General features: G+C 49.6%; 46 protein-coding genes and 1 tRNA gene (1 of these 47 running past the window's edge). 26 read left to right on the top strand and 21 right to left on the bottom strand.

What is annotated here, in order from left to right; translation table 11 throughout:
- The 6 genes from Abin_RS07075 to Abin_RS07050 all read right to left on the bottom strand — a co-directional run.
- Window positions 1-1,285: the 5' portion of an ArnT family glycosyltransferase gene (locus Abin_RS07075; protein WP_048845654.1), read on the bottom strand. It extends 200 nt beyond the left edge of the window; the window shows 1,285 of its 1,485 coding nt (coding positions 1-1,285); the start codon lies at window positions 1,283-1,285; the stop codon falls past the left edge of the window.
- Between the two features lie 11 nt (window positions 1,286-1,296).
- Window positions 1,297-2,091: a polyprenol monophosphomannose synthase gene (locus Abin_RS07070; RefSeq protein ID WP_084593521.1), complete on the bottom strand. Its 795-nt coding sequence runs from the start codon at window positions 2,089-2,091 to the stop codon at window positions 1,297-1,299.
- Window positions 2,092-2,426: 335 nt separating this feature from the next.
- Complete coding sequence (locus Abin_RS07065; protein WP_370684439.1) at window positions 2,427-4,661, bottom strand: TonB-dependent receptor; 2,235 nt, start codon at window positions 4,659-4,661, stop codon at window positions 2,427-2,429.
- A gap of 400 nt (window positions 4,662-5,061) precedes the next feature.
- Window positions 5,062-5,952 (bottom strand): glucosamine inositolphosphorylceramide transferase family protein, encoded by an 891-nt coding sequence (locus Abin_RS07060; RefSeq protein WP_048845653.1) that lies wholly within the window; start codon window positions 5,950-5,952, stop codon window positions 5,062-5,064.
- Window positions 5,953-5,963: 11 nt separating this feature from the next.
- Window positions 5,964-7,067 (bottom strand): glycosyltransferase, encoded by a 1,104-nt coding sequence (locus Abin_RS07055; protein WP_158319896.1) that lies wholly within the window; start codon window positions 7,065-7,067, stop codon window positions 5,964-5,966.
- A 51-nt stretch (window positions 7,068-7,118) separates the two neighbouring features.
- Window positions 7,119-8,183, bottom strand: coding sequence for a glycosyltransferase family 4 protein (locus Abin_RS07050; RefSeq protein ID WP_048845651.1), 1,065 nt, complete (start codon window positions 8,181-8,183; stop codon window positions 7,119-7,121).
- A 221-nt stretch (window positions 8,184-8,404) separates the two neighbouring features.
- On the opposite strand from Abin_RS07050, the gene Abin_RS07045 reads away from it, so the two are divergent.
- Window positions 8,405-9,739, top strand: coding sequence for a lipopolysaccharide biosynthesis protein (locus tag Abin_RS07045; RefSeq protein ID WP_048845670.1), 1,335 nt, complete (start codon window positions 8,405-8,407; stop codon window positions 9,737-9,739).
- 70 nt (window positions 9,740-9,809) lie between these two features.
- Here Abin_RS07045 and Abin_RS07040 read toward each other — a convergent pair whose 3' ends face one another.
- The 3 genes from Abin_RS07040 to Abin_RS07030 form a co-directional block, all read right to left on the bottom strand.
- Complete coding sequence (locus Abin_RS07040) at window positions 9,810-12,176, bottom strand: TonB-dependent receptor (protein WP_371862233.1); 2,367 nt, start codon at window positions 12,174-12,176, stop codon at window positions 9,810-9,812.
- Between the two features lie 284 nt (window positions 12,177-12,460).
- The gene (locus Abin_RS07035) at window positions 12,461-13,243 is read right to left on the bottom strand and encodes an ImuA family protein (protein WP_048845649.1); all 783 of its coding nucleotides are present in this window, start codon (window positions 13,241-13,243) and stop codon (window positions 12,461-12,463) included.
- 109 nt (window positions 13,244-13,352) lie between these two features.
- Window positions 13,353-14,711 (bottom strand): L-serine ammonia-lyase, encoded by a 1,359-nt coding sequence (locus tag Abin_RS07030; RefSeq protein ID WP_048845648.1) that lies wholly within the window; start codon window positions 14,709-14,711, stop codon window positions 13,353-13,355.
- 346 nt (window positions 14,712-15,057) lie between these two features.
- Here Abin_RS07030 and Abin_RS07025 point away from each other — a divergent pair, with 346 nt between their 5' ends.
- A complete protein-coding gene (locus Abin_RS07025; protein ID WP_048845647.1) occupies window positions 15,058-15,486 on the top strand; it encodes a hypothetical protein in 429 nt (142 codons plus the stop codon).
- Window positions 15,487-15,704: 218 nt separating this feature from the next.
- Here the strand turns inward: Abin_RS07025 and Abin_RS07020 are convergent, their stop codons facing one another.
- Together Abin_RS07020 and Abin_RS07015 are read right to left on the bottom strand one after the other, a co-directional pair.
- Window positions 15,705-17,441 carry a Hint domain-containing protein gene (locus Abin_RS07020; RefSeq protein ID WP_048845646.1) on the bottom strand — a complete coding sequence of 579 codons (1,737 nt, stop codon included), beginning with the start codon at window positions 17,439-17,441 and terminating at the stop codon, window positions 15,705-15,707.
- A 568-nt stretch (window positions 17,442-18,009) separates the two neighbouring features.
- Window positions 18,010-18,083, bottom strand: a tRNA-Gln gene (locus tag Abin_RS07015).
- A gap of 195 nt (window positions 18,084-18,278) precedes the next feature.
- Here Abin_RS07015 and Abin_RS07010 point away from each other — a divergent pair.
- From Abin_RS07010 to tmpT, 3 genes are all read left to right on the top strand, one after another.
- Window positions 18,279-19,406, top strand: a complete 1,128-nt coding sequence (locus tag Abin_RS07010) for a Ppx/GppA phosphatase family protein (protein WP_048845645.1) — start codon at window positions 18,279-18,281, stop codon at window positions 19,404-19,406.
- Window positions 19,403-20,203, top strand: coding sequence for an RlmE family RNA methyltransferase (locus tag Abin_RS07005; protein WP_048845644.1), 801 nt, complete (start codon window positions 19,403-19,405; stop codon window positions 20,201-20,203). The genes Abin_RS07010 and Abin_RS07005 overlap by 4 nt, the downstream gene beginning before the upstream one ends.
- Before the next feature lie 118 nt (window positions 20,204-20,321).
- Window positions 20,322-20,960: a thiopurine S-methyltransferase gene (tmpT, locus tag Abin_RS07000; protein WP_048845643.1), complete on the top strand. Its 639-nt coding sequence runs from the start codon at window positions 20,322-20,324 to the stop codon at window positions 20,958-20,960.
- 20 nt (window positions 20,961-20,980) lie between these two features.
- Here tmpT and Abin_RS06995 read toward each other — a convergent pair whose 3' ends face one another.
- From Abin_RS06995 to Abin_RS06985, 3 genes are all read right to left on the bottom strand, one after another.
- Window positions 20,981-21,922, bottom strand: a complete 942-nt coding sequence (locus Abin_RS06995) for a nucleoside hydrolase (RefSeq protein WP_048845669.1) — start codon at window positions 21,920-21,922, stop codon at window positions 20,981-20,983.
- Between the two features lie 37 nt (window positions 21,923-21,959).
- Complete coding sequence (locus tag Abin_RS06990; RefSeq protein WP_048845642.1) at window positions 21,960-23,195, bottom strand: NupC/NupG family nucleoside CNT transporter; 1,236 nt, start codon at window positions 23,193-23,195, stop codon at window positions 21,960-21,962.
- Between the two features lie 109 nt (window positions 23,196-23,304).
- Window positions 23,305-24,096 carry a ribonuclease T2 family protein gene (locus Abin_RS06985; RefSeq protein ID WP_048845641.1) on the bottom strand — a complete coding sequence of 264 codons (792 nt, stop codon included), beginning with the start codon at window positions 24,094-24,096 and terminating at the stop codon, window positions 23,305-23,307.
- A 197-nt stretch (window positions 24,097-24,293) separates the two neighbouring features.
- On the opposite strand from Abin_RS06985, the gene Abin_RS06980 reads away from it, so the two are divergent.
- The 4 genes from Abin_RS06980 to Abin_RS06965 all read left to right on the top strand — a co-directional run bounded on the left by Abin_RS06980 (window position 24,294) and on the right by Abin_RS06965 (window position 27,780).
- Window positions 24,294-24,926, top strand: a complete 633-nt coding sequence (locus Abin_RS06980) for a nucleoside 2-deoxyribosyltransferase (protein ID WP_048845640.1) — start codon at window positions 24,294-24,296, stop codon at window positions 24,924-24,926.
- Window positions 24,919-25,356, top strand: coding sequence for a cytidine deaminase (cdd, locus tag Abin_RS06975; protein WP_048845639.1), 438 nt, complete (start codon window positions 24,919-24,921; stop codon window positions 25,354-25,356). The genes Abin_RS06980 and cdd overlap by 8 nt, the downstream gene beginning before the upstream one ends.
- Window positions 25,353-26,468 (top strand): nucleoside hydrolase, encoded by a 1,116-nt coding sequence (locus Abin_RS06970; protein WP_048845638.1) that lies wholly within the window; start codon window positions 25,353-25,355, stop codon window positions 26,466-26,468. The genes cdd and Abin_RS06970 overlap by 4 nt, the downstream gene beginning before the upstream one ends.
- A gap of 115 nt (window positions 26,469-26,583) precedes the next feature.
- Window positions 26,584-27,780: a cytochrome-c peroxidase gene (locus tag Abin_RS06965; RefSeq protein ID WP_255319381.1), complete on the top strand. Its 1,197-nt coding sequence runs from the start codon at window positions 26,584-26,586 to the stop codon at window positions 27,778-27,780.
- A gap of 19 nt (window positions 27,781-27,799) precedes the next feature.
- On the opposite strand, the gene Abin_RS06960 is transcribed toward Abin_RS06965, so the two are convergent.
- Together Abin_RS06960 and rbsK are read right to left on the bottom strand one after the other, a co-directional pair.
- Window positions 27,800-29,404, bottom strand: a complete 1,605-nt coding sequence (locus tag Abin_RS06960; protein WP_084593519.1) for an acid phosphatase — start codon at window positions 29,402-29,404, stop codon at window positions 27,800-27,802.
- A gap of 137 nt (window positions 29,405-29,541) precedes the next feature.
- Entirely contained in the window at window positions 29,542-30,558 is a 1,017-nt protein-coding gene (gene rbsK / locus Abin_RS06955; protein WP_306309184.1) for a ribokinase, read from the bottom strand.
- Window positions 30,559-31,144: 586 nt separating this feature from the next.
- On the opposite strand from rbsK, the gene Abin_RS06950 reads away from it, so the two are divergent.
- Window positions 31,145-32,212, top strand: a complete 1,068-nt coding sequence (locus Abin_RS06950) for a Hint domain-containing protein (protein ID WP_048845667.1) — start codon at window positions 31,145-31,147, stop codon at window positions 32,210-32,212.
- On the opposite strand, the gene Abin_RS06945 is transcribed toward Abin_RS06950, so the two are convergent.
- The gene (locus Abin_RS06945) at window positions 32,209-33,210 is read right to left on the bottom strand and encodes an LLM class flavin-dependent oxidoreductase (RefSeq protein ID WP_255319384.1); all 1,002 of its coding nucleotides are present in this window, start codon (window positions 33,208-33,210) and stop codon (window positions 32,209-32,211) included. The two genes, Abin_RS06950 and Abin_RS06945, sit on opposite strands and share 4 nt — an antisense overlap.
- A 230-nt stretch (window positions 33,211-33,440) precedes the next feature.
- Here Abin_RS06945 and grxB point away from each other — a divergent pair, with 230 nt between their 5' ends.
- The 7 genes from grxB to pckA all read left to right on the top strand — a co-directional run bounded on the left by grxB (window position 33,441) and on the right by pckA (window position 42,466).
- Window positions 33,441-34,085 carry a glutaredoxin 2 gene (gene grxB, locus Abin_RS06940; protein WP_048845635.1) on the top strand — a complete coding sequence of 215 codons (645 nt, stop codon included), beginning with the start codon at window positions 33,441-33,443 and terminating at the stop codon, window positions 34,083-34,085.
- A gap of 151 nt (window positions 34,086-34,236) precedes the next feature.
- Window positions 34,237-35,664, top strand: coding sequence for an FAD-binding oxidoreductase (locus tag Abin_RS06935; RefSeq protein ID WP_048845634.1), 1,428 nt, complete (start codon window positions 34,237-34,239; stop codon window positions 35,662-35,664).
- Window positions 35,665-35,769: 105 nt separating this feature from the next.
- Entirely contained in the window at window positions 35,770-36,999 is a 1,230-nt protein-coding gene (locus Abin_RS06930; protein WP_048845633.1) for a putative DNA modification/repair radical SAM protein, read from the top strand.
- Window positions 36,918-37,856, top strand: coding sequence for a TIGR03915 family putative DNA repair protein (locus Abin_RS06925; protein ID WP_255319380.1), 939 nt, complete (start codon window positions 36,918-36,920; stop codon window positions 37,854-37,856). The genes Abin_RS06930 and Abin_RS06925 overlap by 82 nt, the downstream gene beginning before the upstream one ends.
- Before the next feature lie 60 nt (window positions 37,857-37,916).
- A complete protein-coding gene (oxlT, locus tag Abin_RS06920) occupies window positions 37,917-39,164 on the top strand; it encodes an oxalate/formate MFS antiporter (protein WP_048845631.1) in 1,248 nt (415 codons plus the stop codon).
- A gap of 459 nt (window positions 39,165-39,623) precedes the next feature.
- Window positions 39,624-40,547, top strand: a complete 924-nt coding sequence (locus Abin_RS06915) for an OprO/OprP family phosphate-selective porin (RefSeq protein WP_255319379.1) — start codon at window positions 39,624-39,626, stop codon at window positions 40,545-40,547.
- 281 nt (window positions 40,548-40,828) lie between these two features.
- Window positions 40,829-42,466 (top strand): phosphoenolpyruvate carboxykinase (ATP), encoded by a 1,638-nt coding sequence (pckA, locus tag Abin_RS06910; protein ID WP_414146106.1) that lies wholly within the window; start codon window positions 40,829-40,831, stop codon window positions 42,464-42,466.
- 100 nt (window positions 42,467-42,566) lie between these two features.
- On the opposite strand, the gene Abin_RS06905 is transcribed toward pckA, so the two are convergent.
- Window positions 42,567-43,544, bottom strand: a complete 978-nt coding sequence (locus Abin_RS06905; RefSeq protein WP_048845630.1) for a hypothetical protein — start codon at window positions 43,542-43,544, stop codon at window positions 42,567-42,569.
- Window positions 43,545-44,023: 479 nt separating this feature from the next.
- On the opposite strand from Abin_RS06905, the gene fdnG reads away from it, so the two are divergent.
- The 5 genes from fdnG (at window position 44,024) to Abin_RS06880 (ending at window position 51,009) form a co-directional block, all read left to right on the top strand.
- A complete protein-coding gene (gene fdnG, locus Abin_RS06900) occupies window positions 44,024-47,074 on the top strand; it encodes a formate dehydrogenase-N subunit alpha (protein ID WP_084593515.1) in 3,051 nt (1,016 codons plus the stop codon).
- An 8-nt stretch (window positions 47,075-47,082) separates the two neighbouring features.
- Window positions 47,083-48,039, top strand: coding sequence for a formate dehydrogenase subunit beta (gene fdxH, locus Abin_RS06895; RefSeq protein WP_048845629.1), 957 nt, complete (start codon window positions 47,083-47,085; stop codon window positions 48,037-48,039).
- 2 nt (window positions 48,040-48,041) lie between these two features.
- The gene (locus tag Abin_RS06890; protein ID WP_048845628.1) at window positions 48,042-48,692 is read left to right on the top strand and encodes a formate dehydrogenase subunit gamma; all 651 of its coding nucleotides are present in this window, start codon (window positions 48,042-48,044) and stop codon (window positions 48,690-48,692) included.
- Window positions 48,692-49,642: a formate dehydrogenase accessory protein FdhE gene (gene fdhE, locus Abin_RS06885; RefSeq protein ID WP_048845627.1), complete on the top strand. Its 951-nt coding sequence runs from the start codon at window positions 48,692-48,694 to the stop codon at window positions 49,640-49,642. Before Abin_RS06890 ends, fdhE begins: the two co-directional genes overlap by 1 nt.
- A gap of 149 nt (window positions 49,643-49,791) precedes the next feature.
- Window positions 49,792-51,009, top strand: a complete 1,218-nt coding sequence (locus tag Abin_RS06880; RefSeq protein ID WP_048845626.1) for a molybdopterin molybdotransferase MoeA — start codon at window positions 49,792-49,794, stop codon at window positions 51,007-51,009.
- Here the strand turns inward: Abin_RS06880 and mobB are convergent.
- Entirely contained in the window at window positions 50,997-51,521 is a 525-nt protein-coding gene (gene mobB, locus Abin_RS06875) for a molybdopterin-guanine dinucleotide biosynthesis protein B (protein ID WP_048845662.1), read from the bottom strand. The two genes, Abin_RS06880 and mobB, sit on opposite strands and share 13 nt — an antisense overlap.
- A 150-nt stretch (window positions 51,522-51,671) precedes the next feature.
- Here mobB and Abin_RS06870 point away from each other — a divergent pair, with 150 nt between their 5' ends.
- The 4 genes from Abin_RS06870 to Abin_RS06855 all read left to right on the top strand — a co-directional run bounded on the left by Abin_RS06870 (window position 51,672) and on the right by Abin_RS06855 (window position 56,938).
- The gene (locus Abin_RS06870; protein WP_048845625.1) at window positions 51,672-52,679 is read left to right on the top strand and encodes a glutathione S-transferase family protein; all 1,008 of its coding nucleotides are present in this window, start codon (window positions 51,672-51,674) and stop codon (window positions 52,677-52,679) included.
- A complete protein-coding gene (locus Abin_RS06865) occupies window positions 52,676-53,014 on the top strand; it encodes a hypothetical protein (RefSeq protein ID WP_048845624.1) in 339 nt (112 codons plus the stop codon). Before Abin_RS06870 ends, Abin_RS06865 begins: the two co-directional genes overlap by 4 nt.
- 93 nt (window positions 53,015-53,107) lie before the next feature.
- Window positions 53,108-55,633 (top strand): excinuclease ABC subunit UvrA, encoded by a 2,526-nt coding sequence (locus tag Abin_RS06860; protein WP_048845623.1) that lies wholly within the window; start codon window positions 53,108-53,110, stop codon window positions 55,631-55,633.
- A gap of 123 nt (window positions 55,634-55,756) precedes the next feature.
- Window positions 55,757-56,938 (top strand): lipase family protein, encoded by a 1,182-nt coding sequence (locus tag Abin_RS06855; RefSeq protein ID WP_086660251.1) that lies wholly within the window; start codon window positions 55,757-55,759, stop codon window positions 56,936-56,938.
- A gap of 71 nt (window positions 56,939-57,009) precedes the next feature.
- Here the strand turns inward: Abin_RS06855 and Abin_RS06850 are convergent, their stop codons facing one another.
- Window positions 57,010-57,447 (bottom strand): NUDIX hydrolase, encoded by a 438-nt coding sequence (locus Abin_RS06850; RefSeq protein WP_048845621.1) that lies wholly within the window; start codon window positions 57,445-57,447, stop codon window positions 57,010-57,012.
- A gap of 32 nt (window positions 57,448-57,479) precedes the next feature.
- Window positions 57,480-57,671: hypothetical protein (locus Abin_RS15615; protein ID WP_048845620.1), on the bottom strand; the 192-nt coding region annotated here is incomplete at its 5' end.

The raw sequence follows: 57,671 nt of genomic DNA, 5'->3' as shown, positions 1-57,671 counted from the left end.
TCGCTGGCTGCATGCCTGTTGCGTCCTGTTCAATCAGTTCATGAAAGTGACCAGGGAAGGGGCGTGTCGTCAGATAGCAGAAATTATAAAAGTCATAAAAAATAGGTGATCCACTATAGATAAACAGGCATCCTTTCTGACTATTCATGGTGCGTAAAATAGTGTGGAAAAGTGTATTATCTCCTCTTGTGCTCTGATGCTTTGCAACAGTGACCTGCCCTTTTACGGTTGAATAACAAAGAAGAAGAGAAAGCCAGACTTTTCCTGCATTTTTGTTCCATAATGGCGCACAAGCTATACAAAGTGGTGGGAAAAGAGGGAGAGCGTAATGCGTATACCAACTACCGAAAACGATTACGCCCAATAGAGCAGAGCAGGCCCATAAATTAAGAAATAGAGAGCATGATTTCTGGCATTTGCTCATCTTTGGGCTAAAAAAACGCCTGAAAGGGATGCTAATAACCAGAGGAATAACCATCAATGAGAGTTTGATGGCTTGATGTCTGACGATTTCTGGCGGGCGGTGCCCCCGGTGGAAAATAGAATTTATGTTGGCAAACCACCATTCATGACCATAGCCAAACGCAAAATAAAAGACTGCCACAGAAACGGTTGGGAGGACTGCTATAAGAATCCATACGAGGCTTTGAGTAATAACTTTTTCTATGGAGCGTGTTTTTTTGTAGAGTATCGATATCAGGAAACAGCCAGAAAATACACCTTCGAAAACTGTTGTGTATTTTATCTGTAATGCAATACCAAATAGAAACATCACTTTATAGGCAGTATGACAAAGATTTTGAGTATTATATTTGTCGTTAACAATATATTTTGAAAGAATGTATAGTGCTGCGCAGACAATCAAATTATAGAAAATGGGCGATTGGCCGCCTTCCCCCCCCGCAATATTTAAGTAAGATACATAAAGGAGAGAAGAAATTAAGGCACCTGTAGAGGATGCGATGGTTCTGGCCATTTTCATAATAAAAATTGCCGTAAGCATAACGCATACTGTGGCACCAATTTGATATGCGATTATTCTGTAAGCACCGAATAAATGAAAAAAAGCATAAATCAAAAACAACCCGAATGGTTTGCGATCCCATATATCGACAAATGGAAAATAACCATGCAGTAATTGCCCCCCCGTAAAGAGATAAAATCCTTCATCGACATCAATCAGCGGATTGTTAAGAGAGGAGGCCCGGGAAAAAATGGCAAATATAAATATTATAAAATAAAAATAATTTTTCTTATTGAGATACGATTTTGCCAAAATATTCATTGGAACAATCCTTAAATAGTATTCTGTTTTTTCATTCTGCTTCTGACAAGAAATGTGATGAGTTTCAGAGAAACCTTAAGGTCAAGTTTACTTTCCCCATGCAGCCGGGGACGGAAAACCATAGGCACTTCTTTTATTTTCAAAGTAGGTTTCGACGTAAAAATAAAATCCAATAATATTTTGAATCCACTTCCCGTCATTCTGGGGGCTGCTTCTTCAAACAGGTCACGTTTGAATGCAAAAAAGCCACTCATTGGGTCTTTTAAGGCAACGGGTAAAAGTAGCTTGCTTACAAAGCACCCAACAAGAGACAAAGCGCGTCTCCAGTTATTTTTCAGGCCGTCGTTGGTGCCACCTGCCACCATACGGCTGGCAACCGCCAGATCATACCCATTCTCACAAATTTCATGCAGCATGGGTTTAATACAGGCTTCGTCGTGTTGGAGATCCCCGTCCATAACGACAGCAAGGGAAGCGGAAGAAGAGAGAACGCCCTCAATAACTGCTGAAGCGAGGCCTTTTCGATGAAGGCGACGGATGCCTCGGATGCGTGGGTCTAGCGCCGCGCAGTGTCTAACAACCTCTGTTGTCCCATCGGGTGAGTTATCATCGACAAAAATGATTTCCCAATTATAGGGAAGGTCACAATTTTTTATAGCAGTAATGAAGGGGTTAATATTATCTACTTCATTATAACACGGGACAATGATGCTGACAGTCGTGCCATTAGTAAGATGTGTATCAGCGACTATTTTCTTGAAAGTATCTGTTTTTAGATTTGGGATGCTGGTTAGCGTGCTAGACATTATTACATTATCCACAAACAAAAAATCTCTAATCAATAAATTCTAATGAATAAAATAAACCAAAGTTTTTGTAAGTATAGACAAGCATAGTATTAAGCCTCACATAATGTGTGCTTATAAGGTGAAAAATGTGTGGCAAAGATTGGGTCTATGCTTATCAAAATAGACACACCACGTTTTGTGTCTGATTCATGACTATTTGACTGATGCGAAAAGCGTCGTAAGTCGAAATGTATTGCAGAGTGAAGAGTAAAGTAAGAAATGGGAAAGACTGCCGCAGCAAAAGGGACAGTCTTTCCTTAATTTTTAGCCGAACAATAACCTAAAAGTTTTTATCAAAATTCTGAAACTGCAGAAAAATATGCTCCCCGGCGCTGACCATATTGCGCCTGATAAATACCAACGCCACTGCCGTCTCGTAACTGGTATCGTTTATCAAAGAGATTGACGATGTCGGCCCTTAATTTGAAGGCATGTCCGATTGGGACGTGGGTGAATGTGTGTTCATATCCAATGTTGAACACGTCATATTCGGGCTCTTTTTCCTGGTTGGCAAAGCCGCTTCTTAAACCGTTTCCGTAAACAAAATCGACGTAAGCCATGTCATGCTTGGTGGCGTATGAGACACCAGCGGTTGCGGTATAAAGGCCTTGGTGGTCAAGCTGTATAGCGTGGTTTTTGATGTAGGATAGCTCCTCGACGCTAAATTGATATTGGGCAGAATTAATATCGCGCGCGGATGTTTTCACGAATGAAAAGTTTCCAAACACAGACCAGTGCCCACGCCGCCATGAACTGCCGAACTCTGCACCATAGACGCGTCCACGTTTGTAGCTGAAGGGTGCGAGTATGACGGCTCTACCAAATTGGCCCAGGTCGGTCAGGTCGTGCGCCCATTTACTATAGGCATCTATCGTAATCTGAAAATTAGGAGTTATTTTTTGTAAAATACCAGCATCGACATAATGCGATTTTTCTACTTTGGTGGGGGTATTCAGGGTGTTTTCAGCGGCATTTGTTGTGCCTTGAAAACGGGCAAGTGTGGAGGAATAGACAAACTGGGGTGAAGGAGGCGCAAAGTAACGCGAGTAACCAATATGCAAGGTGGTTGTGCGTGTTGGCTTCCAGACCATGTTAGCGCGGGGGCTAAGTTGCCCCTCGTTCCCGAAAGAAGACGCGAAACGATCATAGCGGATGCCATAGTTAAATGTCAGATTGGATGTGACTTTATATTCGTCCTGAAGGTAGGCTCCAGCTTCGACAGACCAGTTTCCTGTATTGTCAATAATTCTGGTTGGCACGTTTGATGCCTGGTTACCAGCTTCATCCGTCAGGAAAGCAAGCGTATTTGTTTGCAGCTTTTCAGCGGTATATTGGCCAAGCAGACCAAAACGAAGCGTGTGATGTTTTGCTATGTCATAAGATAGGTCAAACTGAGCACCGCCGGTTGTGAAGTCGTTAACCTCGTGCTCGGAAGCGCCTTGATAAATAAGATCTCTAACAGGATCAGGTTTGTAATCAATGCGCCCATATCGGAAGTAAGGAGAGAGCTGAAAATTTAGTTTATCTTCACTGTGTTGATATGAAACAACAGCATAATAATTTTGCTCCGTCTGGCTATCGTCCAGTTTTGCCCAGTTCATTTCTGGTGTGTGAGGATCAACGCCGGCTACATCATAGATTGGAGTATAGTTCGGGCTTGTTATGTCAAAGGTTTTGAATGAATTCGGTATCTCAAAATCAGCATAAGATGCGCTGGTCAGGAGTGTAACGCGGTTGGCGTCATCAATGTGATAGGACAGATATGAAAACGCTTTCCCTTGTTGTGTCAGGTCATGGACCGGCCGAAAACTGGCGGTCGGGTTTTCAATACCTATTGTATTATGCGTGAAGGAAAAGGTTGTAAAATAATCAAGTTTGCCCTTCTGGCCACCAAGTTGGAGAGACGGCACAAAGGTATTGTAACTGCCGCCATATAAAGACAACTGGTTATGTTTCAGGCTGGAGCCCGTTTTGGTTGTAACATCGACAACACCAGCAGTGCGGAACCCAAATTGAGCGGGTAGGGTGCCAGTCAGTAAGTCAACAGATTGAATGATGCGGGTATCGAGTTCCTGCCCAAACCCATTTAGCCCTTCGGGTAGTAACACACCATTCACCCGGTAAGTTAGACCACCATGTTCGCCGCGAACGTGGACCTCTCCATAGCTATCAAGAACCACACCTGGCACGCGTAGAAGAATCTGGTTGAACGCCGCATTCTGGCCTTGTGGGGTTGCGGCAATCTGTTTCTGATCAATGGTGTAATCAACTGCCCCTAACCCCGGAAATATACGGGCCCGTTCGCGGTTAAGGTGTCCTACAACAAGAACACTTTCTTTAGGCTTCTTGTCATCAAGTTTGGTAGCGTCAGTCTTCTGTTTCTTTTCACTGATAACAGCGTTCTTATCGTTGCTTTTCTCCACCAGAGGAGAGGCAGCATAGGCTGGGTGTGTGCTGAGGGCACATAACAGGCAACTCGCTCCAACCAAACAGGACAATTTATAAGGTATAGGTCGAGGAAACAACATAGAACGATTGTGCTTATAATTATAGCATATACTATAATTAGGATTGCGCATTTGGAAAGTGCCTTTACAGAAAATAGGTAAAACAACGTAACCTACAGAACTTAATTCCGTAGGTAGGGGAGGGGCCAAGTGAAGAGAGAGCGTCTTAACTGGAACATGACGATGGACGGTTAAGGAGGTTACTTAAGCTGGGTGCCGCATTTGGATGCTCGTAAGGATGTTGAAAAAAATAGGAAGCTCAAGAAAGCAAACTTTTTTGAAATATGCAATATGCTATAAAAAATAGTGTAAGGGTTATAATGAGTGATGGTGCAAAAATACGGTAGAGTTCGAAGGAGGGATTAAAACTTTGGTTTTGTTTTTAATTCTCTCTGAAGATAAAAAATGAATTTAATGGGTATTATTTAAGTTCGCGAAGAATTTGTAAAACTATACCTTTTGCTGAAAGATCAGTTTTTTTTGCGTCAATGAGCGTCATATCGCCAATACTGGAGAGCGTATGAAGGCCTTCATTATAGGGGGCTAATGAGGTCGGTATTTTGAGGAGTGATCCTGGGGTGCAGCAAATATGGTCGGGCGTTAGGGCTTCAAAAATAAGGGGGCGTATGCCGCGGCCATAGGTCGTTAGACAGTCCTGCACGGGAAGAATGATGCTTCCATTCGGTAAGATAATAGGCGTGCCGCCAGGGCGGGATGATGCCGCCCCTTTTTGTATTGGGTTTTGTTTATGGCGTGTCCATGGCCCGGTTAAACAAGAGGCATAAGCGACATGAAGTTCATGCTGTCTACCGGGTGACTTAGTCGCCAGCATATAAAAAAGCCACCACAGGCCATTATGAAAAAATGGTGTGGCATCAACAGCAATATCTCCACCCAAATCAATGTCGCAAAGTTTTTCCCATTTATCAGGAAATATATAGGCCTGATAAAGAGTTAATTTATTGTTTTTTGACGCTTCAGGTAAAAGGTAAAAGCAGTCATCCTGTTTGAACACGTAGGGATAGGAAAGATGCCAGGGTTCGGAAAGAACGGTTTTTCTTTCTCGCAAGGTAATATTTTCATCAAAAGAAAGGCACTCAATAATACCTTTTCGCGTTCTATAATCATAGTATTCTGCAAAAATGTAAAAAATATTATCTTCTTTAAGTCCGAATGGGTCAGCTAAAAAAGTATAGAATTTGAGGTCTCCGGTTATATCGATAGCCGTATCGGGTAAAAAGCCCGATGTCATAATTTCCTGAAGGCTTTTTTTTACCAGAAAGACTTTCCAGATATCTTTACGGAGTCCCATGAGATAAGCCCTTACTGCATACTCTTTTGAATTGAGCGCACAGCATCGAGATAAAGATCCCCGCCCACATTAATTCGGTATCTATCCATTTGAGCAGAATGAGATGTTCTTTCGGAAGAAAAAGTAGAGAGTTCTTTTATAATGGCGGTTGAAAGCGCTGAAACATTATCAACAGGAACAACGCTTCCTGCTGGCGTATTCATAAAGATATCGCGAATAGCGGGGGTGCAGTCGGTAGTCACCACACGGCAGCCGGCATCTAGCGCTTCGAGTAAAACTGCGCCGTATCCTTCGCGACGCGAAGAAAGAACAAAGAGGGAGTTTTCGCGCAGATAGGGGGTGATATCAGCAACATATCCCTGAATATGGATATTATTTTCCAAATGAAGAGATTTTATCTGTGCCTCCAGTGCAGGGCGATCTTCACCTTCTCCACAAATAGTTAGTTTTGCTTCGGGGTGCGTATCGACCACAAGTCGGAAGGCATTAATAAGCGTGTCAAAGCCCTTCTGTTCGGTCAGGCGACCTGCTGCCAAAACTGAATAAGGCGTATGCGCGTGGGTAATCGTAGGAACAGAAGGGCGCATAGGCAAAGCAGGAAGAGGAATAGTAAGAGTATCGTCTCTTTTAAGGATGGAATTGCTTTGCTTGGCCGTTAACGGATCCATAGCAACAACAATATCGCTCTTTTTCAAAAGATACTTCATGCGAATATTAAATATTTTTTGACAGATAAGTTTTCTTTTTGGTTTGTAAATGAGCGAGCTAATTTGTGACACAATAATTGGCCGTGACGTTGGCGCTATTTTCTGTAACTGGTGAGACACCTGCCAGTGGTAATTGCCGGGAATATAACAAAAATCGACCAGATGAGAGGAAAAATATTTTCTCGCTGCATGTGCCAGAGCACGAACAGAATTTTTGCCCCGTATAATGATAGGTGAAGCAGGAATGACAGTGATGTCTTTAGAAAGAAGGTCGCGCATTTGGCCATTTTTCTGGCCACAGAAAATTATAATGTTATGCCCTTGCTCACGCCAGTAATTGGCTAGTCGAATGGCAATCCGTTCCGACCCACCCAGATTGAAATCATGAATAACGATGCCGATGGTCAAGCGAGGCATCGCGGTCTTTGTTGCTCTGCTAGGGTGCGGCATTATCAGGCGTCAGTTCGGAATGTTGAGAAGGGTGGTCCATTTCTGCATAACCATGATCTTGCTGAAACGGTCACTGTTTTTGCTGGCGGCTTGGGAAAATTTTTGCCTCAACGCAGGCGACGCCATGAGCTGAAGGAGTGTTTCCGCCAGCCCTTTAATATCGCCTTGGGGCACAAGATAGCCGCTTTCTCCATGTGCGATAATTTCTGCAGGTCCGGTTTCACAGTCAAAAGCTACGACAGGAATACCATAGGCGCAGGCCTCCAGCAGGACCATGGGCAAGCCTTCATAGCGTGATGAGGAGACCACGATACCCGCGTCACCATAAAGTTTTTCGACGTTCTTGGTCGGTGGTTGAATTCTTACGCGCTGCATGGCCTCAGCTTGCTGAGATAAACTGGCCTGTTGCGGGCCTTCCCCGACTATCTGAAGCATCCAGTCCGTAGAGCGCGGATCGGCCTCAATCAGGTGCCAAGCAGCGAGAAGCCGATCAAACCCTTTTTGCGTTGTTAAGCGTCCTAACGCCATGACTGTATGCGCCGTGGGCGAAAAGATGTTTGACGCAGCCGGAGCCATGTTCGGAATACAGGTTATATGGGCTTTGGGGCAGGCTGCATCGGTCCACAATGCAATATCGCGTTGGGTCAGTGTAATGACATCATTGGCCCATCGTGCAGCAACCCGTCGGCCCCAGCCGCGCTTCTTCTTTCCCAGCAGCACATTGAAGTTGAAATGCTCCCACACGATGCTTCTGACACCAGCAATGCGGGCAGCGAGCACGGCATACAGGGCGTGTGTGCTTTCCACTATGACCAGCGCATCTAGCCGCAGACGTCTGATCAGTCGTGCCAGCCTGACGGTAAGGCGAGGCCACGAGTTAAGAAGTGAGACAGGATGGGTAAACAAACAGGTGCGATTGATCCGAGGATCCAGAGGATAAGCGGGAGCATCTGTTCCGGCAACTTCTATCAGGTGAATCTGCGCCTTGTCTGCAAGTCCATTCATGACGGCGCAGGCGGATCGTTCTGTGCCACCCATAAGGTGAATGTTGTGAATGACGAACCCGATATTCATTTAAAAAATACTTTAATAAGCTGAAAAATAACGCTTTTCCTGTGGCGTGCATGTAATGAAGTTCTGCCGCACTTTGCCCGATATGTCAATTTTGACACAAATTACTGTATGCCAAATAATTCTTAATCAAATTGTCTTTTTATTGCCTTCGGGGCCAAAGCAGGTTCTAACCCTGTCACGTCGCCTTAAAGGCTGATTTTAGACAGAGTTTGATGGTTCATATGGCATCTGGTTCGCATTCTGTTTTCACGCGTATTCTGAGCAACACTGGGGTCTTGATTACCGGGCGCGTAGTGAATGCGGTGTGCAGCTTTGTTTATGTTGCCTGGACCGCCCAGACACTTGGGCTTGATGCATTTGGCGTCATGATTCTGGTCACGACCTTTGCGTCTTTAGTGTCTGATATTACGCATCTTCAGTCGTGGCAGGCGCTTCTGCATTACGGAACGGCCCCGTTTAGTCAAAAGAAATATGACCAGTTTTATAATATTTTGGCCTTCTGTGTGCGCGCTGATTTTCTGAGTGGTGCAGTCGGCATGATATGCGGGCTTGGAGCGATCATGCTGGTAGGCCCGGTTTTTCTGGGATGGCCAGACTCTATAAAACCAGATGCTCTTCTCTGCATGCTGACCATCCTGTTCATGAATACAGGGTGGTCAACCGGGATGTTGCGGTTGTGTAACCGCTTCAAGCTGGTAACATTTTATGAATTTATTACAACCTGCGTGCGCACAGGTGGTTGTGGCATAGGGTATTTGCTGCATTTAGGTTTGGGGTATTTTCTATTTGTCTGGTGCGCGACACAGTTGACTATGTTTTTGTCATGCACGTGCGCAGGGCTTTATCTTTTGCGTAAACAGACCGGCGCTTTCTTGCCTATGAGGACACTCTTAAGCCCTGTAAGAAATGTGCCGGGGATATGGAAGTTTACCCTGAGCACAAGTGTCAATCAGGTTCTGGAATCTGTATTTCAACAAGGTGGCACTCTGGTTATCGGTGCAGTTCTGGGTGCGGGGGAGGCGGCTGTTTATCGGGTAGCCCGGCAGATAAGCAACGGACTTTCAAAGCCTGCGCAAATGATGCTGCCAACCCTTTATCCTGAATTTATCCGCTTTCGTGATAAGCAGGACTGGCAGGGCATGCGTCAGGTTACACTCAAATTATTCGGGTTGATTGCAGCATTTTCTATTCTGGTTTTTCTTCTGACTGTTACTGTGGGGAATAGTCTGTTTTCCTATATGCTGCATCATAGTTGGCCCGGCCAGAAAACCATTCTTGTGTTGCTGGTTTCCAGCGCGTTGCTGGATATCGGGCTTGTGCCGCTGGAACCGCTACTGACAGTGTTGGGGCAGATTGCGATGGTGTTGAGAGCACGGATAACAGTCATAGCGGTTTATTTTCCTCTCTTATATGTCTTGCTTCTTCAATGGGGTGTAGACGGGGCAGCACTTTCCAGCGTTCTGGCGTCATTTCTTATGTTACTGGTGTGCGGTATTCCTGTTTTCTCTTTCTTATGCGGGAGAGAAAACAAAAAGGGTCTTTCTATTTTTAAATAGAGAAATTATTTTCAATAATTTGTTTATTCGGGTCTCTACGAAACAAGAATAGAGACCCGAATATTTGGTGTCAGAATGCAGCGCTGACAGTACCAAAAAACTGCCTGACAGCCCCGCGTTCCATAGACTGATAGTCTCCTGTGGCGGGGTTGTCGTTCTGACCCATCATGGAAATATATTTATTGTTGAACAGGTTATAGACATTAAAGCTGGCTGTGACATCTTTCAGCACGCTTAGCTTCCCGAACCGATATTCTACGCCTGCGTTGGCAAGCCAGTAGCCCGGAGTGGAGGTATCATTCATGAAGCTATAGTAGCGGCGTCCAAAATAGTTCGCATCAAAATGGGCGGTTAGGCCTCTCCACGTATAAGAGAGGGCCGTTTTATACATCCAGGCCGGATAGTTGACGATATTCTTGCCTGCAAGAGCATAGTATCCACCGACCGTGTCTACATTCCGATCATAGGTGCCCTTATTATAGCTTAACGTATTGGTAAAATTCAGGCCGTGAATGGGCGTAAGGGTAATCGCACCGTTAGCCCCGGTCATGGAAATATGACCAAAATCGATAACCTGAGACACCGGGTTGGTAAGTGAGCCTACGGCTGCGGCCAGAATAGGGTGGATCAGGCTGGCATGATAGATGGTGGCATTTGCCTGAACAAAGCGGGATGTGTAGCGGTAGCCACCCAGATAAACCCAAGCCTTTGACGGTTCGAGCGTTTTTTTCTGGGCCTGAAAAGTGGCCTGATCTTGTACAGAATAGACAGAGTTAGCCACGCCATAGGCGGAGACTTCATAGGCGCGCATGTTTTCAGCAACGTCTATATAGATTTCATGGTGGGGATTGATATGCCAGTCCAGATTGACGTGGGGCAGAAAAGCCTGAGATGCCGTGAGTGAACCATTAGGCAGGGCATCTGCGCCGGTCCAGTCCGCATTATTATACGTGGCACCGCCAGCTGTTGTGGCAACCATGGATTTGAACCCGGCGTGCAGTGTTAGGCCGGGGGTCAGCTTGATGCTGTCTTGCAGATGAAACTGCATGACATTGGTGGTCCACTGAAAATTATAGCCTTGTAAAAAAGCGGGTCCATACGTGTTGTATGGTCCGACAGCCTTTAGAGGCGAACCCTGCCCAAGGACGGGCTGCTGATAGTTGAAGAGACCAGCCTGCTGGTTGTTATTTTCATACCAGACACCGCCTTCGAAAGTATGTCTGCCCCAAATATAGCGTAGTGTTGTGTCCAGACCGTAGCGTTCCTGACGGTTCTGCCAGACCTCTTCGGAAAAGGGAGCGCCGTTGGGGGAGGGATCTTCGCTATCGGTATAGCTGTAATAACCTGTCTGGCTGTGACCATATATGGTTGTGTTCCAGGTCAGGTGGTCAGTCAGGGCAAGGTCAAAATGCAGGCCGCCCATATAGTTGGTTTCAGCCTGACCGCCGTCATACATGGCAATTTCAGAGCCATCGATACCCGGAACATTCCCATATCCGGCGGGCAGGCTGGCGGTACCATTTGCGATACCGTATGCTTGGGCGTAGTTGGGATAAAGATGGGGCGTGCGCCAGCCAAGATTTTTCAGAATACCGACTGAGGTGTCTGGATAATTCCATTGCGCCAGACTTGACCAGTTAAAGAATGCAGACATGCGGCTGCGTTCCCCAATTGGCTGAACCAGCTTGGCATCAACCTGCTGCATGAACTGGTCGCCACTTCCCATCCACATCCCTTCATCCGTGCGGGCATAGGATGTGAAAAATTTGGTGCCGCTTTTATTCAGTTTACCAGAATCTAGTCGAACGTAAGTACGGTAGGAATTATAACTGCCAAATGTCTGACTGACTTTCCCACCGCGTTGGTCAAGCGGATCAGCCGAACCAATCTGAATGGTGCCGCCCAAGGTGTTGGTGGAGGGAAGTTCAACAGACCCTGCACCTTGAGACATACGCATATACTGAATGTCGTCAGGAATAATGGCGGATGCCAAGCTCATTCCACTGACTGACTGATAAGTCTGGTCGTTTAGTGGAACGCCATCAACAGTGACGCCCATCTGATTCATGAAGAAGCCGCGGACGTACAGGTTGGCACCAAAGCTATCGATACCAAATGCGTCGGTGGAGGAGAAACTGACGCCCGGCAGCCGATCAAGCATTTTATACGGGCTGGTGCCCGGAACATATTGACGCATGATGGCTTTTGAGACTGCTTGTTCGGCGTCTCGCCCTGTAAGCTGCCGTGCTGTTACAGAAACATTTTCTGCTTCATGCGCTTCCACATTGGTTGGTTTGGTGTGGCGACGGGATGCTACGGCTGGCTGATGGTCCGGCGCATTTGTCTGTGAGTGGGATAGCGACGGTTTGGCCACTTTATGGCGCGTAGTCTGTTTATGAGTGGCCTCGCCCTGGGCTGCTACAGCAGTATGCTGCATGGCAAACAGTGCAATGGAAGACAAAAGCAGATTTTTAGTGCGCACTGTGGCCAATACTCCAGAACGTACGGTTATAGTAAAGACCGGTGTCTTAACCGCATGTCCACCACATATGCAAAGCATTCAAGTCACAGTGTGATAATTCTGTTACATTTTGGATGATTTCTTGTTTTTACAGGGAAATAGCCATTTACAAGCTAATCGAGCCTGAATGTTGAAGCCCGGACACTATGCAATAGGGCTACATACTGTGGTTGGGGGTGCAGAATAAGTAAGGGGCCATATCAAGCGGAAGCAGCCTCAATCCACCGAGAAGGATGCCAGCGGCTACGATTTTTGGGCGATTTCTCGTTGTTTATAGTGGCACTTCCTGTAACCCCAAAAAGTGAAGGATCAATAGCCCAAGATCTGCCAGGTTGTCCTTGATAGGAGAGGAGTTCCACATTCCATCGTTGATCGTTCAAAAGCGACCGAACCCCGCCGGATGCAGGATGTGTCGAAGCAGGGGAATGTGTCCCAATGTGCCACTGTGTTGTGCTTGATGTCCCGATAAGAGGAGAGCCCAACGCCGACTGCGGTAACAACAGGAAAACGGTTACCCCACTAGATTTGGCAGCACGGTAAAGACGATTTGATTCTGCCGGGGATGGGGGCGCACGCATATCAATGATAAGGGCTGCGATGCCCGCCTCATGTAATATTTCTTCGCATAACCCCTGTAAGGCATTTTTGGCCGCCGTGACGCAGAGTAATCTGCCGGGATTTAGGGCTGTGTCGCGAATACCGGCAACGGATACATCAAGATACTCTTCTCCCACCCATAGAACAGGCCCGGCAATGTTTGCCAAAGCGGACGCAACAAAGCGGGAGGGTTTTGCCAGAGTCATTCGGTTACTGGCGGCACCATAAAATTCGTGCACAGCACCTCGCTCCAGTCCGCCAGTCAGATAGTGGTCGATAGAGGACTGACCCGTCGGAATAAAATTACTAACGACGTTTCCACACTGCTCCATGCGTATCAGTCTCTCACGCAGAAGAGCAACGGTATCGGAGTGAGGCGAGGTCATGGCGTTCTCCCTTGTTCTCGTCCGCAATACCAAGAACAAAACAAGAACACAAGAAATAAGAGAACGCCCTGCATGGAATGTCACAAAAGTCGGGCGTCCTTAATGGGTGTCAGCATTCCGGGAAATTGACAGCGAGGCCTCCCAGAGATGTTTCCTTGTAGCGATGGTTCATATCCCGGCCTGTTTCCGCCATGGTGCGAATAACCTGATCCAGTGAAACATGGTGTGCCCCGTCACCATGCATAGCCAGAGATGCAGCGTTAATGGCTTTGATTGCGCCAAAAGCATTCCGTTCGATACACGGGATCTGCACCAGCCCAGCCACGGGGTCACACGTCATGCCCAAATGGTGTTCCATGCCAATTTCTGCGGCATTTTCAATTTGAAGTGGGTTCGCACCAAGTGCGGCGGCAAGACCAGCCGCTGCCATTGAGGATGCGACACCAACTTCCCCCTGGCATCCAACCTCTGCCCCTGAAATAGAGGCATTGAGTTTGAATAATCCCCCAATAGCGGCAGCGGTCAGAAGAAAATCCCGCATGCCTTGCTGTGAAGAGCCGGGACAGAAGTCACGATAATAGCGAAGCACCGCTGGTATGACACCGGCTGCCCCGTTTGTGGGGGCCGTGACGACCCGGCCTCCGGCCGCATTTTCCTCATTGACAGCGATGGCAAACAGGCTGACCCAATCCATGACCTCGTGGGCTGGGCGGTCATTTTGTAACGACCTTTCGGTGAGCCGTTGGTACAGCTTTGCGGCACGACGGTTGACCTTCAGGCGGCCGGGCAGGGTGCCTGTTTCGCAAAGGCCTCGCTCAATGCACGCCATCATTGTATCGATAATTTTGTCCAGATACGTTTCAACCTCGTAGGGTGGACGTAAGGCAGCTTCATTTGCCAAAACAACCTCAGAAATGCTTTGTTCGCTTTCTGCTGTCCGCTCCAAAAGTTCCTGTCCGCTAGAAAAGTCATGCGGCATGTCTGGCAGCGTGTAAGTTGATCCTTCGGTATGAATTTCAGGAACAATAAAGCCACCACCTACCGAGCAGAATCGGGCTTGTGCAATTAAAGAACCGTTAGGAGAGAAAGCTTCAAACTGAAGTGTATTAGGATGTACCGGAGGGATTGTTTCTTTATCAAGAACAATATCTGTTTTTGGATCAAACCGGATGTGCCCTGCATCTGATAACAGCAAGCACTGTGTATTCACATTTTCTACAATACTGTTGGCAGTGTTGGGGTCTATGCTTTCTGGCGTTTCCCCGGCTAGCCCCAGAACGACGGCTTTATCTGTTGCATGGCCACTGGCAGTCCAAGCTAATGATCCGTACAGAGTGACCATTATGCGGCCAATTTCTACGTTGGGTTCCAGAGAATGGATAAAGCGCCGCGCAGCACGCATTGGTCCAACTGTATGAGAAGACGAGGGGCCAATGCCAATTTTAAAAAGGTCGAACAAACTGATCATAGAGGAATGGCTCTTTTGGTTCTGTAGCCTGACACAAGGTTCTGGATCGGCCGGTAGGTGGATATACTAAAACAGATTTGGCTATGTGGTTCAGATGATCGGGGTGTTTTTCTGAATATGTTATTTGGTCTCTTTATTATGTGGAGGATATTTTCTACGGACCAATGATAATAGTTTGATTATTTCTGATGAAAATAAAAATATAACGTGGAATATAATTTGAAATTTATAGTTTTGATATGGATATCGTTTATAAATTATACAGGATTTTTGGAAACATTTTAATTTATCTTTATAAGGTGAGTAATCAGTCTCTATTATTTAGGAATGGGAGAGTTATTTAGAAATGATTCGTTTCAAAAATATTTTCCTTTTGTATTTGCTTTATAATGGGAGTGTCGTTGTTCGGGCCGAAAAAATTGATCCTCTCATTATCCCTCCAACATGTCAGGGACACAGCGCAAGTAATTTACTGTGTCACCCTATATCGCCAAAAGTATTGTCGTTCTCTTCGGAGCAGGCAACATTTTTAAATCGTGTTTCACAGAGTGAAGACATAACAGTAAAGGGTAAAAGAAAAAATATTTACCCAGAAAAATCTGAAAACATTTACGCTAACGGTATGGATATCAAGATTCCTGTTTTAGGTAAAATTCATATGCAATTTGGTAAAGATGATGACACGTACGACCCATCAACCGGAGCGTATGTTGCGCTTTATGGGGAGGCTTTTACACTAGATCGGCTGACGTGCTCTGCCCATACCTGTCAGTAGCTATGATAGAGGGTTCATGACCGATTATCGCTGACGTAAAGAGCGTTGTGGCGCTTGCTGACGTTTTTTCAAGAGCGCTAGAGAGGAAACTCTACAATGATCAGCTACGCATCAAAGGTGTCATTTTTAATTAACGGTTGGTGTCTGGCCATACAGAATAAAAAACAGGCTCTGCCAAAAAAGACAGAGCCTGCATGGAAACCCTAATTTATAATATTTTAGGCGGATTTAGCTTCTCTGTTTGCGTCATCCTTGTCTTTGACCACGTAAGGGCCAGCGGCATTGATGGTCATGGACAGAAGGCCAATTTTTCCATCAGCGAGATGGTCGCCTAACGGCAGCTCTGCGTCACCGTTTGTCCAAGATGATTTTGTGTCAGTGTTTTCCAGCCAGCCTTTGGGCTTCTTGGACTGAAGATGAGCCGTGATGTCAAACTGCTGCTCTGCACAAAGGAGGTGCACTTCGGCGACGGAGACGCCAAAATAGCGACGATCATCGATAAATGGCCCAACCACGTCAGAAGGACGACTTGCGCGAGACACAATACGCACCGAGCTGACATTGGCAGGCAGCATAAAGTTATAAATCTGTCCATTGTGACGAATAGGGCGAATCACTGCACCATTGTCCGTGACCAGATGTAAATCTGGATCTGTAACCAGTTCTGCTGTTGTGGCAGATGCCGGGGAAGTGGCCAGATTGGCATTCTGTGCCACAATTTTATGGAACAAGGGTTCAACAAAGGCACGATCTACGCACAATGGTGCAGCGGCATCATCTTCCCAGGTTCGACCAACCCCACGCAATATACTGACGACCTTGCCCTCCTGACTGAAAGACGCCCGGTTGCCGGTATCTAAATAGCTTTCGGTCAGCATGCCATCCGCTGTGATAACAGAATGCTGGGCAGTTTCTACATGATAGTAATCATAGGACGTAATGGATTTATCGAAGAAAATAGACGCGCCATTGACCAACATACGTGCTGGTACGAACTTGCCTTCAAAAAATAAGCAATGTTCGGGGGTAATCAGCATGTCTTTGAATGGAACACCCTCAGAAATCGCATTTTTGAGAATGCGCACAGGCCAACCCGCTTCATCATCAGAAAGGTGAGGCTTTACTTGGGTATTGGCTTTGCCGACCCAGATAACTTTCTGGGAGATTTCCTGGTTAGTTTTCCAGTCAAAAGTGATAACTTCGTCACCAATGCTGATTTCTTCGACAGCAACATCTCCTCTTGGTGTGCGAATGAGGCTACCGCTCAAGAAGCAATTGAGCATACCTAAAAAGCTATCCCATGTGAGGGATTCAGGAGACTCACCAAGCGCCATTGTTAGTGGCGAAATCAGCACGGTGTCTGTTGTTTCGTCATAGACTTCATAGGTCGATCCTGTGCTGCCAGGGGCGTCACGAATGTAAACAACATCCCCGTGACCACCAAGCCACCCAAAAGTGATTGAATCGTTTGTAGAAAAATTTGTAACACTAGACGGGACGCCTGGTCCGTATAGCGTAATTGAGTTCGGCCATATCCCATCATTTGTGGAAGGAAATATAAGCGGCGTTGTTATGTTGGCCATAAGTGTGGTGCCTTTGGCTACAACAAGAGAACCACCAGAAACATTGTTGGCTGTAATATACGTTGAATTGAACGTTGTAACGCCATTTGTGGGAACAACGATGTCACCGTTTACTGTTAATAATGTTCGGGTATTTTTGGCGTTTCTTAATCCATTCAATGTCACATTACCATCACCGGTAATTGTTAAATTGGCGATGGTTGCTGACGTTCCTCCTTCAGGAAGTGTGATGGAAAGGGTAGAGCCAAGCGCTCCCGAATCAATAACGACATCTGATGTAGAAGTTGGAACACCGTTGCTCCAGTTACCAGCGTCATTCCAGTTGCTGGTGCCAGCGGCTCCGGTCCAGGTATCTGTTGTTGTGTCGGCCATAATACGTAACCTCAATCAAAATAAGTTTGTAAATCGTGAACATGTCGAAAATTAAATAATTTTTTTGTTAAGTCAACAAAAACAAAATAATTTTTTGAATTTATTTCCTGTGAAAATTAAGAATAATTTTTCGAATTATCGAAATAAATCTAAAAAAATATTTCATAATATAAGAAAAATTATGTAAAACTGAAAAACAAGAAAGAAATTTTAATGAAATAACGAAATTATATTTTTATATATAATTGGTATTGTCAAAAATTTATATTTATATGCTCAAAGGGGAGTTCTTTTGGGGAAGAATATTCGTCTCTTTACGCCTTCCACACATAAAATAACTCAACATGGAACGAGCGGGGTGAGTTAAGAACAAACATATGCAGCCGATCAGAAATGATATTCCAAAATATTCGATATTAAAGTTTCAAAGGGAATATCTGAAAGACCGTGTAGCTTGTGATGCGGAATTATTCGTGGTGTGCGCTGCAAGGGTGGAGCTGGCGACTTCATAACTTTGAAGCAGAATAGAAAGCCACATCCTAATTTTAAAACTATTGTTTGTGAATTTTGGCTGGGGGACCTGGATTCGAACCAGGGCTGACCGGGTCAGAGCCGGTAGTTCTACCGCTAAACTATCCCCCAGCATGGGGACTTTCGAAAGCGTTCTCAATCACTTCCGTGTCGGTGACGCTCTCCTAGCACCAGCAAAACAGGTGCGCAAGTGGGTTTGCAAAAAGATTTCTCATTTTGATGCATATTTGTCTTGCTCCTTTGGCGTCCGTCCCCAAAAATAGGAACTAACGATGTATCAACCTCTTACCAAGAAGGACCGGACAGATGGATCGCATTCCCCCCTGGGCCGGTCGCCCGGGCAGACCCGTCTATTCTTCATCTTATCCTCGGCAGTCTGAGGATGAATTGTTTGCAGCGCTTGACCTTGGAACCAACAACTGCCGCCTGATGGTGGCAGCGCAGACATCCGGTGGCTTTCGTGTGGTTGACAGCTACAGCCGGATGGTAAAACTCGGTGAAGGGTTGCACCATACGGGCCGCCTGGGTGAACCAGCCATGGAACGCACACTGGATGCCTTGCGCACCTGTGCAGACCGTGTTGGCCGCAGGCAGGTTAAAGACATTCGCGCTGTTGCGACGGAAGCTTGCCGTCGTGCTGAAAACGGTTTTGCGTTTTTGGAGCGTGTACGGTCAGAGACAGGCTTTGATATCAACATCATCTCCGGGCGTGAGGAAGCCTGCCTGGCGGTGGAAAGTTGTGCGAACCTGATACACAATCCGCGTTTTGGCGCCCCCCGTAATCGGGCGTTGCTGTTTGATATCGGTGGCGGGTCAACCGAAATTGCGTGGGTTAGGGTGGACCCGTTTCGGCAGGCGCAGGACCTGATTGGCTATCTCAGCCTGCCAGTGGGTGTCATAACCCTATCTGAACAGTTTGGGCCTGCCAGCAGTCATGATCCTGGCTGTTATAAGGAAATGGTGGCCTTTACCAAGGCATCCTTGCAGCACTTTGAAAGCGTGCACCGCATTGGGCCGGAAATTCGGCGGCGGCAGACGCGGTTTATCGGTACAAGTGGCACAGTAACAACGCTGGCCAGTCTGGTGTTGAATTTGCCGCGTTACGCGCGGGCGGCGGTTGATGGGTCACAACTGCCCTCTGTCAGTGCACGGCGGGCTGTGCGTATGTTGCAGGAAATGGGGCCGCAAGGTGTTGAAAAGCATCCTTGCATTGGCCCTGATCGGGCTGCATTTGTGTTACCCGGATGTGCTATTTTCGAGGCTATTCACGATACGTGGCCTATTGAAGATATCATTGTGGCTGATCGTGGTCTAAGGGACGGCATGGTTTTGCGTATGATCCAGAAAGCGGGGTCGTCGCAACGGCGCTTTCAGCGTTCTCCCATGCTGGGGCCCATACCCTTTCAGCAGTCTATTCAAGCGACAGGATCATGACGAACGAGAAATCCGGCTCGGGCCGGAGAAACCAGCCTTTGCGTGTGCCAGGGCGTGCCCGTAAAAGCAGTTCCAACCCAGGTGCCAGCTTGGGGCAGGACGATTCAGATGCCCCCCGTCAACTCCGCACGAAATCGGTTTCGTTGCGTACGGCGCGCGGGCGTACAACCGCGCAGCAGCGCTGGTTGGCACGCCAGTTGAATGACCCGTATGTGCAGGCGGCCCATAAACAGGGGTGGCGTTCACGTGCGGCGTTCAAACTGATTGAACTTGATGACCGTTTCCATCTGATCAAGCCGGGCATGCGTGTGGTTGATCTGGGTGCCGCGCCGGGTGGGTGGACGCAGGTTATTGTCAAGCGCGGGGCAAGCCGTGTCGTTGGGGTTGATCTTCTGCCGGTTGATCCGGTGGCAGGGGCAGAAATCATTGAAGGGGATTTTACAGACCCGACAATGGCGGAACGTCTGACGACTATGCTGGATGGTAAGGCTGATCTGGTTCTGTCCGATATGGCCCCCAATACCACTGGCCATGGCCCGACCGACCATATGCGTATTATTGGCCTGACCCATGAGGCACTTCATTTTGCCTTTGAAATTCTGGCAGAAGGCGGCGGCTTTGTTGCCAAGGTTTTCCAGGGTGGTTCGGAAAAGCAGATGCTGGATACGCTCAAGCAGGCATTTAGTCAGGTAAGACATGCCAAGCCGCCTGCCAGCCGCAAGGATTCCAGTGAGTTGTATGTTGTCGCCACTGGTTTCCGGCCTGATCGGCTGAAAGCCATGGAAGAAGGCGAATAAAGCATTTTTCTAGCGTGGTAAGGAGCCGGGACTGGTTCGCTCTTATGGCAGGAATGGTGACTGTGCTCCAAAAGCGTTATTCTTGGCCGGACTAAGGCTGCATTTCAGGATACACGCGATGGATGAGGCATTTTGGCAGAACAAATGGGAACTCAATCAGATTGGGTTTCATGAAAATAAGCCTCATCCCTTTTTAGTCCGTTTTTTCCCGGAACTGTGCCTTGAGAAGGGCGCAAGGGTCTTCGTGCCCCTGTGCGGCAAAAGCCTTGATATTCACTGGTTGTTAGCGCACGGGTTTTCAGTCATCGGTATTGAGCTCAGTATAATAGCGATTGAAAGTCTGTTTCAGGAGTTGGGTCTCGTGCCCCAGATAACGCAAGCCAGTAAAGTGCAGCGTTTTGTGGCGGAGAATATCTGTATCTATGCAGGAAACATCTTTGCGTTAACGCAAGCAGAACTTGGCGAGGTCGATGCGACATATGACCGGGCGGCGTTGATTGCTTTGCCTGACACCATGCGTATCGAATACGCTCGGCATATTGCCGATATTACGAACAAAGCGCCAATGTTGCTGGTTACGCTGGATTATGATCAGGCATGCCTGAATGGCCCTCCGTTTTCTGTAAGGACAGAGGAAGTGCTGCGCCATTATACTGAATTTTATACCGTTCAGATGCTTGATAAGCATGCGGTTTCGGGCGGTCTGAAAGGCAAGTGCCCAGCAACGGAAGTCGCGTGGCATCTTGCCTCAAAGTAGGGGTTTCAAAACTAACGCTGTTATGGCAGGCGTGACAGACCATCCAGAATCAGTGCCCAGAGTTGGTCTGCATCGACGGTGCGCAGGAAATGGGCGTTGATAGGGCGGTTGGTAACATTCCACCAATCCACAACAGTTGCGCCCAAGGTTAAGGGGCTGGCGACCTCAACTTCAACATTCACGTTTCGCCCGGTGAAGAGTTGGGGAGCTAACAGCCAGCCGATAGTGCAGGGGTCATGCAAGGGAGCACCTGACCAACCGTATTTCTCAAGATCAAAGCGTGAGGAAAACGTCAGCATTTCATAGGCGGCACGCGCGCAGGTGCCGGAAAGCGCTGACAAGGCCTGTAGGCGGTCAGTTGTTATGAGGAAGCTATGTGTCACATCAAGCGGCACGAGTGTAACAGGCAGACCGCTGTTTAGCACGATTGCGGCTGCGTCCGGGTCTGCAAACGCGTTGAATTCCGCCGCGGGGCTGATGTTACCCGTTTCAGACCAAGCCCCACCCATGGCGACAACCTGTTTCAGACGTTTAACAACATCTGGAGCTTGAATAAGTGCCGTTGCCAGATTGGTCATAGGACCAATGGTCACAAGTGTAATGCTATGTTCTGGATGATTGGCAAGCGTTTCAAGCAGAAATGAAACACCATGTTGGGCTTCTGGCTGATGCTTTGGCGTAGGGAGTGTCGGGCCATCCATACCGGTCTGCCCATGCACATGCTGTGCATTGATCGGTGGCCGACGCATGGGACGAGGGCAGCCCTTGTAAACCTTGATGTCTGGCCTTTGTGCCAGTTCAAGAATTTTGCAGGCATTCTCCGCCGTCTGGGTGACTGGGACATTTCCTGTTGCCGCAATCAACCCCAGAAGCTCAATTTGTGGCGATGCGAGTGCCAGCATGATGGCAATCGCATCATCTTGCCCAGGGTCGGTGTCTATAATAATTTTCTGCCGGTCCATGGGCATTCCCTTCTATTTTACGCTTCTTTTGGCGACGCTATGCAATCAGGACGCCAGCAATAGCTGCGCTCATGAAGTTGGACAACATGCCTGCCAGCACGGCTCTGGCTGCCACGCGGGCCAGTTCTTCACGGCGTTCTGGGCACTGACTGCCAAATGCGGCCACAAGAATACCAATGGAACTTAAGTTGGCGAAGCCGCATAAGGCGAACGCGGCAATTGCCCCGCTTCGAGCAGAAAGAACGCCGTTCTGTAAAGATGGGCTGAGGTGCAGATAGGCAACAAATTCGTTGATGACCAGCTTCAGCCCCAGAACAGACCCGACAATGCTACACTCCCCCGCAGGCACCCCCAATAGCCACGCAATGGGGGAGAACACCATGCCGAACAGATATTCCAGAGATAATGCTGGCAGATGAATAAGTGGGCCAAGAGCTTGTAGTCCGCTGTTGACCAAAGCGATCAGACCAATAAATGCCACCAGTGTGGCAGCAACAGCAACCGCGGTGCGGGTGCCTTTCAAAGCGCCTTCCGTAATGGTTTCAAAAATGGCTTGATTATAAGAGTGCTGACCAGCAGCCAGTGTATCAACCGGGCTGCCGGGCGCACGGGGTTGCAGGATTTTGGCAAACATCATCCCGCCAGGGATAGCCATGAAGGAAGCAGCGACCAGATAATGTGCGGGAACACCCAGCCCGACATAGCCAACCAACGTCGCCCCAGAGACCGAGGCCGCACCACTGCACAGCACGCTGAAGAGTTCTGTAGAAGCCATGGTGCGCAAATACGGACCAAGCGCGACGGGGAGTTCGCTTTGGCCAATGAAAATGGTGATGACGGCACCGAATGACTCAACAGGTGAGGTGCCGAGCAATTTTTGCAGCAGTTTGCCGGTCACACGGGCAAAAAATTGCATGGCCCCAATATGAAACAGGATGGCAATCAGTGCGCTGACATAGACGAGGGACGGGAGGACGCGAAAGGCGAAGACAAACCCGTCGTGCGGGAAAACGCTGTCCATTTTATCGCTGGCTAATGCGCCAAACAGAAAACGTGCCCCTTCATCACCGCAAGATAAAATGCGGGTTACAAACTGCGATACTTCCCACAGAAGCTGCTGGCCTGCGGGCACGCGAAGCACAAGCAAACCAATGGCAATTTGTGCTCCCAGGCAGGCCAGAACGGTACGGAGGCTGATGTTTTTCCGGTCAGTGGAAAAAAAGACCGCAATGCCAATCAGAACGAGAATACCCAGGCACCCGCGACTATGCATGAAACGGTCCTTCTATCACGGGAGATAACGCCGCTGATTTTGGCTTAAGATAATGAGAAAACAACACAACAATCCATGCACCAGAAAGCCGACTGCATCCACAAGCCTTTTAATGCGTCCATCGCGGCACGAGGAAGCGTGCCGGACAGTTATCCTGCATCTGTGGGCTGGACAGAAAAGCATCCGCTTTGGGAAAAGCGGACAGGGCATTGGGCTTCAGAGTGAACCAGATCTGGGCAAGGACTGTTTGACCAGACGCATTTTTGTTGCACTGAAACTGAACGCCCCGTTCCGGCAGGGCCCCAGTATCTGCTGTAATGTGCGTGACAAGATCCTGCTTTTCTACTTCATGTCCTTCCAAAGATGTCAGATAGCTGGCTGAAGGAAGATCTGCAAAACGATCACGCAGGTTAGTGGCTGTAGTGAAGAACTGTTCACCATCTATGGCGAAGCAATGAACATGCTTGGCGTATTCATGGCTTATAAGGTCAGAGTGGGTGTGGGCTACAACTTCTGACAATCGGTGTGATAGTGCCGGAGACAGAGTGAGAGTGGGGGCTGCATCCTCGGCTTCATAAATACCGCAGCCCTTGCGCCACCATGTGGTGACGGGAAGTTGGGCTTTAATAAGATCGGAGGGGCGGGAGGCCCACAGGCCATGCAAGCCGATGAGCGGGGTCGCAGGTTGATCTGCCCGACACGTCGTTCCTTCAGGCCCAGAACAGAAACCGGGCTGCCATGTCAGGGCCAGTGTATAGTGACCAAAATCTGCATGCTGCGGCACGATCAGAGACGGAGAGGAAAGGGAGGGCCGTGCAGGCTGGGGCGGTTGTTGCGTGCAGGCGGAAAGGAAAGCACAGGCGGCAAAAAGACTGGATAGAAAAAGAGAGGCTGCCCGCATGTGCCGTATAATCCTGATGGTGGTTCAGTAAACAAAAATGCGTCCTGCTATAGGGCGCACAGGATTATCGTTCTTGCTTACATCTTGTGTGGTGTCTATGGTTTTCTATAACGAAACCGTATTGTTTCAGACAATTTTTATTCACAGCATAGGTCTCTGATTTAAGGAAGAGGCCTTCATGCAGCACGGAAGATCTGATGACCAAGAGTGCGGCTTACCCCAAGGTTTACCTTGGTGGAGACCTTGTTTTTAGAAAAGATGCCCAGCAGCTTTTCAAGGCGTTCAAAGAGGCCTGTACGGCGGTGCGTCTGCATGGTGTATCGCCATTTGACGGGCAGGACGAGGTTGAAGCATTGCCGCCTGGTCAGGAAACCAGCCTGCTGATTGCCAGGCTTGATCGCGGTTTGATGGATGAGTGTGACGCCGCCTTGTTCTGCATTGACCCATTCCGCCGGGCAGCGGACATGGACCCCGGTACCGCCGTAGAAATTGGCTACATGGCAGCCCAGAACAAGCCTATGGCCGGTTACACTGTTGATGGCCGATCATACCATGACAAAGTCCAACGCTATTTTGAACAGGCATGGCAGAGTCCGCTGACGGAAGAAAAACCGGAGAACGGAGGGAGAGTGCGCTGGCTGGATGCTGATTCCATGATTGTCCATTCAGAAGGACTGCTTCAGAACGCGATGGTGGAAGGTTTTATTCGGCAGGCAGGGGGCGATATTGCTGTTGCGTCTGATATTCTGACAGCCTTTACATCTGCGGCAAAGGATTTGGCTGGCTTGATTTATGGCGCATCTGCCAAGGGTGATATGTCTCATGGATGAGGCTGTGATTGGCAAACTGACGCAGCATGCGTTGGCAGCACGGAACAATGCTTACGCACCTTATTCCCATTTTCAGGTCGGCGCAGCGCTGATAACGGATGATGGGCAGGTTTTTTCAGGGTGTAATGTAGAAAACGCTGCTTATCCTGAAGGCGTGTGTGCGGAAGCTGGCGCGATTTCGGCCATGGTGTCGGCCGGAGGCTCACGTGTTATTGAAACCATCACGATAGCGGGGAAGGGGCTAATACCGTGTTTGCCCTGCGGAGGGTGTCGTCAGAAAATCCGCGAATTTGCAACTGAACGCACCTGCGTTTTAGTGGTCGATGAAAACGGCGAGCAGCTTTTTAAAGACAGCCTGCATTCCATTTTGCCATTTTCGTTTGGCCCGGAAAATTTAGAAACAAGCAATCAGAAAGAACAGGCAGAATGAAACTGGCGTCTTTTAAACATTTTACCCGCGCCTGTCTGCTTGCTGGTGGCTTGATCGGGGCCATAGTTCCATCGATTGTGCATGCTGAAACAGACCGAATGGTCATTTTCGATGATGACGGGTTCGCGCTTGCGCAATGGATGGTTTTGAAAGCGCCGCATGTCAAAGTTTTGGGCATAGCAACAGTTAGCGGTGATTTCTGGCAGAAAGAGGCTACGGCTTACGCGCTACGTGGGCTGGAAATTGCTAATCGTAAAGATGTGCCTGTTGTACAGGGGGCAACTTATCCACTGGTGAACTCGGAAAAGCTGACCGACAAGTGGGAGGCCCTATACGGCAAACTGGTATGGAAAGGCGCATGGATGCGGAGTTGGGTTGAAAAAACAACCCAGCCTCTGCCGCCATACCATGCGGCAGACGTGGTTCCTGATCTGCCATGGGGGAACCCCACGCTGAAGCCGTCGGCTGAAAATGCAGCCATGTTCATGATCCGGATGGTACATCAGTATCCGGGGCAGGTTAGTATCATTGAATGTGGCCCCATGACCAATCTGGCCTTGGCACAAAAGCTTGACCCTGAATTTGCCAGTCTGGCCAAGGAGCTGGTTTACATGGGGGGGAGCCTCAACCCGCGTCAGAAATTGACCAGTCCGGCATCTGCCCAATTCGCGCGGGAATTTGGTAATTCTCCACGACGTGAATTTAACATCCGCTTTGACCCTGAGGCCGCATCAATCACTATGCGCGCCCCGTGGAAACGTATTGTCATGGTGCCGGTCGATCCATCGACTGAAACAGAAATGTCGGCTGAATTTGTCAAAGATATTGCAGCAGCCGATACGCCCATTGCGCGTATTGTAAAGCGTTCAGCAAATAACTTCCCACTATGGGACGAAATTGCTGCGGCTGTGTGGCTTGACCCGTCACTTATCCGCACCAGTGCGGACTTGTATGTGGATGTGAATACTATGTTCGGCGCACAATATGGGGATATTCTGTCCTGGTCGGAGGGGTATCAGCCCGACGTGGGAGAACAGAAGGAAAAGGTTGTCCTGACAATTGATGTGCCGCGTATGAAGGCGTTGATAAAGGACTTAATCTCCAAGCCCTGATAAACGGTCTTTTTGTTCAAACCGGAAGATTTTTTTGTGCAGACTTGCTATTATTGTCTGCACAATGACTGTTAATTCCTCTTTTTTTGTTGCTGTTTTCGCAATCGGCTGTGCAGTGGTCAGCACACCGGTTGCCTATGCACAGCAGGGCCTTAGCCGCGCTGAGGTTTATAAAAATACAGCTTTGCTCACTCGCTTGGGCGAGAAGCTGTTTCATGACCCGCGGTTATCTGTGTCAGGAAAATTATCTTGTGCAAGCTGTCACACAGCCTCTGCCGCGTTTGCGCCGGCCAATGATCTGTCCGTGCAATATGGCGGGGCGGATATGCAGCAGCAGGGGCATCGATCTGTTCCTTCTCTAAAGTACCTCCAAAATGTTCCGCAGTTTACGGAACATTTTTTCGATGCTGAGGATGAGGCGGATGAGAGTATTGATAACGGACCTGCCGGTGGTCTGACGTGGGATGGTCGTGCCAATACGTTAGCGGAACAGGCTGCCATACCGCTACTTGCTCCTTTTGAAATGGGCAATAGATCAGCATCTGATGTGGTCAAGCTGGCTGTAGATGCCGGTTATGCTGGGGATTTGAAACAGCTTGCTGGTTATATGCGGACAGATAATTTGTTTCTGGTGATACAGAAAGCGCTGGAAGCTTATCAGCAGGATTGGCGCACCTTTTACCCTTACACAAGTAAGTATGATGCTTACTTGGCAGGGAAGGTTGCTCTTACGGCAGAGGAGCAACTGGGGCTAAAGCTGTTTGAAGACCCAGAGAAGGGAAATTGTGCCTCTTGCCACAAGAGCCAACCCGATAATGATGGTACACCCCCGCAATTTACAGATTATGGGATGATTGCTGCAGGCGTGCCACGGAACCGGGACTTACCTTTCAACAAAAAACCAGATAATTTTGATCTAGGTTTGTGTGGACCAGACCGAACAGACTTAGCCACGCATGCTGAGTATTGTGGCTTATTCCGTACCCCGTCTTTAAGGAATAGCGCGACACGGAAGACGTTTTTCCACAACGGTGTCTATCACACACTGCGAGAGGCCGTGGCATTTTACGTATTACGCGATACGCAGCCCGAAAAAATCTACCCAACAATAAATGGGAAGGTCATGAAATATGATGACCTTCCTAAAAAATATGATCAGAATATAAATATGGACCCACCATTTGGACCACAGGTGGATAATAAACCTGTTCTATCTGATAAAGAAATTGATGCTATTGTTATATTTCTAAAGACACTGACCGACGGTTATTCTGTCAGTAGAAATGAATCGAAAGGGCAGGCTTCGAAATAAAGCCTGCCGGTAAAGTCGTTTATCTAGCCTTGGGCAGAATGAGCGCCCCCGTTAAATCCCCCAAAGGTTTACCAGTGCTGGCTTCAATTCCTTGGTCTCGCTGAACAAGCCCGTCTAGTGGTCGAAGGGCATAGCGTTCTGTTAAGAACTTAATAATCGAGGTCGTATCCTGCACCGTTTTGTCAACATAATGACGACGCGCAAATGGGGATACGATGATGGCCGGAATACGCGAACCAGGGCCCCAGCGGTCGCCTTTGGGGGGGGCAACATGATCCCAGAGGCCGCCATTTTCATCATATGTAACAATGACGAGCATATGCTGCCATTGAGGGCTTTTTTCTAAATGGCTGATTAGGTCCGCAATATGGCTATCGCCTGATTCAATATCAGCGTAACCCGAATGCTCGTTAAGATTACCTTGCGGCTTATAAAACGACACCTGTGGCAGTTTGCCTTCATCAATCAGCTTAATGAAGCGTGAGCCATTTAGCCCTCCATCCTGGAGATGCTGTTCACGCGCAGTGGTACCCGGGGCATAGTTTGCGTAAAAATTATAGGGCTGATGATGATACTGAAAATCCGGCATTGGATACGCATTTCCGTGATCAAGCACATGCTGCCATGCTCCTGAAAACCATGCCCAACTGATATTTTTTTCGCTTAGTCGGTCTCCCACTGTGGGGATTGTCTGTGGAGGAAGGGTTGTGGGGCGGCTGGGGTCTGCAAAACGAGGGTCTTGCCCGTCAGCAGGTTTGTTTCCGCTAGGCTGATAGGCTGGCTGCATGGTGTTAACAGCATGGAAGTCAGGGGTCAGATTACCATCACGGACAAATTTCGGTACACCGTCGAGAGCCGAATGAGGTGAATTGGCAGCCACAATCAGAGCGTCCCCCGCAGTGTTGGCTGTAACGATGGATGGATGGGACGGGCTGGTGTCTGCATTTGGGTAAAAGGGGGCGCAGGCGCAGGCGAGCCACTGATGGTTCAGGAACGAACTGCCGAAAGCCCCCATGAAAAAATGGTCTGCCATGGTATATTTTTCGGCAATTTTCCACATTTTCATGTGGCTACCATTCCAATACCCCATCGGCATGGCACCTGTGTCTGCCCAAGCGACGAACATGTCGTTTTTGCCGTGATTGATCTGCATCTGGTTTTGGTAAAACCGATGCCATAAATCATGGGTTAAGGTGTTCAAGGGGACATTGAAGCTCGCAGGGTCATCCACAGCAAAGGGCTTGTTGGGTAGATGCTCTGTCATTGACTGGGTGATAGGGTTAGGAATACCGCGTGCTGTCAGGCCACCCCAGACAGGGGGAAGTTCTTTTAAAACAGACCCATCCCGATCTTTTTGCTGAAACTTGTCTGGAGGAAGGTTAGCTGACGTTTCAGCTCCCGGAAAGCCACGATACAGATTATCAAAAGATCGGTTTTCAGCAAAAATGACAACGACAGTCTGAATGGCCGACAGATCAGGTTGATGTTCGACCTTTGCTGCATGCGTTGGTGCATTCGGTGCCAGCAGCAGACTGACGGTTGCAATCAAGGAAAGCTTTTTTAGAGAGCGGCCTGCACGGGCTGAAAAACAGGCTAAAGTCAGAGAAGAAAAAAAGGGGGGCATGCCGGTCTCGTAAGATCATAAGAAGTTAGAATTATCTTCCCATAAAAAAGAGCACGGTTCAATTTTTTGAGAGAGAAAATCTAAAATGATAGTGTGTTCTTTTAAATTTTCTCTGATTCAAAATTGATGGAAATAACTTAATATGAATTAAGAAGTTTTCCGACTTCTTCTCTGGTTGGAGCAGAATCTGCGGCCCCCTTTTTTGTCGTCGCGAGGGCGCCGCAGGCAGAAGCAAAGCGAACAGCCTGAGGTAAGGGTTTCCCTTCATTTAAAGCGACGGCAAGCCCTGCATTAAAGCAGTCGCCTGCTGCCACCGTATCTATTGCCGTCACAGAAAAGGGCTTTACGAAATCGCCTTTTGTCCCATCGTGCCAATATGTGCCGCGATGCCCCATTTTAATAACGACTGCACGAACACCTTTCTGGAGCAGTTTTTCCGCTGCTTGGGCCGCACTTTCTGGAGTGTCAGGCAATATATTTGTGAGGCGATGGGTTTCTGTTTCATTAGGGGTGATGACGTCGATAGCGTCCCAAAGCGCTTTGGGAAGATCGTCCTGGGGAACAGGGGCTGGGTCAAGAATGACCTGACCTCCGGCGGAGCGTGTTTTAGCAGCAGCCTTTGTCACGATTGTTAAAGGGCATTCGAGCTGCAAAAGAAGAACGCTGGCATTCTCCAGATGCGCGATGTTTTTTTCTATGTCGATTTCCGACACGGCCATGTTGGCTGCACCGACTACGGTGATGCAGTTTTCACCTTTTGCATCAATGTTGATTAGCGCGATGCCGGTCGCCTGAGACTGATCTGTATGAATAAGAGATGTTTCTACACCAAAAGCGGCCAATGTGTCTTTGGCGAAAATACCAAAATCATCTGCGCCCACGCGCCCGATAAGAGCGGTTTTGGTTTGGCTATCCTGACAGAGGCGTGCAACTGCGGCGGCTTGATTTGCTCCTTTGCCTCCTAATCCTATAGCGTAATTGGAAGCATGCTTGGTTTCACCGGCTTTTGGGAAAGTATCTACATGCACAGTCAGATCAACATTGATGCTGCCAAATGATACAATAGCAGGATGGATAACGGACATATAATGACTTCCTGACAAGCAAGGATTGTTTTGTTTCTTATGATTAAATGGGAATGATTTTTTCAGCAAGAAAATGAATATAGGGAAGATATTGTCATCTATAAAACTATTTAAGCATCGAAGTTTTTGTTTTTTCGGAGAGAATATAATTCAAAATTATTGATTTTAATTACTCGATAGACAAAAAAGATCAAAAATCTGGAAGCTGTTGAGAAAAACAAAATATAAATAATATTTATTTTTAATGGAAAATCTAAAAGTTGATTCATGTGAATGGTGAATATATGTTGATTTAAGTCAAAAACTAAAATCTTAAGGACTATGTATTTTATTTAATCATTCGTTTATTTTTGTAAAAGAGAGGCGGAATCGCTCGGTCTTTTAGAGATTTTACGCTGACCATAGCGACAATTTTAGGAAAAGTTTTTGGAATACTCTTGCTAAAATAATTTTTGTAACACATTAAAACGCACCGATATGTGTCAATTCAGGGTGCCTCTTTTTCAGTTTGACGGTTGAAAAAGGCTTTCTGAAGCAAAAATTGTTTATTGTTGGGGAAAACCGACAGATTTTTAATATCTGGTATGGTCCATTCCCTGCCGAGGTCTGAACGACAGAAATGATAGAGCGTTCCATGTGCAAAGGAGATAATTTTTTGCAAAACCCGGTAGTTCCCGATCCGACAGAGGTGCTTGCTGCGAAAAAGAACGAGCTGACGAGCCCTATCGTACCAGAAGCCAGTTTTTTGCACGGCACGACACTTCATGCGCCCGATGGGCACGTTAGCGTGGAAGAACTGCGTCCCGGCCATGCTGTTCTGGGGTATGCGGATGGGGTGGAGCAGCACCATGACGTAACGCGCGTTTCTGTTTCTTATGGGATCACTCTGCCGGGACTGCCGGACGATGAAGCAGGCTACCCTGTGCGTATTTTGAAAGACGCGATAGCCGACGGTTTACCAGCAAAAGACCTATTGTTAACGCCAGATCATTGTCTATTTTTTGAAGATAAATTTATTCCGGTTTGCTTACTGATTAACCGACTGTCGATTTTTTATGATCGCTCATATACCTCGTATAAAGCCTACCCAGTTCAGACAGATCCGCATGCTGTTCTTATTGCGGAAAATCTCCTTGTCGCCAGTGCTCTGCCTCCATGCCCAAATGATACGCATTGGCACTCCCGCACCGAAGTGCCCGTCGTGACAGAGCGCGATGTTGTAGAGCCCTTGTATCATCGCCTTAAACTTCGGGCTGAACGGGGAGGGTTGGAGCCTCTTTTTTACCATCCGGAAATAACCGATGACCACGATTTGCAGCTTGTCACCGACAAGGGGCAGGTTATCAAGAAAGCGCTTGAGAAAAATGACGTCGCAACATTCATGTTGCCGCCTGACGTTCAGGAGGTTCATTTGTCCTCAAGAGCAAGCCGCCCTGTGGATGTGATTGGCCCATATGTGCAGGATAAAAGATATCTGGGCATCCATGTCGGTGATATTGTTCTGTTTGACTCACGGAAGCGTAAAAGACTGACAACCCATATTTCCAGAGATCTGGACGGCTGGCATCCACCAGAAGAAGATGGCGGACGCTGGACCAACGGTCATGCTCACCTTCCGATAAAAGGCCAGCTTACCAGAGGGCTTGGGATGCTGAACGTCCAGATACTAACGACCATTCCGTATCTTGAAACAGACTACCATGGCCCGAGACGGCGTCATTAATCCAACAAAGCCTTGATCTGACTTGTCAGTTCAAGGCTTTGGCACCGCATTGCGTGGTCAAAAATAGGGGCGGCGACCATAATTTCCTGTGGTTGATGAAAATCAACAAAGTCTTTTAATATGTGCCTTATGGTTTCCGGAGTGCCTGCGTAAGTATAACGCAGGCTGCTATCCAGAAGGTCTTGCTCCGGCTTTGTCCAAGGAGCATTTTCGCTCTCTAATGGTGGTGGGAAAGCAATAGGGCGGCCCCGACGTAATGCAAGAAAATACTGTTCAAGAGAAGTCTTTAGTCTGCGTGCTTCCGCGTCTGTATCGGCCGCAATAATATTTATGGTGAGCATAACGTACGGAGCCGGACAGCGGGCTGATGGTGTAAAGCGCGCACGGTAGAGTGTGATGGCTTCCGCCATTTGTGCGGGCGCAAAGTGGGATGCGAAAGCATATGGTAGGCCGAGATGAGCCGCCAAAACTGCCGAAAATAGAGATGACCCTAAAATCCATACCGGCACCTGTAATCCCATGCCGGGAACAGCGTGGATCAAGTGGGTATCATTCATGGTGCCCGGTTCAAAGTAAGTCAGAAGTTCGGCAACATCTTCAGGAAAACGGTCAGGAGCGTGAAGGTCTCTCCGCAGTGCTCGTGCAGTTTGCTGGTCAGCCCCTGGAGCACGACCAAGGCCCAAATCAATGCGGCCCGGAAAAAGCGTTTCGAGCGTTCCAAACTGTTCCGCGATAATCAAGGGGGAGTGATTGGGAAGCATAATGCCGCCTGATCCGACCCTGATGTGGCGGGTGGCGGATGCAACCTGTGCAACTAGAATGGAGGTTGCGGCAGAAGCAATACCCGGCATGTTATGGTGTTCAGCCAGCCAATACCGTTTGAAATCAAGGCGCTCTGCTAACTGCGCAAAGTGTATCGTGTTTTGAAATGCATCAGCTGGGCCTTTTCCGCGGGCAATCAGGGAGAGATCAAGAACAGAAAACGGGATCGTCACGATAGTCTTCCTCGAAAACGGAAATGCCTTAGGGTAGATCGCTCTAATGCATATGGTGTTGCACATGGCTCTGCACCAGTCAGGAAAGACCTTGCGGGCAGGTGGAGGACCGTTTGGCAAAGATGTTCAACGATGGTGGAAAAGCACGTTTATGTGAGGAGTTGGTCTTTAGGGGGCATGACGTTCTGCTTAGAGTAACTCTATCTCACCGCTTCTGAAGGGATTTTTATTCTATGTATCAATTATATGTTTATGATCACTGCCCCTTTTGCATTAAGGCCAGAATGATTTTTGGCCTGAAAAATATACCATTCAACTTGGTCATTTTGCAGAATGATGATGAAGCAACCCCTAAACGCATGATCGGTGCCAAGATGGTGCCTATCCTTGAAGATAATGGTCACTTCATGGGGGAAAGCATGGATATTGTGGCCCGTATTGATCAAGAGGGAGCGCCTATACTCACCGGGCAAATAAACCCCGCAGTGTCAGACTGGATGAAGCGGCTGAATGGTCCCCTTTATCGACAGTTTCTGCCTCGTGCCGCGTCAGCACCATTTCCTGAATTTTCGACAACATCAGGTCGGGCCTATTTTATTCGTAATAAAGAGCGCTCAACCGGTGCTTTCACGGATATTCTTAGTGAGGGGCCAGAAGCTCTGGCTCCGTTGAATAGTTTACTTGCCGAGCTTGCAAGTCTGATTCACTCAAAAGAAGCTGTTAATACGGTTCTTTCGACGGATGATATTCATCTTTTTGCACAACTTCACAGCCTCTCCTTAATTAAAGGGCTGATTTATCCCCCCGAAGTTGAGGCTTATCGTCAGACCATGTCTCTGAAGTGTGGTGTTCCATTGCTGGACGGTCTGGCTGTTTGAGTGTGATCTAAATCAGTCCCTAACATAGGCGGATGACGGCTTGCCCTTCACTTGCAGAAGGGGAGGCTCGTTGCTGCGGCTCTCGACCTATCCGGTTTTCTAACGCTATGGTCCGGCAACGTCTGGATTATAGCGATAGAGAGCCCTCATTATGTCGGAGACTGCTTCACTCCCTCTTCATGCCACGGCACGCGCCAATGCTGTTTTATCGGCTTTGCGTGTGCAACTTGGCGACAAAATTTCCACAAATGCGTCCGTCTGTGATGCGCATAGCCATGGTGAAGCGCTTCCGGTAGCCAATATGCCGGTCGGGGTCGTTTTTGCTGAAACTTCGGAAGATGTGTCCGCAACGCTGCGTTTGTGCCACGAGCATCGTGTTCCTGTGGTTGCGTTTGGGGCCGGTACATCTGTTGAAGGGCATGTCACTCCGCCTGATGGGGGAATAAGTCTCGACCTTTCGCGGATGGCGCGTGTGCTGGAGGTCAATCAGGCCGATTTGGATTGCCGTGTGCAGGCTGGCGTAACCCGACAGTCTCTTAATGCTTTTCTTCGTGATACTGGCCTCTTTTTCCCAGTTGATCCGGGTGGAGAGGCGACATTAGGGGGCATGTGTGCAACGCGCGCATCCGGCACTGCCGCGGTGAAATATGGGACCATCAAGGAAAATGTTCTCGGTTTGACAGTCGTGCTGGCGAACGGAGAAATTATTCAGACGGGTGGGCGTGTCCGGAAGTCGTCGACCGGTTATGATCTGACGTCTCTGTTTGTGGGGTCTGAAGGCACGCTGGGTATTATTACAGAGGTACAACTACGGTTGCATGGTCAGCCGGAACAGCTTTCCGCTGCCGTCTGTCAATTCGAAAATCTGGACGACGCCGTTAATACGGCCGTTGAAATTATCCAAATGGGTATTCCGATTGCACGCGTTGAATTGCTGGATGATGTGCAGATGGATGCCTGCATCCGCTATTCTGACCTTAACGAATATCGTGCTCTGACGACCCTGTTTTTCGAATTTTCAGGATCGCCAGAAGCCGTGAAAGAACAAATTGCTGTCACGGAAACGCTGGCCCTTGATAACATAGGTCTAGGGTTTGCGTGGGCCGATAGTGCGGATGAACGGGCCCGTCTTTGGAAGGCCAGACATAACGCTTTTTGGGCCATTAAAGCACAGCATCCGGGCATGCGGTTGATTAGTACCGATTGCATCGTCCCCATTTCTCAACTGACAGCGCTTATTTCGGGTGTGAAGGACGATATTCAGAAGTCGGGTCTCTATGCAGCCATTCTCGGCCATGTGGGTGATGGTAATTTTCATACCATTATTGTTACGGAAGAGACCGACCAAGGCTATCAGCAAGCCCTTGATCTTGACCGCAAGATTGTAGCACGGGCCTTGGCACTCGGCGGCTCTTGCAGTGGTGAACATGGTGTGGGTCTTGGCAAGCTGGAGTTTCTGGCAGCCGAACATGGTGAGGGGGCGTTGAGTGTCATGCGAGCATTAAAGGCGACGTTGGACCCGCACAATATTCTCAACCCCGGTAAACTGCTGCCTGAAGGCCCGGTCTACGCTGGCTGAGAGTGAGTGCTTCCCTCTGATAGGAGGAGGGAAGCACAACGGTACACGTGACGAGATAAAGATAAGGCTTGCACAGGCTAGAAAGAGAACATAACATGAACAACTATGAAGAGCAGCCTTTCAGACCGGTTGGCCATTTTATCAGATGCCGCAAAATACGATGCCTCATGCTCATCAAGCGGGGCGGGTAAGCGGGATTCTGCGGCCACAAAAGGCCTGGGCTCTACCGGCAATGGCATTTGCCATGCTTACACGCCCGATGGGCGCTGCATTTCCCTCCTGAAAATTCTGCTGACCAATTTTTGTATTTATGATTGCGCTTATTGCATCAACCGGTCTTCATCCAATGTGCAGAGAGCACGCTTTACGGCAGATGAAGTCATCTGGCTGACGTTAGAATTTTATCGGCGCAATTATATTGAAGGCTTGTTCCTGTCATCGGGCATCATCCGCTCGTCCGATGATACTATGGCCCAAATGGTGCGTGTGGCCCGAGAACTGCGTGAAGTGCATAATTTCCGTGGGTATATTCACCTGAAGACCATCCCCAATGCATCGCCGGGGCTTCTGGCAGAAGCCGGGCTGTATGCAGACCGGTTGTCTATCAATGTGGAGATGCCAACGGAACGTGGGCTTGCAGACTATGCCCCGCAAAAACAGGCATCAGAAATCCGTCATGCCATGGGTGAGATGCGTACTCGTATTGACGCCGGCAAAGACCGCACATTGGCTGGTCGGGCTGCTCCTCGCTTTGCTCCGGGCGGTCAAAGCACGCAAATGATTGTAGGGGCCGATACCGCAACAGATCGGGACATTTTATCAAGCAGTTCTTCTCTTTACACTGGATACCGCCTGCGCCGGGTCTATTATTCCGCGTTCAGTCCTATCCCTGATGCATCGGCTATTTTGCCAGTCAAAGCCCCCCCTCTGCTACGGGAGCACCGTTTATATCAGGCTGATTGGTTATTCCGCTTCTATGGGTTTCAGTTTTCTGAAATTACCGCAGCCAGCCCCGATGGCATGCTTGACCTTGCCCTAGACCCTAAACTGGCTTGGGCTTTGGCAAACAGAGAGCAGTTTCCTGTTGATCTGAACCGTGCCAGCCGGGAAATGCTCTTACGTGTGCCGGGGCTGGGTGTGCGGTCCGTCAATGCCATTGTAACGGCCCGTCGGCATAGGCGTTTGCGGTTGGAAGATCTGGCAAAACTGAATGTCTCCTTACGGAAGGTAAAACCGTTTCTGCATGCTGTTGGATGGTCACCTGTTCAATTGGCAGACCAGCAGAATATTCGGCAGCTTTTCCTGCCTCAGCCGCAGCAACTTACACTGTTCTAGGGATGGTTTACGGTTTTACATTACCGGACAACACCAATTTTCAGGAATGGCGGGTTCTTGCGCGTCAATGTTTTCTGGCTGGGTTGGCTCCCGAAAATATTGAGTGGCGCAGTACAAAGGCTGAAGTGAGTCTGTTTGATGCCCCCTTGAAAGGGCCTGAACCCAAAGAAGACGCGGCGCAGCCGGTGCTACGGAATACCTGTTTGGCGCTATTGAAGTCCGTTTTGCGCCATTCCGATCAGGGACGGTTTGATCTTGCCTATCGTATTTTATGGCGCGCGCAGGCTGAACCGGCTTTGGCTTCTATTCCGGTTGACCCTGACATCGCCCGAGCCCTCCGCATGATGCATCAGGTGCGCCGGGATGCCCATAAAATGGAAGCGTTTTTGCGGTTTCGTGAACAAGGTGAGGGGAGCGGAGGGAGGCGTCAGTTTTTGGCGTGGTTTGAACCAGACCATTATATTTTACAGACCGTTGCCCCTTTTTTCACGCGGCGTTTTACCGATATGGACTGGGTTATTCTGACACCTAAGGGTTCGATTGCATGGAATGGGCAGCAATGTGCCATCAGCAGAAACCCCTGCGACAAACCTGATGTCACTGATGATGTCGATTTGCTGTGGCAGACATATTATGTGTCCATCTTTAATCCGGCACGTATCAAAACCAAAGCAATGCGGTCTGAAATGCCGCGAAAATACTGGAAAAATCTTCCTGAAACACAGCTTATCCCGCAGATGCTGGCGCAGGCGGGAGCACGCGTAGAAGCGATGGCGGCCCAGCAACCTCAAGAGCCGCCTCTTTTTCATAAAAAATTACAAGACCGTTATAAAAATAAAATCAAATCGATTCCGTAGTGACATGCTTGAATGAGGCAGCCACCTTATGCATTCAGGCATGCGTAAGGATGAAGTTTGATGCTTCCATACTCCACCACAAAACAGGACGGCGGCACAAAATGGCAGCAGATGTGTGCCTGTCTGCTGTGTATGGCGGCCATTTCATCGCCCCAATATGTCTGGACTCTCTTTACGCCTTTATTGAAAGAAGAATTCAAGGTTAGCGCTGCGGCTCTTCAGGTGACTTTTTCCTTACTGATTATTTTACAAACAGTTTTCTCTCCTGTGCAGGGATGGATCGCGCAGCATATCCACCCCCGAAAGCTGATTATGGTGGGAATTGTCATAACCGGTTTAAGCTGGGTTGCGGCGGCACAGGTTACGTCATTGCCCATGCTGTATCTGACATATGGGGGGCTGGGCGGGGTCGGCACAGGCATTGTGTATGTGGGCGTTGTGACGTTGCTTATGCAGTGGTTCCCGCACAATCGGGGGATGGCCGCAGGCGCTGCTGCGGCGGGTTATGGTATGGGGGCCATGCTGACCACTTTTCCCATAGCGCAAGTCCTTGCTGTGTATGGGTGGCGGCCTACGTTTTCTCTGTTTGGTGTGATTATGGCGGCTGTTGGCTTACTGGCAGCGGCTTTTCTGCGCGTGCCGAATAAAGACAGCACGACACCTGTTGCGAATGGCCAGTTTGGCTACATGACGCCACAAGTTTTGAAAACGCGCCTTTTCTGGGTCATGTTTTTCATGATGGCGACTATGGCCACGTCCGGGTTAATGGTTACATCGCAGTTGGTTCAGATTGCGACAGACTTCGGTGTCGCAAAATTAAGCCTGTTTGGTATGGCCGCCGTGCCACTTGCCATGACGTTGGATCGGATTGCAAACGGTTTGACGCGCCCCTTGTTCGGATGGGTGTCTGACAGATGGGGAAGGGAGCAAACCATGGCGTTTGCGTTCAGTCTGGAAGCCATTGCATTGGTTTGCTGGTTGGCCTTGGCGCATCATCCTGTTGCTTTTGTCCTTTTGTCAGGCGTTGTCTTTCTAGGGTGGGGGGAGATTTTTTCCCTGTTCCCCGCAACATTGACCGACACCTTTGGTACCAAGGATGCCTCACGGAACTATGGGTGCCTCTATATTGCCCAAGGAGTAGGGGCCATTGTTGGTGGTCCGTTGGCGGCATGGATGCATCAGGCAACGGGAAGTTGGTACGGGGTATTTGCCTGCGCGATTGGTGGAGATATTCTGACGGCTGTGTTGGCAATGGCAGTTTTGCGCCCCATGCGGCAGAATTTTCTTCAGCGAGCACAGTCGGTTTGACGCAGGTTATCAAAATAGCAGACTGTCCCGCGCTCTGATATTGAAGCGTAGCAGGGCGTGGATATGAACATGGATGCATTGATTGGGGTTCAGTGTTTTCATCGTTAAACAAGCGGTGGTTGGCCACGGTTAGCAGCAGAGAATATGTCGTTTATTGTTTGTCAGAAGAGAAAGAGGGTACTGGGGCGCTACTGGTCAGGCGTCCTGTTTGCTGGAGTGTCTTTTTTTTCTGCGTGTCAGGCTGTGGGGAGTACGGTTCCAACCATTGTTCTAGGGGACGTGGTTATAAAACCCTACGCGACGGATCAGTTGGATATCGGAGGTTTCCCCCAAAGCACGGTGCCGGTGGACGGTGTAGGGGTAAGAGCTGCTCGGCTGCGTAACGGCGCGCGCATAACAATTCATAAGCAGTTTGAAATCGGTGCGATCTGGGATTTCGGCCCGGTTCCCAAAGGGCCGATGCGTCTGTTTGAAGGACAGGTAAGCTATACTGGGATTAAGCATTTTGTGCTGACGGCCGGTATTTTCAAACCCAGTTTCGGTTTGGAATCCATGCAGGCGCAGGGCGACACAGTTTTTATCGAGCGCTCCAGTATTTCTACAATTACGCGAAATCTGGCAGCCGGCATTGCCCGTCAGGCAGTCCAGATAGAAGCGCATGGGAAACACTATCATATTGCGATTGCAGGGACCGCCGGTACTGCTGGGCCTGATCATGATGGTAACCAACGTGCAATGGTGTTTCGATTGGTTGGGGTGCCAGTCAGCACTCATGACCTGTTGGTTCATGTGGGATTTTCAGGGGAGTGGGTCTTTAAAGCAGCCCAGAGTCCCGGTCAGGCACCTGCTGTTGATTTTTCTGACTTTCCCGAACTGAATGTTGGGCTGACGGGTAAGTTTCTCAATACAGGCAAGATACCGCTGAAAGACGCTGGGGCTTTTGGTCTTGAGGCTGCTGTCGCGTGGAAGAAACTGCTTTTGGCGGGAGAAGCCTACGAAATTGAAGCCAATAAGCGTATTGAAACCGGAGTGCAGCATTTGCACTTCTCAGGGTGGTATGCACAGGCCAGTTATACTTTGCTTGGCACGCCCAGAAAGTGGAAATCTCGTACAGCGGCCTTTTCTTCCCCTACTTGTCAAAAAAATAGAACTTTTTTGTGCGATGGAGCCGGTGTGGTTGAAGCTGCTGCACGGTTTTCTGAAGCGGATTTGAGATCAGGTGCTGTTAATGGGGGAAGGCAACAAGCGTGGTCCGCAGCCTTGACCTGGTGGCCGGTCGATATTCTGCGTGTTACATTGCAATACGAAAATGGAAAAATACAGGAAGTCAATAATACAGAAAGATTTCAAGCTGTTTTATCTATGATGCAAATAAAATTCTAACTTTGTTGGGTGATATAAAATAAATCGTTCTGTTTATCATGTGAGGAAACAAAGGCTAGGACAGGGTGTCATCTAAAAGGCAAAATTCGAGCATAGAAGGGTCTCAAGAACCCATGAGGATTTAGGCTTTGAAAATTGCCTACAGTGAGGGATAGTAGCTGCCTTGTTATTGCACGGTAAGGTCTGATGCTTTTGTTCGGGACTGGTTTTGCATACTAGCAGAGCATTTCGTAGCGGATGACTGACAGCAAACGCATGAAAAAAAGGAAGATGAAAAAATCATGCAAGAGCATCTTATGGCTAAGGTATTTGAAAGCGTAATGGGAGAAGATTCCCACAAGGCATTGGACAAAACAGGGGTAAAGCCGCTGTATGCCGTGCATGCCAATCTTTCAGCGTCTGAACTGGTGGCCGAGGCGTTGGAGCGTCAGGAAGGCGTATTGTCAGAAGATGGGGCGCTGGCTGTCTATACAGGTGAGCACACAGGCCGTTCTGCCAAAGATAAATTTATTGTCGATGAACCCGCTACTCGCGATCAGGTCTGGTGGAGCGCTATCAACCAGAAAATGGCACCTGACCACTTTACGCGTCTGACTGACACGGTTCGTGGCTATCTGGCTGGGCAGGAGCTTTTCACGCAAGATTTGTATGCAGGGGCTGATCCGGCGCATCGTATTCGGGTTCGGGTTGTCACAACCAACGCATGGCATGCCCAGTTTGCACGGAACATGTTCATTCGGCCGCCGGTTGAAGATCTGGCTGATTTCGTGCCTGACTATGTTATTCTGCATGCTCCTGATCTGGCGCTTGATGCCGAAAGTTATAATCTGCGGTCCTCTACGGCTGTCGTCCTGTCCTTTGAGCAGAAGCTGATTGTCATTGCAGGCACCCAGTATGCGGGTGAAATCAAGAAATCTATTTTCACGGTCATGAACTGGTTGCTGCCGCCCAAGGGCGTGCTGCCTATGCATTGCTCTGCCAACATTGATGCGAAGGGCGAAAGCGCTTTGTTCTTTGGTCTGTCAGGCACAGGGAAAACAACATTGTCGTCTGATCGTAATCGCCCTTTGATTGGCGATGACGAGCATGGATGGTCAGATGAGGGCGTCTTCAACTTTGAAGGCGGTTGCTACGCCAAAGTTATCCGTCTGAATCAGGAAGCTGAGCCGGACATCTGGAATGCGTCGCATCGGTTTGGTGTTGTGCTTGAAAACGTAACAGTCGGACCGCGTGGTAAGCTTGATCTGGATGATTCATCACGCACCGAAAATACACGTTCATGCTATCCGACTGACTTCATTCCGAATGCGGTTGCCAGCGGGCAGGGCGGCAAGCCCCGCCATGTGTTGATGCTGACGGCCGATGCTTTTGGTGTTCTGCCACCTGTTTCCAAGCTAACACCGGATCAGGCCATGTATCATTTCCTGTCTGGTTATACAGCGCGGATTGCGGGGACGGAAAAAGGCTTGGGGAATGAGCCTGAAGCAACATTCTCCGCGTGTTTCGGCGCACCTTTCCTGCCGCGTTCGCCTGCTGTGTATGGGCAACTTCTGCGTGACCGCCTTGCAAAGGGCAACGTTTCCTGCTGGCTGGTAAATACAGGCTGGACTGGCGGAGCTTATGGAACAGGCAAGCGTATGTCTCTGGCTCATACACGGGCCATTCTGGCTGCTGTGCTGGAAGACCGTCTGAATGATGCTGAATGTGAAGTCGAGCCGTATTTTGGGCTGCATATTCCAAAGCAGGTTGCTGGTGTGCCAGCCGATATTCTCAACCCGGAACATGCTTGGGCCGACAAGGCTGCCTATGCACAGCAAGCCAACAAGCTGGTTGATCTGTTCAAACAGAACGCTGAAGGCTTTTCAGGCGGCCTGAGCCCGGAACTGCTAAAAGCGGGAATTGGCGCAGCCGTTTCTTAAAGCGACAATTCTCTTTGCCATGCTTTTTTGCGTGGCAAAGAGAACAACAACCAGTTTGGTGGCAGGTGGTCAGTGAAGCAATAAGATGCCTTTTTGACTATCAGGCACAGCGACGTGGAATGTAGGACAGCGTCCGGTCCAGAAGCGTGTCCATATCTGGTTTATGGCAAGGGTCCACGTTGGTCGCAACGTGGGTTCGGGCTCTGTATTTGATGGTATTGGCGGTGCGAAGCGTACCGTCTGACGTGCCAGATTCTTCCATCAAATCCGCAATAGTGATGGAGCGATCAAACGCCGCTTTGACAATGTCGAAGGCCAGACTGTTTACAATGGTTTCGAATTCAGCCTTCCCAAAAGGGGATTGGCAGATTTCAAGTTGGGTTTGGGCCTCGGCATACTGTTTGATGGCGCGACGTGCGTCCAGATGATGGAAATAGCGTTGGTGCCAGCTGCGCGCGCAAGCATGTTCGCGTTCTGCGGCCAGATGTTCGCGCAGATTTTTGCAGACATTTTCACCCGAGCAGTGCGTTGACCATGCGGCCAACCATGCGCTTGCAAAATCAGGATAGCTATAACGGTGCCACTCCGGCTCGGTATTTTTCTGCTGGTTGGCAAAGCGGAAGCTTTTACAGCCATCGACACCATAGAGAATGGTGCGTGCTGAAGTGCTGAATTGATCCCGACCGAGCACCAAAATATGGCCTGAATCCCCACCGTGCATCTGTCGCTGCATGGTAAAAAGATCAAAAAAACATTCGTCATCAATTGACCGGCTGATGTGAGCTTTCACATAGGTCAGAAATAACGGATTTTTCACGCCGGTCAGGCCACGCGGGCAGAAATCAAACCCCCACCAGCGCGACATCTTGACCAGATGAAAGGCAAGCTCATTTCTCAGGCGGGTAAGGGGTTCGTCTGCCTGTCCAGCATCACAGAGCGTTTGAATGGCTTTGAAGCGGCTGAAAAGAATATTGATCTGAGGGATAAAGCCGCGGGTCGGGTTAAAATAATCTAGAAGAACAGACGGTTGTGAGTGCGCCAGATGCCAGTGAGTGTCGTAAACGGTAGCGTCAGTCATCGTGATATTCTCTGCCCATGGCTGGGGGTCAAAAAAGCTGACTTCGTTGGTTGCGGTTAAAGGCGTCAGCTATGGGTGGAGCACACTGTCAGGATTGGGGAAGACGGACGGGATACCGCCGACAGGTGCTCCTGAAACTGCATTTAATGAGAACAACTCTTAATTGCAATTAAAAAATTACCAATGAGTGCGTTTGAAGTGAAAAAAGGGGTGGAAATGCCATGCTTGTGAGCGATGGCAGCCAAGGAAAATTATCGAAGAAGTTGATATATAAAGCAAAGATGCCATTCAGGGTTTGTGAAAATAATTCAATAAAATCAATGTATTATAAATATAATTATTAATTTCGTGAAAGTATGTCCGTATATTTATGGATATAATCACACCGTTTTGTCAATGATCTGCATCAATTTCATGTTGCACAAGAGAACTTAAATAGAGGTTATGCAGTTAGTTGCGGTAAAAAAGGCACGACTATAATGACTCTGGGAAGACGGCAATTTCTACAAGCCTGCGGCACCTGTGCTGCGGGGGCCAGTGCAGTAGCTTTGGGGTTTGCGCCGCCAAAGGCTTACGCTGGTGATTCCCGGCAGTACAAATTGCTGCGCGCAAAAGAGACACGCAACAACTGCACTTACTGTTCGGTCGGGTGTGGGATTCTAATGTACAGTCTGGGTGACGGTGCAAAGAATGCCAAACCCAACATCTTCCATATTGAAGGTGATCCTGACCATCCCGTAAGCCGTGGCTCCCTGTGCCCCAAAGGAGCAGGGCTGGTCGATTTCATTCACAGTGAAGGCCGCCTGAAATACCCTGAATATCGTGCCCCAGGGTCGAAAGAATGGAAGCGTATCAGTTGGGAAGAAGCAACTGACCGCATTGCTAGCCTGCTGAAAGAAGACCGCGACAAAAATTTTATCGAACGGAATGAAAAAGGTCAGACCGTTAACCGGTGGCTAAGTTCTGGTATGTTGGCGTCATCAGCCGCCAGCAATGAAACAGGTGTGCTTGATTTCAAGTTTGCCCGTGCGCTGGGGATGCTGGGGCTGGATTGTCAGGCGCGCGTCTGCCACGCACCGACAGTTTCTGCCTTGGCTCCCACCTTCGGGCGTGGGGCGATGACCAACAACTGGGTCGATATCAAGAATGCGAACGTCGTCCTGATTATGGGCGGCAACCCGGCTGAAGCACACCCTGTGGGTTTCAAGTGGGTTATGGAAGCCAAGATCCGCAACGGCGCGAAGGTCATGGTGGTTGACCCACGCTTTAACCGAAGCGCGGCCGTTGCCGATTTTTATACCCCCATCCGGGCGGGTGCGGATGCGGCGTTTATGCTGGGCGTTGTCAACTACCTGCTGACGCACGACAAAATTCAGCATGAGTATGTTAAGGCCTATACCAACGCAGCCCTGATTGTTCGCGAAGACTATGAATTTAATGACGGGCTTTTCAGCGGCTACGACGCAGAGAAACGTGCTTATGACAAAAGCTCGTGGACGTATGAGCGTGATGAAAAGGGCTTTGCCAAGCAGGACCCCACACTTCAGAACCCACGTTGTGTTCTGAACCTGTTGCGTAAGCACGTTGAGCGTTACACGCCAGAAATGGTGACGAAGCTTTGCGGCACGCCAGTAAAAGACTTCCTGCATGTCTGCGAAGAACTGGCACGCACCAGTGCGCCTGACCTGACATCGACGTTCCTGTTTGCGCTGGGATGGACACACCATACCAGTGGGTCTCAGGTTATTCGGTCTGCGGCCATGGTTCAGCTTCTGCTGGGCAATATTGGTATGCCGGGAGGTGGTATGAACGCCCTGCGTGGGCATTCCAACATTCAGGGCTATACCGACCTTGGTCTGCTTTCTTTGCGGTTGCCGGGTTATATGAACCTGCCGTCTGAAAAGCAGCCTGACATTGCAACTTACCTGAAAGAAACCACACCAGCCACGGATGTGCCGGGACAGGTCAACTATTGGCATCACACGCCAAAGTTTTTTGTCAGCCTGATGAAAACCCTGTGGGGTGAGCACGCCACGGCTGAAAATAGCTGGGGCTATGACTGGTTGCCCAAATGGGACCGCAGTTACGACATGCTGGCCTATATTGACCTGATGTATCAGGGCAAAGTGAACGGCTATATTGCGCAGGGCTTTAACCCGCTTGCCGCCATGCCAGATAAAAACAAGACGGCACAGGCACTGGCAAAACTGAAGTTCCTTGTCGTGATTGATCCTTTGGCTACGGAAACAGGGTCCTTCTGGCAGAACGAGGGTGTCTATAACGATGTGAAGACAGAAGACATTCAGACCGAAGTCTTCCGTCTACCGTCTTCCTGCTTTGCTGAAGAAAACGGTTCCATCGTCAATTCAGGTCGTTGGTTGCAGTGGCATTTTGCTGGCGCGGAACCGCCGGGCGAAGCATGGCAGGACGGGAAAATTCTTGGCACCATCTTCACTAAAATCCGCGATCTTTATCGCAAAGAAGGCGGGGTATGCCCAGAACCAGTGCTGAATATGCAGTGGAACTACCGAGACCCTGAAGACCCAACGCCGGAAGAAGTCGCCAAGGAATCAAACGGCTATGCACTGGCTGACCTGGTGGATGATCAGGGCAAAGTCATAGTGAAAAAAGGCCAGTTGCTGCCTGATTTCTCCGTCATGAAAGATGACGGCACAACGTCGAGTTTCACATGGATTTTTGCTGGTTCCTGGACAGAAGCCGGCAACCAGATGGCGCGTCGCGATAATACGGATACCGGCTTGGGCTGCACGCCAGGCTGGGCGTGGGCATGGCCTGCTAACCGCCGTATTCTTTATAACCGTGCGTCACTTGATCCGGCTGGTCATCCTTGGGACCCGAAACGCCAGATTCTGGAGTGGACAGGTGAGCGCTGGAAGGGCGCTGACGTGCCGGATTATCCCGTCACATCGCCACCGGGAAGCGGCGTCAGCCCGTTCATCATGCAGCCGGATGGGGTAGGGCGTCTGTTTGCCTGCGGTGGCATGACGGATGGTCCGTTCCCTGAGCAGTATGAACCAACGGAATCTCCGCTTGAGAATAATCCGTTGCATCCAGCTGTGTCTTATAACCCGACGGCACGCGTGCTGAAGGATGATCGGGCACGGATGGGATCCCCCAAAAATTTCCCGTACGTGGCGACAACCTATTCCATTACCGAGCTTTTCCGTCACTGGACCAAGCATTCACGCCTGAATGCAATTATCCAGCCTGAACAGTTTGTGGAAATTGGTGAAAAACTGGCAGAAAAGCTTCATATTTCCGCAGGGGATATGGTGAAGGTCTCTTCTGCCCGTGGTTACATTGAAGCCAAGGCTGTGGTCACCAAGCGTATCAAGACCCTGAACGTCATGGGGCGTGATCTCGATCAGATCGGCATTCCGTGCCACTGGGGGTTTAGGGGGGCAACCCGTAAGGGCTATCTGGCCAATACTCTTAGCCCTGCTGTCGGGGATGCGAACTCCCAGACACCAGAGTTCAAAGCCTTCCTTGTTAACGTAGAAAAAGTCTGAGGTGCGCGATGAGCATGCAGTCACAGGATATCATCAAGCGCTCTGCCACCAATGGCATGACGCCCGCGCCACAGGCCCGCAGCCATCAGGAAGAAGTTGCGAAGCTGATTGACGTCTCCCTTTGCACTGGGTGCAAGGGGTGTCAGGTCGCCTGTTCTGAATGGAACGACCTACGTGACGAAGTAGGGCATAACGTCGGGGTGTATGACAACCCTGCCGACCTGACGCCTGAAACGTGGACCGTCATTCGGTTTGACGAATATGAAGACGAAAGCGGCAAGCTGGAATGGCTTTTACGCAAAGAAGGCTGCATGCATTGTGCAGACCCCGGATGCCTGAAAGCCTGCCCAAGCCCCGGCGCAATTGTACAGTTTGCCAACGGCATTGTTGATTTCCAGTCTGATCAGTGCATCGGGTGTGGTTACTGCGTTGCCGGCTGCCCGTTTGATGTGCCGCGTATCAGCAAGAAAGATAACAAAGCCTATAAATGCACCCTGTGTGCGGACCGTGTGGCCGTTGGGCAGGAGCCTGCTTGCGTCAAAACCTGCCCGACAGGTGCAATCGCCTTCGGTTCCAAGGCGGATATGAAGCAGCTTGCGGCCAATCGCGTTGAAGAACTGAAAAGCCGTGGCCATGACGGCGCAGGTCTTTATGACCCGGAAGGCGTTGGCGGTACGCACGTCATGTATGTGCTGACCCACGCTGACACACCGCAGATTTATCACCGTTTGCCGAAAGACCCTTATATCAGTCCGGTTGTGCGCGGGTGGAAAGAGTGGCTTAAACCCGTGGGGGCATTGGGCTTTATTGCAACGCTCGCAGCCTCTTTCGCCCATTATGTGGGTGTTGGTCCGAACACGACTGACGAAGATGAGCACCCGGCAGAGCCCCCCAAAGAACTGGCGGATGCAGACGCGTCTGCTCCACAGCACCCTGCGGATAGCCGTCCGGAAGGGAGGGAATAATTATGGACACCAAAAATTCGATTCTACGCACCAAGTTCTTTGACCGTATGTGTCACTGGACAATGGTAGCTTGCTTCTTTCTGGTAGCCATGTCCGGCCTTTCCTGGTTTTTCCCCAGCCTGAACTGGATGGGGAGCGTTCTGGGAACACCGCAGACAGCACGCATTCTGCACCCTTTCCTTGGTACAGTCGTTTTCCTTCTATTGGTGGTGATGTTCTTCCGTTTTGTGCATCATAACCTTCTGGTGCGCACAGACGGTATCTGGTTTCGGCATGTGCTCGATGTTCTGATGAACAAGCATGGGCAGAAGCTCCGAATCGGGAAATACAACGCCGGCCAGAAGCTGCTGTTCTGGGGTATTATGTCCTTGATCTCGGTATTGTTCTTTACGGGGATTGTTGCGTGGCGGGCCTATTTTGCCGCTTATTTCCCCATTCCGGTTATTCGGCTTGCCTTGCTGGCGCATGCCTGTGCCGGTCTAGGGCTTATTCTGCTGGTGATTGGGCATATCTATATGGGTATCTGGGTACGCGGGTCTATCACTGGCATGTTGACCGGTTATGTCTCACGCGCCTGGGCCAAACAGCACCACGACAGATGGTATGATGAAGAAGTCAATCCGTCCTCTGATGCGCCAGTCAAACACCACTAATGCGCAATAACTTTTCTGATATACCGCCGCTTGATAAGACTGTTCCCGGTGTTCAGGCTATTGAGCAACTTCTCCAGCCTCGTCTTCACGTCCTTTATCGCAGGCGGGCCGAACGCCTGCGTGTGCTGGATAGTGCAGACGGTGGCTCAGATGAGGTTTCATCAAGCTATCTGGGTTTTGCTGCGCGTTTAGTTGAAGAGCAGGCCCGCTTTGTAGAAGAAACACCCTTGAGTGCTGAACAGGCGATGCCGATCAGTGCTTTGTTGGGTGACGGGTTATCTGCCGCAGAAAAACCTTCAGTCTCATTGCTGGAAAGTTCTGTTTACTGGCAGGATGCGTTCAAAGCCTTTGTACGCATCCTTAGCCCGCAGATGCCACAGCAGATTGCGGCCAGCCTACATGATCTGACCCAAAGTGATAAGGCCACTCTTGCGGCAAAAGCCTCCGCACTTCTGAATGGAACATATGAAGACGTAGAAGCCGGTGCCTCAGTTTTTCTATGGGCCGGGTTGTCTGTTTTCTGGTCACAGGCTGTTGCTTTGGCGCAGCCACATGGGGCAGGGGAGGAAGCTCCTGTCAGCCACGGTGCCTCTTGTCCGTGCTGCGGTGCACCTGCTTCTGGTGGGTTGGTGCTGACGGGTGACCGTGAGGGCTTGCGCTATTTGCAGTGTAGCTTGTGTGAAACACGGTGGCATAAAGTCCGTGCGGCCTGCACTATGTGTGGCGGTACCGAGCATGTCGATTACTGGTCTTTTGACACGACCGATGCCCCCATTCAGGTTGAAACCTGTGGGGACTGTCACGGCTATATAAAACTGTTTCGCCAGGACCGTGATCCTGACTTGGAAGTTGTGGCCGATGATCTCGCGTCACTAGGACTGGATGCCGCTTTAGAAGAACAGGGCTTCATCCGCGCGGCGCTTAATCCTTTCTCTTTTCCTTCACGTTAAGTGCGTTGGCGAAAAGTCTCACGAACATCTAAGGCCCGATATAGAACAGGGTACGCTTTATTGATTTCCACCAGCCCTTATTTTTGCTTTTGATACTCTATCAAGGGCTGGTGAATGATCATTCCATAAAGAAGAATACACAGGTAGCTATGCGAAACATGTTCACGGGCATGGTTGATTATGCCACAGCCTTGCAACTGATTTTAGCCTGTGTCGCTCCAGAACGAGAGCACCATGACGTTCTGCCACTATCCCAACTGTCAGGCCGTATTGCTGCGCAAGATATTCTTGCCAAGGAGCCTCGGCCTGTTGCCGATATCTCAGCGATGGACGGCTATGCTTTTTCACACGCGGCAATGGCTTCGGCATCTGCAGGATTGCCTGTTGTAGGCCAAAGCGTCGCCGGGGACATGCCTGCTCCCATACCATCTGGTGCAGCCTTAGCTATCCTAACCGGATCACGCATTCCCTCTGGCGCAGATTGCGTGATGGCGGGTGAACGTATGCAGTATGATGAGCATACAGGTCTTGTTAAACCCCTCCAGACTTTGGCAGCGCAGGGTGCTAATATTCGCAAGGCGGGTGAAGAATTTACGCAAGGCACGGTGTTGGTGCAGCGCGGTCAGGTTCTGGATTGGCGACATATTGCGCTCATGGCGTCGCAAGGAATGACGCATGGTCACGTCATGAAGCCGATAAATGTCGCAATTATTGCTAACGGAGCCGAATTGGCACCAGACGCCGCAGATAGCCGGACAGATTCAAACACGCCCATGCTTGCGGCAATGGTGGCTTCTGTTGGTGCTGAGAGCCAAACCTATCAAGTTTATTCAGATGATGCAGAAGAACTAGAGAAGGCTCTTTCTAAGGCGTGGAACGCTGCGGATGTTATTGTGACAACGGGCGGTATCTCCGTTGGCAATACAGACAATGTTCTCGACGCCCTGAAAAATATTGGCGCGGAAACAGTTTTTCGGGGTGTGAAAATTCGTCCGGGTAAACCGCTTTCAGTCATGCAACGTGCCGGAAAACTCGCCTTTTGTCTTCCGGGCAACCCGGGGGCATCCGCTATATGTGCCTTGGCTTTTCTGTTACCATATCTTCGTGCTGCTATGGGTAAGAGCAACGGCATGACTTTGCAGCCTGGGGTTGTTGATTTCGATTTTAACCCGGTATGTGACACCACCCACTTTGTGCCCGTCAGGTGTCTGCCCAGCCAGAACGGATGGCAGATATCGCACGTTTCATCGGTTGGCGCTTCTGACATTCGGGTCTTTACACAAGCAACCGCACTTCTTCGCGTTGATGCAGAAAAGCCAGTTGTTTCTGGGCAGGTCTGCTGGGTTTTGCCACTTCAATCCAGATGAAAAACGTAGGCATGCCGGAGAGCAAACTCTGCAATGGCAGATGTGTCATCTAGATTGAGCGTCATAAGACTGGCTGCAATCATAGCAGGTGTTGTTGTCGCGACGGCAATAATGTTGGTTTGCGTGTGAAAAAGGGCATCCTTGCCCACTTCCGGTCGGAAGACCTCAATCGTCGCAGGGACGTCAGCATGAAACCCTTCAACAACAACCAGATCAACGCGGCTCATACGTCGTAAAAGATCGGGCAGGGTAGGGGGTGTCTCCGGGGGGCTGTGCTGTAGAACCCACCGTTCTGGCGTCGCTAGCATGACCTCTGATGCACCTGCTTGACGGTGGATGAAGGAATCCTTGCCGGGTTTATCAATGTCTATGTGATGATGCGTATGTTTTATAGTTGAGACCCTCAGACCTCGTGCTTTGAGCAGAGGAAGCAGGCGTGCCATTAAATGCGTTTTGCCTGACCCACTGCGGCCGACCAGCCCTATAACGGCTTGTTGAGAGGCGGACGGCATCATTAGCTCCAAACATGATTGAACATGATTTTTTCATATCATGACAGGGGCGTAGCCCGAATACGGAAGCTGAAAGAATAATCCGCAGGGAAAGCTTGGCAGCTTGGGGCGTTAGAGAGGTAGGAACGCAAGAAACAAAGGTTGCCGAAAATGGGGTATTTGCAAAACGGCATCTGGCGCTCCACACAGGGGCTCGTGCGGGATAGCGAGGAGGAAGGCAGCTTCAAGCGTCAACCCTCGCAATTTCGTCACTGGGTAACATCAGATGGACGTGCAGGCCCCACAGGCGATGGAGGGTTCAGGGCGGAGGCCGGACGGTATCATCTTTATGTGTCGCTTGCCTGTCCGTGGGCGCATCGCACTTTGATTTTCAGGCAGATCAAGGGACTTACCAGCCATATCGGACTATCTGTCACACATTGGTTGATGGGAGAAAAAGGGTGGAGTTTTGAGGCGGCTGACGGAGTGCAGCCTGATACCGTGAACGGCGCAACTTACCTTTATGAGCTCTACCAACGAGCAGACCCGACATATACAGGCAATGTTACCGTGCCCGTATTGTGGGACAAACACAAAGAGACAATCGTTAGTAATGAATCCGCCGATATCATTCGTATGATGAATAGTGCCTTTAATGATGTTGGGGCACGGGATGGCGATTACTATCCAATAGCTTTACGCAGCACGATAGATGCTTTTAATCAGCGTATTTACGGCAATTTGAATAATGGCGTGTATAAAGCTGGCTTTGCGACATCCCAAAGGGCTTATGAAAACGCCCTGCAAGGCGTGTTTGCCACGCTGGACTGGCTTGAAGACCATTTGCGCGGCAAGCGCTGGCTTGTGGGGGAGCAGCTGACCGAAGCAGATTGGCGTCTTTTCACCACATTGATCCGTTTTGATGCGGTGTATGTAGGGCATTTCAAATGTAACTTGCGGCGCTTGTGTGATTATCCGCTTCTAAGCAGCTACTTACGGAGACTATATGATGTGCCGGGAGTGGCAGACACGATAAATTTTTCTCACATCAAAAATCATTATTATCTTAGTCATCCGTGGATTAACCCGACTGGCATTGTCCCGATGGGGCCAGAACCTCATTTTGGGAGGCCAAATGCCAGAAGGTTGCAGGGCACAAAGGAACAGAAAGCAGAATGACAGAACATAATTTTACAGAAGTCTTGCAAATTCAGGATGAGAGAGAGCGTCGCATCGAACTGTTAATCTTGCGATTGCCAGAGAAAGTACAGCCGTCAGTCAGGTGGATGCGAAAACCAGAAGCAAAATGGGCGCGTATTCCCGCAGGTTTTTTGCTGATTTGTGGAGGGTGCCTCTCTATCCTGCCTGTATTGGGCCTTTGGATGCTGCCATTAGGGATTATGTTGCTGGCTGAAGATGTCGCATTTCTGCGGCGCTTGACCGACAAGGCGCTGGCTTGGGTCGAGCGGCGTAAGCCCCAGTGGATGGGTTTGGAAGCTGCGCAGGGTAAATGATGCGCGCAGTAGCGTATATCGTGACGAACTGTGCATAACTCTGATGCAGGGTCGGGTTTCGCATAGTCCGCTACGGGGCGGTATACTGTTCTTATGACAAACTCTTTTGATGCCCCTGTTGATGCCCTTGTATCCTCCCGGTCTTTCATTTGTGTTCGCGGTGCGCGTGAACACAATCTGAAGAACGTCGATGTAGACTTGCCACGCGATCAGTTGGTGGTTTTTACCGGGGTTTCCGGGTCAGGGAAATCTTCTCTGGCATTTGGCACCATTTATGCCGAAGCACAGCGTCGGTATCTTGAATCTGTCTCACCGTACGCCCGGCGACTGTTTAACCAGATGCCAGTGCCTGCCGTTGCCAGTATTGAAGGGCTGCCACCTGCTGTGGCGTTACAGCAGCAACGCGGGGGAAGCAGCGGTCGGTCAACTGTAGGGAGTGTTACGACGCTCTCTAATCTGTTGCGCATGTTGTATTCGCGGGCAGGGACATACCCTAAGGGAATGCCGCAGCTTGAGGCGGAATCTTTCTCACCCAATACCCCTATGGGGGCTTGTCCGCGGTGTCATGGTTTGGGCAGCATTTATGATGTGACCGAGAAAACACTTGTGCCGGATGATACTTTGACCATCAGGCAAAGGGCGGTAGCAGCGTGGCCGACAGCATGGCAGGGCCAAAATCTGCGGGATATTCTGATTACGCGCGGTGTGGATGTTGATACGCCGTGGAAGAATTTACCTCAAAAAACACGGGACTGGATTTTATATACAGAAGAAACGCCCACAGAACCGGTTTATCCTGGACGCACTCATGCTGAGGTTCTGGCAGCTATAAAGCGGGGGGACCCGGCAGACTATAACGGCACATTCACAGGTGCCCGCCGCTATGTGTTGCAGACATTTACCAAGTCTCAAAGCGCCAAGATGCGTGCACGGGCCGCATCTTTTATGGTCGGTTCCGTATGCCCGTTATGCAATGGGCAACGGCTGAACCCGGATGCGTTGAAGGTGACTTTTGGCGGCCAGAACATAGCAGAGTTTTCAGCGCACCCTTTGAAGCATATTGCGCAGGCACTCTCAGAAATTCTTCCGTCACTATCGGCGGAGACAGCAGTGGGAATTGCTGCCGAAGGCATTGTTAGCGCACTGATTGACCGAATAGCTGTGTTGCTTGATCTGGGGCTTGGGTATCTGCAACTCAGTCGAAGCGTTCAGACATTATCGCCCGGCGAATATCAACGCCTGCGTTTGGGCACTCAAATTCGATCAAACTTGTTCGGCGTTGTTTATGTGCTTGATGAGCCAAGTTCTGGCCTGCACCCGGTCGATACGCAGGCTCTCCTGCGGGCGTTAGACGGATTGCTGAAAGCCGGGAATTCTCTTTTGGTGGTTGAACATAATCCCGATGTTATTCGGCAGGCTCAATGGTTGGTCGATGTCGGACCCGCAGCGGGCGAGCACGGTGGTCAGGTGCTTTACAGTGGGGCAACCGAGGGTTTGAAGAATATTCAGGAGTCTCAAACTCGGCGCTATCTTTTTGATAAGCCCACCCCGCGGCTTCATCCTCCGCGCAAGCCGGAACATTTTCTTACCTTGGCGCATGTGACGTGGAATAACCTGCAAGATCTTACTGTGTCGCTTCCGCTGGGTGTGTTGGTCGCTGTGACGGGTGTTTCTGGTTCCGGAAAATCCAGCCTGATTGAGCAGGCATTGGTCTCTATTCTCTCCCGTGCTCTGGGGCAGTCTGTGCCTGTTGAGGAAAATGAAGGGAATGAAGGCGGATTTGATTTGGCGCGTGAAAACGCTCCAAAGGGTTGTGTTGCGTCCGGGTTGGATGCTGTGCGTCGGTTGGTTGTTATAGATCAGAAACCCATCGGTCGGACACCGCGCTCTAATCTGGCAACCTATACAGGCTTATTTGACCAGATAAGACAGTTGTTTGCGGCCACGCCTGAAGCAAAAAAACGCAAATTCGATGCCGGATGGTTTTCGTTCAATGTCGCGAAAGGGCGCTGCCCGAAGTGCGAGGGTGTTGGCTCGGTTATGGTCGAGCTTTTATTCCTGCCAAGCGTGTACGCACCATGCCCGGAATGTCATGGGTCTCGATACAAATCTGACGTGCTTGCGGTAACATTCCGGGGCAAAACGATAGCCGACATTCTGGCCATGAGTGTCGATGAAGCCTGCGATTTCTTTGCAGAGGAAAGCAGTCTGGCGCATGGCTTCCAGACCCTGAAAGATGGTGGGTTAGGGTATTTACGGCTTGGGCAGCCTGCGACAGAACTTTCAGGGGGCGAAGCCCAGCGGGTCAAACTGGCAACCGAATTACAAAAACGCCGTTCGGGCCATATCTTATATGTGCTGGATGAACCGACAACGGGCCTTCATCCAGCTGATGTTGACCGTTTGCTCAAACAGCTACAGGCGCTGGTGAACCAAAATAGCAGCGTGGTGTTGGCTGAACATAACATGCGTCTGGTGGCTGCCTGTGACTGGGTCATTGATATGGGGCCGGGGGCAGGCGAGGAAGGAGGCCAGATTGTTGCCAGCGGCACACCCGATGACGTTTCTATGAATCCTGACAGTCGTACGGCACCATTCCTTGCCCAGTATGTAAACTAAGGTAGGGTTGATTACAGGTAGACTGACGTAGGGCGCATTTATCTGCCCGAAACGGAATTAAGGATAAGTCATTTCATGGCAAATCAGACTTTCAAGCAAAAACGTTCTTTCAATGCCCTCGTTATGGCGGGGGTAGTTGGCCTGTCATTAAGTGCTTGTGCAACGCCTGACACCAAACCCGTTGCGCCGCCTGCACAAACAGCAGGGCAGTTAGTGAACAGCGCGCCGCTCGACGCTGGTTTGAGTTTGCCAGATGCTGGCAAATCGCTTCGGATCACCTATCTGTCCACCAATGGTATTACTGGCTCTGGTTTGGTGCCGGTGACGGCTGAAGTGATTTTCCCCAAAGGGGAGGCTCCGGCTGGGGGATGGCCGATTGTTGCCTGGTCCCATGGAACAGTGGGGATTGCCGATAGCTGTGCTCCGTCGCTTCATCCCTATACTGAACGGAATAAGGCCTATCTGACAGCATGGTTAAATCGCGGCTTTGCTATTGTCGCGACAGATTATCAAGGCTTGGGAGGAGAAGGACCCCATCCTTATCTGAACGTGCGGACGGAAGCTTATAGTGTGCTTGATTCTATCCGCGCAGCACTGGCTGGTGTTCCGGGGTTGCAGAACAAGGTTATGTTGGTGGGGCAATCTCAAGGGGCAGGGGCTGCTTTTGGGGCGGCTGCCTATGCTCCCGACTATGCGCCTTCACTTGATATTCGCGGTACAGTTGCCACTGGCATCCCTTACATGACGCCTGAAGTACTCAAGATGCTTTTGACGCAAAAAGAGCATACATCGTCCAAAGCCAAGAAGGCGATCAAACAGCAAGACCCTGTTGTGGCGTATGCTTTGCTTCTTGGGGCTTCTTTGGGGAATATCGATCCTGACTTCAAGCCTGATGAAGCGTTTACAGCAAAAGCAATGCCTGCTTACCAATCAGCATCCAAGGTGTGCCTTGGTCCCTTGATGGCGCAGATAAAAGAAGACGGTCTGACACGGAAAAATACCCTTCAACCGACCTTCGGTAAAGCGCTCAGCCCGGTATTCCAGGGAATGATGTACCCAACGCTTGCCTTGAAGCAGCCTCTGTTCGTGGGCACAGGTTCTGCGGATATTGATGTCGCCGCCAGCTCACAGCAGGCTTTGGTTAAGGCGGCTTGTGCAGCAGGGGCAACGGTACAAGCGCATGTTTATAAAGGTTTGGACCACTCTCAAACCGTCTTGGCATCTCTGCTTGACTCTGCGGCCTTTACCAAGGCAGTCATGGATGGGCTGCCTGTGACAGGCAACTGCGCGGCTTCAGCACACTAAAGGTGGATCGTTCTGTGAGTAGCTTTCCTCCTGGTTTGCTTCGATAGGAAAGTTACTCACATTAATCCAGTCTAGCGGGTAGCCTTGCCTGCTCCCAACCGTTCCCGTGCCAGTGGCAAGATATAGTCGCGGGTAAGGGGAGCCAACGTGATTGTTGGCGGAGAAAAAGGATCAATCCAGAGCGCTTCCTCAATTTCGGCTTGAGGAGAGAATTGCTGGTTGGTCGCAACAAAGAAGCAGTCAGCTTCCACATAACGACCGGGCTCATTGGCAGCTGGGGCCCGGAAAAAACCAATATATTCAGGTGACCCGTCAGGTAAGGGGAGCGAAAGTTCTTCAACTAATTCGCGGCGCAGAGTTTGTTCTGCGGTTTCTCCCGTGTCTATCTTTCCGCCTGCTTGCATGAAAGCCGCGGCCCCAGCTTTTCTGACAAGCAAGACGTAACCTTGCGGGTTTACGATAAGCGCTGTTGCAATACGGATAACGGTATCAGCGTCAGGTGATGGCAAGAGATCCTCCTCAATGTGGGCAACAGTCTTCGCTACTTAAAAGGATTTCTGAGCATATTTGAACAGCATAAAAGTGGTTCGCCTTTAGGGAAGGCAAAAGCCACAAAAATATAAATTAACGAGATGTAATGTGAGGAATGGCCGGTTAGATCATTGTTTTTGAGGCATAAACGGCTGTTTTCTGGGTTTTTTGGTGATTTTTGTGGTGGTGTTGACAGTGTTGT

This window comes from Acetobacter indonesiensis, assembly GCF_000963945.1.
GTDB classification, from domain to species: Bacteria; Pseudomonadota; Alphaproteobacteria; order Acetobacterales; family Acetobacteraceae; genus Acetobacter; species Acetobacter indonesiensis.
This window is presented reverse-complemented; position numbering and strand designations above follow the sequence as displayed.

Bases quoted from the DNA above. Each gene is read 5' to 3' on its own strand.
- Abin_RS06995 (WP_048845669.1), bottom strand. From the start codon at position 21,922: ATGGACCGGCAGAAAATTATTATAGACACCGACCCTGGGCAAGATGAT.
- Abin_RS06880 (WP_048845626.1), top strand. From the start codon at position 49,792: ATGCGAAACATGTTCACGGGCATGGTTGATTATGCCACAGCCTTGCAA.
- Abin_RS07070 (WP_084593521.1), bottom strand. From the start codon at position 2,091: ATGTCTAGCACGCTAACCAGCATCCCAAATCTAAAAACAGATACTTTC.
- oxlT (WP_048845631.1), top strand. From the start codon at position 37,917: ATGCTTCCATACTCCACCACAAAACAGGACGGCGGCACAAAATGGCAG.
- Abin_RS07050 (WP_048845651.1), bottom strand. From the start codon at position 8,183: ATGAATATCGGGTTCGTCATTCACAACATTCACCTTATGGGTGGCACA.
- Abin_RS07045 (WP_048845670.1), top strand. From the start codon at position 8,405: ATGGCATCTGGTTCGCATTCTGTTTTCACGCGTATTCTGAGCAACACT.
- Abin_RS07060 (WP_048845653.1), bottom strand. From the start codon at position 5,952: ATGGGACTCCGTAAAGATATCTGGAAAGTCTTTCTGGTAAAAAAAAGC.
- Abin_RS07040 (WP_371862233.1), bottom strand. From the start codon at position 12,176: ATGCAGCATACTGCTGTAGCAGCCCAGGGCGAGGCCACTCATAAACAG.
- Abin_RS06980 (WP_048845640.1), top strand. From the start codon at position 24,294: ATGACCAAGAGTGCGGCTTACCCCAAGGTTTACCTTGGTGGAGACCTT.
- Abin_RS06915 (WP_255319379.1), top strand. From the start codon at position 39,624: ATGCGTCTGTTTGAAGGACAGGTAAGCTATACTGGGATTAAGCATTTT.
- tmpT (WP_048845643.1), top strand. From the start codon at position 20,322: ATGGATGAGGCATTTTGGCAGAACAAATGGGAACTCAATCAGATTGGG.
- Abin_RS06930 (WP_048845633.1), top strand. From the start codon at position 35,770: ATGAAGAGCAGCCTTTCAGACCGGTTGGCCATTTTATCAGATGCCGCA.
- Abin_RS07025 (WP_048845647.1), top strand. From the start codon at position 15,058: ATGATTCGTTTCAAAAATATTTTCCTTTTGTATTTGCTTTATAATGGG.
- Abin_RS06890 (WP_048845628.1), top strand. From the start codon at position 48,042: ATGGACACCAAAAATTCGATTCTACGCACCAAGTTCTTTGACCGTATG.
- Abin_RS06870 (WP_048845625.1), top strand. From the start codon at position 51,672: ATGGGGTATTTGCAAAACGGCATCTGGCGCTCCACACAGGGGCTCGTG.
- Abin_RS07035 (WP_048845649.1), bottom strand. From the start codon at position 13,243: ATGACCTCGCCTCACTCCGATACCGTTGCTCTTCTGCGTGAGAGACTG.
- mobB (WP_048845662.1), bottom strand. From the start codon at position 51,521: ATGCCGTCCGCCTCTCAACAAGCCGTTATAGGGCTGGTCGGCCGCAGT.
- fdxH (WP_048845629.1), top strand. From the start codon at position 47,083: ATGAGCATGCAGTCACAGGATATCATCAAGCGCTCTGCCACCAATGGC.
- cdd (WP_048845639.1), top strand. From the start codon at position 24,919: ATGGATGAGGCTGTGATTGGCAAACTGACGCAGCATGCGTTGGCAGCA.
- fdhE (WP_048845627.1), top strand. From the start codon at position 48,692: ATGCGCAATAACTTTTCTGATATACCGCCGCTTGATAAGACTGTTCCC.
- Abin_RS06960 (WP_084593519.1), bottom strand. From the start codon at position 29,404: ATGCCCCCCTTTTTTTCTTCTCTGACTTTAGCCTGTTTTTCAGCCCGT.
- Abin_RS06985 (WP_048845641.1), bottom strand. From the start codon at position 24,096: ATGCGGGCAGCCTCTCTTTTTCTATCCAGTCTTTTTGCCGCCTGTGCT.
- Abin_RS07005 (WP_048845644.1), top strand. From the start codon at position 19,403: ATGACGAACGAGAAATCCGGCTCGGGCCGGAGAAACCAGCCTTTGCGT.
- Abin_RS06935 (WP_048845634.1), top strand. From the start codon at position 34,237: ATGTCGGAGACTGCTTCACTCCCTCTTCATGCCACGGCACGCGCCAAT.
- Abin_RS06970 (WP_048845638.1), top strand. From the start codon at position 25,353: ATGAAACTGGCGTCTTTTAAACATTTTACCCGCGCCTGTCTGCTTGCT.
- Abin_RS07030 (WP_048845648.1), bottom strand. From the start codon at position 14,711: ATGATCAGTTTGTTCGACCTTTTTAAAATTGGCATTGGCCCCTCGTCT.
- fdnG (WP_084593515.1), top strand. From the start codon at position 44,024: ATGACTCTGGGAAGACGGCAATTTCTACAAGCCTGCGGCACCTGTGCT.
- pckA (WP_414146106.1), top strand. From the start codon at position 40,829: ATGCAAGAGCATCTTATGGCTAAGGTATTTGAAAGCGTAATGGGAGAA.
- Abin_RS07065 (WP_370684439.1), bottom strand. From the start codon at position 4,661: ATGTTGTTTCCTCGACCTATACCTTATAAATTGTCCTGTTTGGTTGGA.
- Abin_RS06865 (WP_048845624.1), top strand. From the start codon at position 52,676: ATGACAGAACATAATTTTACAGAAGTCTTGCAAATTCAGGATGAGAGA.
- Abin_RS06905 (WP_048845630.1), bottom strand. From the start codon at position 43,544: ATGACTGACGCTACCGTTTACGACACTCACTGGCATCTGGCGCACTCA.
- grxB (WP_048845635.1), top strand. From the start codon at position 33,441: ATGTATCAATTATATGTTTATGATCACTGCCCCTTTTGCATTAAGGCC.
- Abin_RS06990 (WP_048845642.1), bottom strand. From the start codon at position 23,195: ATGCATAGTCGCGGGTGCCTGGGTATTCTCGTTCTGATTGGCATTGCG.
- Abin_RS07020 (WP_048845646.1), bottom strand. From the start codon at position 17,441: ATGGCCGACACAACAACAGATACCTGGACCGGAGCCGCTGGCACCAGC.
- Abin_RS07010 (WP_048845645.1), top strand. From the start codon at position 18,279: ATGGATCGCATTCCCCCCTGGGCCGGTCGCCCGGGCAGACCCGTCTAT.
- Abin_RS06855 (WP_086660251.1), top strand. From the start codon at position 55,757: ATGGCGGGGGTAGTTGGCCTGTCATTAAGTGCTTGTGCAACGCCTGAC.
- Abin_RS06925 (WP_255319380.1), top strand. From the start codon at position 36,918: ATGGTCACCTGTTCAATTGGCAGACCAGCAGAATATTCGGCAGCTTTT.
- Abin_RS06860 (WP_048845623.1), top strand. From the start codon at position 53,108: ATGACAAACTCTTTTGATGCCCCTGTTGATGCCCTTGTATCCTCCCGG.